The organism is Microbacterium sp. AK009, assembly GCF_013410955.1.
Taxonomy (GTDB): domain Bacteria; phylum Actinomycetota; class Actinomycetes; order Actinomycetales; family Microbacteriaceae; genus Microbacterium.
In genome coordinates, this window is record NZ_JACCCG010000001.1 from 333,525 (window position 1) to 391,195 (window position 57,671).

General features: G+C 67.8%; 55 protein-coding genes (2 of these 55 cut by a window edge). 32 read left to right on the forward strand and 23 right to left on the reverse strand.

The genetic code is table 11. The annotated features are described in order from the left end of the window. From HDC37_RS17000 to HDC37_RS01710, 9 genes are all read right to left on the reverse strand, one after another. Positions 1–179: the beginning of an O-antigen ligase gene (locus HDC37_RS17000; protein WP_179558649.1), read on the reverse strand. 1,213 nt of this gene lie to the left of the window's left edge; the window shows 179 of its 1,392 coding nt (coding positions 1–179); its start codon is at positions 177–179; the stop codon falls past the left edge of the window. Beyond that, positions 176–1,282 (reverse strand): glycosyltransferase, encoded by a 1,107-nt coding sequence (locus HDC37_RS01675; protein WP_179558650.1) that lies wholly within the window; start codon positions 1,280–1,282, stop codon positions 176–178. Before HDC37_RS01675 ends, HDC37_RS17000 begins: the two co-directional genes overlap by 4 nt. A 20-nt stretch (positions 1,283–1,302) precedes the next feature. Further along, complete coding sequence (locus HDC37_RS17575) at positions 1,303–2,331, reverse strand: glycosyltransferase family 4 protein (protein WP_374939129.1); 1,029 nt, start codon at positions 2,329–2,331, stop codon at positions 1,303–1,305. Between the two features lie 14 nt (positions 2,332–2,345). After that, positions 2,346–3,302, reverse strand: a complete 957-nt coding sequence (locus HDC37_RS01685) for a glycosyltransferase (protein WP_179558652.1) — start codon at positions 3,300–3,302, stop codon at positions 2,346–2,348. A gap of 31 nt (positions 3,303–3,333) precedes the next feature. Beyond that, a complete protein-coding gene (locus tag HDC37_RS01690) occupies positions 3,334–4,845 on the reverse strand; it encodes an oligosaccharide flippase family protein (protein ID WP_218869260.1) in 1,512 nt (503 codons plus the stop codon). After that, a complete protein-coding gene (locus tag HDC37_RS01695; RefSeq protein WP_179558654.1) occupies positions 4,842–5,879 on the reverse strand; it encodes a polysaccharide pyruvyl transferase family protein in 1,038 nt (345 codons plus the stop codon). Before HDC37_RS01695 ends, HDC37_RS01690 begins: the two co-directional genes overlap by 4 nt. A gap of 43 nt (positions 5,880–5,922) precedes the next feature. Next, a complete protein-coding gene (locus HDC37_RS17470; protein WP_179558655.1) occupies positions 5,923–6,402 on the reverse strand; it encodes a glycosyltransferase in 480 nt (159 codons plus the stop codon). Between the two features lie 479 nt (positions 6,403–6,881). Continuing rightward, on the reverse strand, positions 6,882–8,270 hold the full coding sequence (locus tag HDC37_RS01705) for a sugar transferase (RefSeq protein WP_306457529.1): 1,389 nt from the start codon (positions 8,268–8,270) through the stop codon (positions 6,882–6,884). Positions 8,271–8,655: 385 nt separating this feature from the next. Beyond that, entirely contained in the window at positions 8,656–10,314 is a 1,659-nt protein-coding gene (locus HDC37_RS01710) for an ABC transporter ATP-binding protein (RefSeq protein ID WP_218869261.1), read from the reverse strand. Between the two features lie 157 nt (positions 10,315–10,471). On the opposite strand from HDC37_RS01710, the gene HDC37_RS01715 reads away from it, so the two are divergent. From HDC37_RS01715 to HDC37_RS01745, 7 genes are read left to right on the forward strand one after another with little or no spacing between them, the layout of a single operon-like run. Then, positions 10,472–11,680 (forward strand): dipeptidase, encoded by a 1,209-nt coding sequence (locus HDC37_RS01715; protein ID WP_179558657.1) that lies wholly within the window; start codon positions 10,472–10,474, stop codon positions 11,678–11,680. Further along, entirely contained in the window at positions 11,677–13,308 is a 1,632-nt protein-coding gene (locus HDC37_RS01720; RefSeq protein ID WP_308472049.1) for an ABC transporter substrate-binding protein, read from the forward strand. The genes HDC37_RS01715 and HDC37_RS01720 overlap by 4 nt, the downstream gene beginning before the upstream one ends. A 16-nt stretch (positions 13,309–13,324) precedes the next feature. After that, complete coding sequence (locus HDC37_RS01725) at positions 13,325–14,287, forward strand: ABC transporter permease (RefSeq protein WP_179558659.1); 963 nt, start codon at positions 13,325–13,327, stop codon at positions 14,285–14,287. Beyond that, positions 14,284–15,186 (forward strand): ABC transporter permease, encoded by a 903-nt coding sequence (locus HDC37_RS01730; RefSeq protein WP_179558660.1) that lies wholly within the window; start codon positions 14,284–14,286, stop codon positions 15,184–15,186. The genes HDC37_RS01725 and HDC37_RS01730 overlap by 4 nt, the downstream gene beginning before the upstream one ends. After that, on the forward strand, positions 15,176–16,378 hold the full coding sequence (locus HDC37_RS01735) for a Xaa-Pro peptidase family protein (protein WP_179558661.1): 1,203 nt from the start codon (positions 15,176–15,178) through the stop codon (positions 16,376–16,378). The genes HDC37_RS01730 and HDC37_RS01735 overlap by 11 nt, the downstream gene beginning before the upstream one ends. Before the next feature lie 14 nt (positions 16,379–16,392). After that, positions 16,393–17,298 (forward strand): alpha/beta fold hydrolase, encoded by a 906-nt coding sequence (locus tag HDC37_RS01740; protein ID WP_179558662.1) that lies wholly within the window; start codon positions 16,393–16,395, stop codon positions 17,296–17,298. After that, the gene (locus HDC37_RS01745; protein WP_308472050.1) at positions 17,271–18,320 is read left to right on the forward strand and encodes an Lrp/AsnC family transcriptional regulator; all 1,050 of its coding nucleotides are present in this window, start codon (positions 17,271–17,273) and stop codon (positions 18,318–18,320) included. The genes HDC37_RS01740 and HDC37_RS01745 overlap by 28 nt, the downstream gene beginning before the upstream one ends. Positions 18,321–18,490: 170 nt before the next feature. Here HDC37_RS01745 and HDC37_RS01750 read toward each other — a convergent pair whose 3' ends face one another. The 3 genes from HDC37_RS01750 to HDC37_RS01760 all read right to left on the reverse strand — a co-directional run bounded on the left by HDC37_RS01750 (position 18,491) and on the right by HDC37_RS01760 (position 21,623). Continuing rightward, entirely contained in the window at positions 18,491–19,390 is a 900-nt protein-coding gene (locus HDC37_RS01750) for a hypothetical protein (RefSeq protein WP_179558663.1), read from the reverse strand. 18 nt (positions 19,391–19,408) lie between these two features. Continuing rightward, complete coding sequence (locus HDC37_RS01755) at positions 19,409–20,959, reverse strand: polysaccharide biosynthesis tyrosine autokinase (protein WP_179558664.1); 1,551 nt, start codon at positions 20,957–20,959, stop codon at positions 19,409–19,411. 70 nt (positions 20,960–21,029) lie between these two features. Beyond that, positions 21,030–21,623: a low molecular weight phosphatase family protein gene (locus HDC37_RS01760; RefSeq protein WP_179558665.1), complete on the reverse strand. Its 594-nt coding sequence runs from the start codon at positions 21,621–21,623 to the stop codon at positions 21,030–21,032. Positions 21,624–21,658: 35 nt separating this feature from the next. Between HDC37_RS01760 and HDC37_RS01765 the strand changes: the two genes are divergently transcribed. The 4 genes from HDC37_RS01765 to HDC37_RS01780 all read left to right on the forward strand — a co-directional run bounded on the left by HDC37_RS01765 (position 21,659) and on the right by HDC37_RS01780 (position 24,292). Next, positions 21,659–22,411: a CPBP family intramembrane glutamic endopeptidase gene (locus HDC37_RS01765; RefSeq protein ID WP_179558666.1), complete on the forward strand. Its 753-nt coding sequence runs from the start codon at positions 21,659–21,661 to the stop codon at positions 22,409–22,411. 253 nt (positions 22,412–22,664) lie between these two features. Further along, entirely contained in the window at positions 22,665–23,216 is a 552-nt protein-coding gene (locus tag HDC37_RS01770) for a hypothetical protein (RefSeq protein WP_179558667.1), read from the forward strand. Between the two features lie 106 nt (positions 23,217–23,322). After that, complete coding sequence (locus HDC37_RS01775) at positions 23,323–24,069, forward strand: CPBP family intramembrane glutamic endopeptidase (protein ID WP_179558668.1); 747 nt, start codon at positions 23,323–23,325, stop codon at positions 24,067–24,069. Between the two features lie 70 nt (positions 24,070–24,139). After that, positions 24,140–24,292: a hypothetical protein gene (locus HDC37_RS01780; RefSeq protein ID WP_179558669.1), complete on the forward strand. Its 153-nt coding sequence runs from the start codon at positions 24,140–24,142 to the stop codon at positions 24,290–24,292. 69 nt (positions 24,293–24,361) lie between these two features. Here HDC37_RS01780 and HDC37_RS01785 read toward each other — a convergent pair whose 3' ends face one another. The 3 genes from HDC37_RS01785 to HDC37_RS01795 form a co-directional block, all read right to left on the reverse strand. Then, positions 24,362–26,203 (reverse strand): alpha/beta fold hydrolase, encoded by a 1,842-nt coding sequence (locus HDC37_RS01785; RefSeq protein ID WP_179558670.1) that lies wholly within the window; start codon positions 26,201–26,203, stop codon positions 24,362–24,364. Positions 26,204–26,691: 488 nt separating this feature from the next. Continuing rightward, the gene (locus tag HDC37_RS01790; protein WP_179558671.1) at positions 26,692–27,141 is read right to left on the reverse strand and encodes a BLUF domain-containing protein; all 450 of its coding nucleotides are present in this window, start codon (positions 27,139–27,141) and stop codon (positions 26,692–26,694) included. After that, positions 27,138–27,398, reverse strand: coding sequence for a hypothetical protein (locus HDC37_RS01795; protein ID WP_179558672.1), 261 nt, complete (start codon positions 27,396–27,398; stop codon positions 27,138–27,140). The genes HDC37_RS01790 and HDC37_RS01795 overlap by 4 nt, the downstream gene beginning before the upstream one ends. 161 nt (positions 27,399–27,559) lie before the next feature. Between HDC37_RS01795 and HDC37_RS01800 the strand changes: the two genes are divergently transcribed. From HDC37_RS01800 to HDC37_RS01825, 6 genes are all read left to right on the forward strand, one after another. After that, positions 27,560–28,873 (forward strand): polymer-forming cytoskeletal protein, encoded by a 1,314-nt coding sequence (locus HDC37_RS01800; protein WP_218869263.1) that lies wholly within the window; start codon positions 27,560–27,562, stop codon positions 28,871–28,873. Next, complete coding sequence (locus HDC37_RS01805) at positions 28,870–30,699, forward strand: alkyl/aryl-sulfatase (protein WP_179558673.1); 1,830 nt, start codon at positions 28,870–28,872, stop codon at positions 30,697–30,699. The genes HDC37_RS01800 and HDC37_RS01805 overlap by 4 nt, the downstream gene beginning before the upstream one ends. 195 nt (positions 30,700–30,894) lie before the next feature. Next, complete coding sequence (locus HDC37_RS01810; RefSeq protein WP_179558674.1) at positions 30,895–31,107, forward strand: heavy-metal-associated domain-containing protein; 213 nt, start codon at positions 30,895–30,897, stop codon at positions 31,105–31,107. A gap of 2 nt (positions 31,108–31,109) precedes the next feature. After that, a complete protein-coding gene (locus HDC37_RS01815) occupies positions 31,110–32,060 on the forward strand; it encodes a heavy-metal-associated domain-containing protein (protein ID WP_179558675.1) in 951 nt (316 codons plus the stop codon). Continuing rightward, the gene (locus HDC37_RS01820) at positions 32,057–34,354 is read left to right on the forward strand and encodes a cation-translocating P-type ATPase (protein ID WP_179558676.1); all 2,298 of its coding nucleotides are present in this window, start codon (positions 32,057–32,059) and stop codon (positions 34,352–34,354) included. The genes HDC37_RS01815 and HDC37_RS01820 overlap by 4 nt, the downstream gene beginning before the upstream one ends. Beyond that, entirely contained in the window at positions 34,351–34,686 is a 336-nt protein-coding gene (locus tag HDC37_RS01825) for a metal-sensitive transcriptional regulator (protein WP_179558677.1), read from the forward strand. The genes HDC37_RS01820 and HDC37_RS01825 overlap by 4 nt, the downstream gene beginning before the upstream one ends. Before the next feature lie 109 nt (positions 34,687–34,795). Here the strand turns inward: HDC37_RS01825 and HDC37_RS01830 are convergent, their stop codons facing one another. The 7 genes from HDC37_RS01830 to HDC37_RS01860 all read right to left on the reverse strand — a co-directional run bounded on the left by HDC37_RS01830 (position 34,796) and on the right by HDC37_RS01860 (position 40,601). Beyond that, positions 34,796–35,494, reverse strand: a complete 699-nt coding sequence (locus HDC37_RS01830) for a response regulator transcription factor (protein ID WP_179559083.1) — start codon at positions 35,492–35,494, stop codon at positions 34,796–34,798. A gap of 20 nt (positions 35,495–35,514) precedes the next feature. Then, positions 35,515–36,816 carry a histidine kinase gene (locus HDC37_RS01835; RefSeq protein ID WP_179558678.1) on the reverse strand — a complete coding sequence of 434 codons (1,302 nt, stop codon included), beginning with the start codon at positions 36,814–36,816 and terminating at the stop codon, positions 35,515–35,517. Positions 36,817–36,826: 10 nt separating this feature from the next. Continuing rightward, complete coding sequence (locus HDC37_RS01840; protein ID WP_179558679.1) at positions 36,827–37,672, reverse strand: ABC transporter permease; 846 nt, start codon at positions 37,670–37,672, stop codon at positions 36,827–36,829. Then, complete coding sequence (locus HDC37_RS01845; protein ID WP_179558680.1) at positions 37,669–38,580, reverse strand: ABC transporter ATP-binding protein; 912 nt, start codon at positions 38,578–38,580, stop codon at positions 37,669–37,671. Before HDC37_RS01845 ends, HDC37_RS01840 begins: the two co-directional genes overlap by 4 nt. Positions 38,581–38,701: 121 nt before the next feature. Then, positions 38,702–39,904, reverse strand: a complete 1,203-nt coding sequence (locus HDC37_RS01850; RefSeq protein WP_179558681.1) for a hypothetical protein — start codon at positions 39,902–39,904, stop codon at positions 38,702–38,704. Beyond that, complete coding sequence (locus tag HDC37_RS01855; RefSeq protein WP_179558682.1) at positions 39,901–40,233, reverse strand: hypothetical protein; 333 nt, start codon at positions 40,231–40,233, stop codon at positions 39,901–39,903. Before HDC37_RS01855 ends, HDC37_RS01850 begins: the two co-directional genes overlap by 4 nt. Further along, positions 40,233–40,601 (reverse strand): hypothetical protein, encoded by a 369-nt coding sequence (locus HDC37_RS01860; protein WP_179558683.1) that lies wholly within the window; start codon positions 40,599–40,601, stop codon positions 40,233–40,235. Before HDC37_RS01860 ends, HDC37_RS01855 begins: the two co-directional genes overlap by 1 nt. A 797-nt stretch (positions 40,602–41,398) precedes the next feature. Here HDC37_RS01860 and HDC37_RS01865 point away from each other — a divergent pair. The 15 genes from HDC37_RS01865 (at position 41,399) to HDC37_RS01935 (ending at position 57,263) form a co-directional block, all read left to right on the forward strand. Further along, positions 41,399–42,451, forward strand: a complete 1,053-nt coding sequence (locus HDC37_RS01865; RefSeq protein ID WP_179558684.1) for a LacI family DNA-binding transcriptional regulator — start codon at positions 41,399–41,401, stop codon at positions 42,449–42,451. A gap of 76 nt (positions 42,452–42,527) precedes the next feature. Next, entirely contained in the window at positions 42,528–43,814 is a 1,287-nt protein-coding gene (locus HDC37_RS01870; RefSeq protein ID WP_179558685.1) for an extracellular solute-binding protein, read from the forward strand. 65 nt (positions 43,815–43,879) lie between these two features. Beyond that, positions 43,880–44,821 (forward strand): carbohydrate ABC transporter permease, encoded by a 942-nt coding sequence (locus HDC37_RS01875; protein WP_179558686.1) that lies wholly within the window; start codon positions 43,880–43,882, stop codon positions 44,819–44,821. Between the two features lies 1 nt (position 44,822). Continuing rightward, on the forward strand, positions 44,823–45,782 hold the full coding sequence (locus HDC37_RS01880; RefSeq protein WP_179558687.1) for a carbohydrate ABC transporter permease: 960 nt from the start codon (positions 44,823–44,825) through the stop codon (positions 45,780–45,782). Between the two features lie 59 nt (positions 45,783–45,841). After that, on the forward strand, positions 45,842–46,795 hold the full coding sequence (locus tag HDC37_RS01885) for a glycosyl hydrolase family 32 (RefSeq protein WP_179559084.1): 954 nt from the start codon (positions 45,842–45,844) through the stop codon (positions 46,793–46,795). A 284-nt stretch (positions 46,796–47,079) separates the two neighbouring features. Beyond that, a complete protein-coding gene (locus HDC37_RS01890; RefSeq protein ID WP_179558688.1) occupies positions 47,080–47,961 on the forward strand; it encodes a helix-turn-helix domain-containing protein in 882 nt (293 codons plus the stop codon). Positions 47,962–48,098: 137 nt separating this feature from the next. Continuing rightward, positions 48,099–49,175 (forward strand): aromatic acid exporter family protein, encoded by a 1,077-nt coding sequence (locus HDC37_RS01895; RefSeq protein WP_179558689.1) that lies wholly within the window; start codon positions 48,099–48,101, stop codon positions 49,173–49,175. A gap of 206 nt (positions 49,176–49,381) precedes the next feature. Continuing rightward, complete coding sequence (locus HDC37_RS01900) at positions 49,382–49,951, forward strand: helix-turn-helix transcriptional regulator (protein ID WP_179558690.1); 570 nt, start codon at positions 49,382–49,384, stop codon at positions 49,949–49,951. Then, positions 49,948–50,799, forward strand: coding sequence for a M23 family metallopeptidase (locus HDC37_RS01905; protein ID WP_179558691.1), 852 nt, complete (start codon positions 49,948–49,950; stop codon positions 50,797–50,799). Before HDC37_RS01900 ends, HDC37_RS01905 begins: the two co-directional genes overlap by 4 nt. Positions 50,800–50,880: 81 nt before the next feature. Further along, positions 50,881–52,671, forward strand: a complete 1,791-nt coding sequence (locus tag HDC37_RS01910) for a BCCT family transporter (RefSeq protein ID WP_257021234.1) — start codon at positions 50,881–50,883, stop codon at positions 52,669–52,671. 229 nt (positions 52,672–52,900) lie between these two features. Further along, a complete protein-coding gene (gene rplM / locus HDC37_RS01915; RefSeq protein WP_179558692.1) occupies positions 52,901–53,347 on the forward strand; it encodes a 50S ribosomal protein L13 in 447 nt (148 codons plus the stop codon). Positions 53,348–53,373: 26 nt separating this feature from the next. Further along, positions 53,374–53,868, forward strand: coding sequence for a 30S ribosomal protein S9 (gene rpsI, locus HDC37_RS01920; protein ID WP_179558693.1), 495 nt, complete (start codon positions 53,374–53,376; stop codon positions 53,866–53,868). Between the two features lie 20 nt (positions 53,869–53,888). Further along, the gene (gene glmM, locus HDC37_RS01925) at positions 53,889–55,247 is read left to right on the forward strand and encodes a phosphoglucosamine mutase (protein ID WP_179558694.1); all 1,359 of its coding nucleotides are present in this window, start codon (positions 53,889–53,891) and stop codon (positions 55,245–55,247) included. A 118-nt stretch (positions 55,248–55,365) separates the two neighbouring features. Beyond that, positions 55,366–56,730: an APC family permease gene (locus tag HDC37_RS01930; protein WP_179558695.1), complete on the forward strand. Its 1,365-nt coding sequence runs from the start codon at positions 55,366–55,368 to the stop codon at positions 56,728–56,730. After that, entirely contained in the window at positions 56,727–57,263 is a 537-nt protein-coding gene (locus HDC37_RS01935; protein ID WP_179558696.1) for a cupin domain-containing protein, read from the forward strand. The genes HDC37_RS01930 and HDC37_RS01935 overlap by 4 nt, the downstream gene beginning before the upstream one ends. Before the next feature lie 3 nt (positions 57,264–57,266). Here HDC37_RS01935 and HDC37_RS01940 read toward each other — a convergent pair whose 3' ends face one another. Continuing rightward, a protein-coding gene (locus tag HDC37_RS01940; protein ID WP_179558697.1) for a hypothetical protein crosses the window boundary here: on the reverse strand, positions 57,267–57,671 show its 3' portion. 384 nt of this gene lie beyond the right edge of the window; the window shows 405 of its 789 coding nt (coding positions 385–789); its start codon lies beyond the right edge, outside the window; the stop codon is at positions 57,267–57,269.

The following is a 57,671-nucleotide window of genomic DNA, read 5'->3' on the forward strand; positions in this document are numbered from 1 at the left end:
ACGACGAGTAGCCCGACCGCCCAGGCCGCTGACCTACCGAATCGAAGAACCCGTCCGTAGAGTCCCGTTATGATTGCCACTGCGAATATGTCAGTCGGCAGACCCGCGACTCCGTCCAGTACCGCTGGCATCGGGGCCACGCACAGGAAGAGAAATACGCCCGCGACAACTCGGATCACGATGGGAGCCGTTCGACTGCTCTGTAGTAGGAGGTCGCTACATTCGGCCACCCAAAATGTCGGTCGGCGATGGAATACCCCTCGAGTGTCGCACGCTGACGCTCGGCCTGATTGGACACAAGTTGCGCGAATTTGATCGCAAGCTCGATGTGGTCGTTTGAATTCAGGATCGCGCCGATTCCTGCTCGTTCGATGATCTCAGCAGGCCCGGTCCCGCTGAAACTGACAGGCACGGCTCCGGCGGCGAGGCCCTCGATGAGCGTACGGCCGAACGCCTCCTCGTCTGACGCATTCACCACATAGTCTACGTCCGCAAGAATCTCGAATACGTTGTCCACCCGTTCGATATGCAAGAGCTCGCCGCCGCTGGCTTCGATCTGCGATCGCACACGCATTCCCACGTTATCTTCATGCACATCACCGATGACTAACCCCAACATTCGCGTCCCACGCGCGTTCACTTCTCGAATGACGCTGCAAAAGAGGTCGACGCGCTTGTAACTCCGGACCTCACCTAGGATCGCAGCGCGAATCGGATGCTCGCTATCGCTGGAGCGCCTATCGGCGATTGGAACCGGCAAGCTCGTTCCCCTCGGAACAACGCTCGATTTTCGACCGACCAGCCCGGTCTTCTCGAGCGTGAAACGGGAGGGTGCGACCGCCGAGTAAGAGATCCATCCTGCGAAGCGATTGAGTACTCGGCCAAGTTTCCCGGCGAAGACATCGTGCATATCGAGCACCGCTCGTGCTCGCGTACCGAGGCAGCCTAGGGCAACCTCGAGATTGCGCCAGGTTTCGAAGGAAACAATATAGTCAAAATCGCGCGTCCATCCTCGGACGGTCCTGGATGCGCGAGCTGTGGCCGCGGCCTCAGCGGCAATCTGCCGCAATCCCGTTGCGCGAAGGCCTCCCCGCGACTGGGCCGGGTGCTGCTGCAGGGACACGTCCAGGAAGCGGATCTCCAGGCCGGTTCTGCGCGAGTACCCCCTTAGAGGAGAGTCAATGGGACAGGCGATCGTGGCTTCAAATCCGTTTGCTGATGCGTGCTGAACGAGTCCGAGTAGAGATCGTTCAGCGCCCCAAACGGCGCGGGCATCAGTCACGAATAGGATTTTCTTCCCTGTCACGACTCGCACCCCTCGATCGCCGACAGAAGGGACTTGCTCAGGGTTCTGTGATTGTGATGCTGATGAACTTTGTCTCGTCCGTTCGTGCCTAGCTGTGCGAGATCACCCGGTGAAGCCAGTGCGTCGAGCACTGTTTGCGCGATCGCATTCGCATCCCCGACGGGGACCACGAACCCGTCTACCTGGTCTCGCACGTAGTCAAGCACCCCAGGAGTGTCTGAAACTACGGGTACCGCCCCACATGCCATCGCTTCCAACGCCGCTGTCATGCCGGAAAAGTGAAGATTGTATACGGTGGGAAGGACGACCACCGAAGCTCGCTGGTACATATCGCGAAGCTCGGGATGAGGCACGCGGTCTATTCGCCTGACTCCGTCGGGCACTGGCAAATTCGAGTTCGTCTGTACGACGATCTCGGCCAGTGGGTCGTATCGAGCCACGAGTTCCATGGCTTCGTACAAAGTGGCGGTGTCCCGATCGCGATCATTGCCGAAACTGACGATCAATTTTCGGGGAGGCGAGCCCGCAGTTGGAAGTTGGAAGAAGTCGGTGTCTATGCCAAAGCGGACCAATCTCACGGGTATGTCTGATCCGAGAAGGTCGCGGGCGACCTCTAGCTGTCCGCTGCTAAGAACCCAGGCACCCGAGATGCCCCTGAGAAGCCTGTTGCGGATGCGAACTCGGCGCGACTTAGGTGCTCGTGCTACATCGTCTGTTAGCCATATCAAGCCAGTCCAATGAGCGCCCGGTTCCCGCTGTGCTGTGATCAGTTTTAGAGCATTGCGTTCGTCCCAAGTCAGGTGGACAGGACTATCGGACCGGAGACGAGGTGGGGAGGTTAGTAGAAGTTGAGCTGCGCGCAGCCGACGTCGCATCGACCAATCGTCAAGATATCCGACCGACAACTCCCCAATCCGTTCGTCGTCTGCCAAACGATCCAGGCCGTACAGCCATCGACCGGGAACCTCGCCCGCGGCGTGGCGAGCCTCCCATTCGTCGGCCTGGCGGGGACTCGAATAGTGCATCACATAGTCGACCGTCACGGTGAGATGACCTCCGCGCCACGGACGACCCGCAAAATCTGTCGGATTGCGATCGCCTGGTCGTCGAGCCGAGCATGCAGTATCCGCCTTGAGGCCTCCCGCCTCGCAGGTCGCTCCGCGATCGTAGCCTCGACGGCGGATGCGATCTCGTCAGCGGACCCCGGATCAACGAACTCTCCAGCTGAAGCGATGAATTCGCGCAGGCACTCGAAATCGGAGGTCACTTGAGGAACACCGAACATCAACGCTTCGTAACCGGCGCGCTGCATCGTGTGATCCCGGGTGGTGAGGGCGAGAACGACCGACGCATCGCGGAAGAGCGCGACAAGTTCGGTATTCGACACGTAGCCTGTGAACTGTACGTTCGCCGATGCGCTTTGGATCACTGAGGCCGGCGCCTTACCGGTCAACTTCCAGGTCACCTCCGGCGTCATTTTCGCGGCCTCGAGTATGGCTTCAATCGGTTCATCGTTCGCATAGCTGACGGGGCACAGTACGTAAAGCTCGTCAGGCTTGACGACGGTAGCCGGGATTCTGTCCTCGAGCGGATCGTGCGCCACGACCGAACTCACTTGAGCAGCAGTGAGGATGTCCGCGAGGTGAGCGTTAGTCACGATCCCCGTGGAACCACGCAAGAGCCAGAGACCGAGTCTGCGGAACCGAGTCCATTTTGGATCATAGAAGAACCCGGTGTGCAGGTCCGCGACGAGCCTCGTTCTGTGGAAAAGCGACCACGCCCTGGTGACCATTAAAAGCGGAGTGGGCGGAAGCATCAGCAGCACAGCGCTCGGCCGAGTGCTTTGCAAAACTCTCCACGTCTTCAGGCTTTGATGAAGATAGCGTCGCGCAGCCGAAAGGTTCCTGTCGACGGCCACAAATTCGGGAGGGACGCCGAGCGTTTTTGCCAAGTCACGAGTGCGGCCATTGTCTTCGGCCCAAGAGATGAACAACATGCGAGTGTGGGAAGATGCTGGCGCTGGGGGATTAGGCCCTCTGGCGGACTGCGAAACCTTCATTTCCGTGATCCTTTCTGACTAGCCTCGTGGCATAAAGCGCGAAGGACAGGAATACTGACAGAGCGGCGATCAGCCATGACGTGATCGGAGCAGGATTCGTTTGCCTAAAGCTCATTTCGAAGATGAGAATGGGTGCTATTGCGACGAGGAGTAGCACCGAGGTGCGCGTCAAGGCAGCGGCAACAATCTGTCCTGGCCGCACAGAGAGCACTCTGGATGCGCGCCATACGTATACGGGCTCGAGAACCAGTAGTGGGATAGCTATAGCAAGTGCCATCCCAAGCACTCCAAGAGGATAGGTTGCCAAGACGCCCGCAGTGACAGTCAATATAAGCCAGGCCAGGTGAATCGGGAGGAATACTCCAGGCTTACCGATCGCGTTCACTGCCGTGATAGCGGGAAGATGAACTGAGTTCACCAGGACGCTCCCGAGTAACACTTGTAGCGCCAGGGTGAGCTGAGGGGTCGCCGCATCAGGTCCGAGCCACAGGCCAAGGAAAGAGGGGGATAGGTAGATCGCCGCTGGGAGTGCACACGCGACCGCCCCAGCCGCAAGCCCAGTCATTCCGAGGTAAACACGCCTCGCCGAGTGTTCGTCGGTTGCAAAGAGAAGTGACAATCTGGGCATGTATGGATCGATGACCCATTGTAGGCACTGGCGCAAGACGCCGTAGACCCGGAAAATGGCGTTCCAATAACTGACTGCCGCGGGCCCCACTGTGAGCCCGATTATTACCGACCCGCTCTGCATGACGGCGCTCCCGACCACGTTCACGCTAAATGCCGGAATGCTGAATCGAAGCTGCTCGCGCATCGTCATCCGCGACGCGGCACTCAACTTGAAGCCCGAGAGCTTACGTGCGCTGACGATGATCGCTGAAAGGATCCCCGGGAGGATCAATGCCGAGGCTTCAACTGCCGCGATCAAGACGACATTTGGGCTGAAGGCAATCACCAGTGCTGTGCCGACGACTCGATAGCCGACCGCGACCAGCTGCAACCCGCGTTCAAGGGACCAATACCCGAGTCCCTGGAGCGCGTTCCCGAACGGGCGGAAAGCAAGAAATCCTAGTGTCGCCGTTCCGATACCAACGAGGGCTGTCGCCTCCTGTTCGCTCACAACGCTGGCAGATCCGGAGGCTGCCAACAATGCCAATGCGATCGGAACGTACGCAGCGGCGGCCACGACACTGACGGCGACGTTCCACACGACCGCGCTCGACAGTGTTCGAGTCGCAATCGTTGGGTCGAGGTGTCGAGCAACCGCCGTGAACTTCACAACGGCCGACCCCATTCCCAGATCCGCCTGGAACAGGAAGACCATCATGGCGGAAAGCATGAGCCAAACGCCGTACGGTGCTGCTCCTAGTGCGGAAAGCACGAACGGCAGCAGGACGATTCCCGCTGTCATGCTCGCGAGCCCGAGTGCGCCTCCAGAAGCAACCGAAGCGAGGATAGAGCCAGAGCGCGAGCCGGTCATGATCTAGACCGGATCGCGAGAATCGTCTCGCGCGCCTCGGTCTCATCCGCTACTAGATATGTATCGGGAAAGTTGTGAGTTGTGGCTTCAAATACGCCGCGAATTTTGCCGTACGTGTTGTCCAGAATCACCGTGGGCTTCCCTAGCAGCCCAGCAAGGATATGGCCATGCAGCCGATCGGTCACAACGAGAGACGCCCTTCCGACGGCCGCGACTCCATTTGCAACGTTCATGCGCCTCATTCGGGCGTAGCCGAGTTCCACGAACGGATCGAGCAGATGCGTCGCGGGGGCACCGAGAGACCGCAGTCCACGCTGGAACCTGCGAGGCCCTCTCGAAAGGCGCCAGGAACGCGGCCTACTCGAGCGGTCCCCCCAGTCGCGGACGACCGCGTCGATACCGAGAGACTCGGTCGAGAGGTCGAAAGCGCGCTCTTGATCAGCTCGCGCGAGCACCAGCGGCCTGTCGCCGTCCGACATCGACCGTGTCGGTGCCTCTAATCCAAGGGCCATGTCGGCCATGAACTCGACCTGAACGCCAGCGAACTTCTCTGAAGCCAGATCAAACGATGGTGCGTCGCGGACAAGCAGAACAAAATCGGGGTGACCGTGAATAGCTGCTGCCGTCTTGTGCAACACACTGCTGTCATTGAATTTGATGGTTTGTGGTAGTTGTATGACCCTATGGTGCCTGACCTCATCTATGACTCGCAGTCGGAAATCATGAAAAGTGGGCCAGAGGTCTCCAAAGTTCCCACCCCCGTGAAGTAGGATCACGGTTTCGGAAGGAAGCTTCCTGACGTCACGAACATCCCACCTGTCGTGGTCTGCTTGGTAAATTACTTGCGCACCAATTTGTGAAAGGTAGTTCAGTTCACCCTGCCAGATGAGGCTATCCCCAACATTCATATGAGTGGGAATATCAATCAGCGCAACGGGGCTATCTCCGATCAGTGATTTTAGTCGGCCACGGGTCTCCGTTCGGATCCCAGAGAGCCAAGCGGTCGTCGAGTCGCCGTCAATCTCAGTGTTCACGCATTCCCTTTTCCGACAGACTTCTTCGCTGGCGCCCGCTCGTTCACCGAGCGAGCACGCGCATGCGCGCGGCGTGTTCGACCAGACCTGGCGTGACCTCGTGGGGTTCAGCGACTACGCCAACCCCGGTGCGCTCGATGAGCGCCGCTGCCTGTAACTGGTGATCGTCCACGTGTTCGCCTCTTGCTCTCCTGCGGGCAACCACGATGGGGAACTTGCCTGCGTTTAAGAGAGCGAGAATTGATCCAACCCCCGCGTGGGTGACGACGACATCAGCTTCGGCAACTGCTTCATCGAAGGCCGCAGAGCTCATCTGCTCGAAGACCTTGCCGGGAAGGCCAGCGCGGGAAGTGACGCCAAGTTGCCACACTGTCGAATCGGTCGCCACGCCGGATGAGAGGACTCCCTCGACGAGGGCGTCGAATCGGTATGGCCTGATTGTTCCCAACGTCACGAACACCCTAAGGGCATGCTCCGGAGCTTCACTCGCGAAAGCATCGAACTCGTCCAGCACTGAGGGCACGGCCTTCCATCGACCTCGTGCCCAGCCCGGGTGTTGGCACTCCAAAGCAACCAGATGGCTGAGTGCGAGGATACGGCCGGAGAGTGAGGGGCCATCCGTTCGCGACACGCTCTCGATGTATCGTGCCGGAATGCCGTGCCGTCTGGCCGTTGGCAACGCCGCCACTGCAAGCGCGGCACCGGTCGAGACGGCTTCTTCGAACTGTTCTCCGCGAATTGCATCGCCGATTATTCTTGACGCGGTCAAGGCTGCCCGCCAGTCCCTGGGTGCTATGTATGGAACAGTGACAACGCGCCTTTCCCGGAGAAGACCGCGGGATTGCGGGGTGTCGAAGGTAACCCAAAGTGAGTCACTCGACGCACCCAACCTTTTTTCCAGCCTGTGAAGCTGCGCGAGGTGCCCTCCTGTAGAAGCGGCAAGGAGCAGCTTCCGGCGCGACGAGCTACCGTCAGCTTCACTCAGTCGGTCCTGTGACTCGGTCAATGCGCAGTCTCTCCTGGTGCAATTGCGGCCTTCGCAGTCTTAGCCAGAATTGCCACGTCGCCCAGCAGGGACCAATTCTCCACGTATGACAGGTCGAGTCGGACGGTGTCCTCCCAGGAAAGGCTAGACCGGCCGCTGACCTGCCAAAGTCCTGTGATGCCCGGCTTGACCAGAAAGCGTCGATGAACGTGTTGAGCGTATTGTGCGACTTCGCGCGCTAGCGGTGGCCGGGGGCCGACTAGCGACATCGAGCCTCCAAGCACGTTGAATAGTTGCGGAAGTTCGTCCAGGCTGTATCTCCGCATGACACGACCAACAGTTGTAACCCGTGGGTCGTTCTTCATTTTGAAAAGGACTTCGTTCCCGGCGTCGCGTTCGCGCGTTGTCAACTGGTTCAGAAGCTCCTCAGCGTTCTCAACCATTGACCGGAACTTCAGCATCGTGAACACCCGTCCGTGGTATCCGACGCGCTCTTGACGAAAGAGTATGGGGCCCTCGCTGCTCAAGCGCACCGCGAGGGCGAGCCCTAGAAACAGAGGACTGATGAGTGCGATCCCGAGGAGGGCCCCTCCCAGGTCCATGAGGCGCTTGATGATGCGTTGTCCTGAGCTGAAACGCGGAGTCTCCACATGCACGAGCGGCAGGCCCGCGACAGGACGCATGTGCATTCGCGGGCCTGCGACATCCAGGATGCTCGGGGCGAGAACGAGGTGTTGCTTGCCGGTCTCCAGTCCCCACGAGATCTCCTTGACCTTTGACGGTGGGAGGTCGTCGGTGCTGGTGATCGCCACGGTGTCTGCGCCCGTCGCAGCGATCGCACGATCAACTGCATTGACATTTGCCATAACGGGGATCGTCGTCCCCGCGATAGTGCTCGCGACTCGTCCCTCGGGAACACATGCACCAACGACCACATACCCTGCGGTCGGAGTCCTCCCCAGCTCGCGGGCGACCTGTGCGACAGACTCTTCCGACCCCACCAGGAGAACCCGCGCGCTGTACCCACCACCCTGGCGATGAGCGTTGAGCCACTGTCTCCACAGCCACCGAGTGGCGACGAGCATGAGAATCCCGAGTGGCAGTGAGATGAGGAGGTACCCACGAGCTACGTCGATCCGAGTGAGGAAGGCAAGGATCGCAATAGCGCCGAAAAGACGAAGGCTCGCGTCCGCTACACGCACATACTCCGTCATCCCGTGACCGGTGATGCGGTAATTGCGAGAGTCGATGAGGTTGAGCGCGATCATCCAGGCGATGACCAGCAAGCCTGAGAATGTCCAATAAGAGAACTCTGTAATGCGGCTGTCCTGCCGCATTGAGACCTGCGCGTTTCCGAACCCGAACCACAGCAGCTGTGTGCCGTAGACCGACCACACCAAAGCCAACAGATCAGTCAGCCATAGTCGGCGGGAGTATCTTTTGCGCCAGTCCTTCGGCGAAGGGGTCCTCGGAGGCTTCAGTCCGGTGGAGAGTAGGAGAGATCCGCCGTCTCCCGGCGAATCCGGACCCGGTGTGTGCGAGGTGGTGGTTGTCATATCAAGCGACGTCGTTGTCGAGTTGGTCTCAACGTGTGACGTCACTCATGCCCTTTCCCCCCAGATCAACGCTTTCCCCGCATGAACGATAGCAAAGCTGATGTGTCGTGCTGGTTACCGGGTCGCTAGAAGTCAACAGCGGATCGACGGGCCGCGTGGTGCACCGTGTCGACCGCGAACGCGCAGGCATCCGATGTCGGCATCCGCGAGATGGCTCGCCGCTACATCCCCACACTCAGCCGGCGAGCACCAACCGGCCACGGTCCGCCCGAGTGAGTGGGGGGATGGAGTCGAGAAGAGTGCGGGTGTACTCGTGCTGCGGCCGATCGAAGATCTGGTCGACATCGCCGGTCTCGACGCACTCCCCGCGGTACATCACCAGTACGCGGTGGGCAAGGTTTCGTACGACCGAAAGGTCGTGCGAGATGAACAGGATGCTGACCCCGAGCCGCTCCTGGAGCTCGACGAGAAGGTCGACGACCTGCGCCTGGATCGTCACGTCGAGCGCCGATACCGGTTCGTCGCAGACGAGGATGTCGGGGTCGCGCATAAGCGAACGAGCGATTCCTATCCGCTGACGCTGCCCCCCGGAGAACTGGTGAGGGAAGCGGTACATCATGTCGGATTTCATGCCGACCAGTTCCAGCAGCTCCGCCACCCGGTCGCGGCGGTCGCCGGCTTTGCCGGTGCGCGACGCGGCTAGAGGTTCGGCAACGATATCCTTCACCCGCATGCGCGGGTCGAGGGAGGCGTAGGGGTCTTGGAAGACCATCTGAATGCCCGGCTGCGACGGGCGACGCCGCCCACGGCTGCGCCGCGTGATGTCGGCCCCGCGATAGGTCACGCTGCCCTCATCGACGCTTTCAAGCCCCACGATCATCCGCGCGAGCGTCGACTTTCCGCTCCCCGACTCGCCGACGATGCCGAGGGTCTCGCCGCGACGAAGCACGAGGTCGACGCCGTCGACGGCGTTGACGGTGCGACGCGCGAGAACGGGCCCGGTACGGAAAGTGCGGCGCACCCCTTCCACCTCGAGCACGGTCTCGCTGCCCGTTCCCGAATTGAGCACGCGCGCGGGTGCGGGATGTGGCGCCGAGTCGAGCAGCTGACGGGTGTAGAGCTCGCGGGGTGAGGTGAAGACGTCGTCGGCGTCACCGGCTTCGACCACCTCGCCGTGTCGCATGACGACCACGCGGTCCGCTACCTCCGTGACCACCCCGATGTCGTGCGTGATGAGAAGAACTCCCATGTTCAACTGGCGCCGGAGCCGATGCAGCAGGCGGAGGATCTGCGCCTGCACGGTCACGTCCAGCGCAGTGGTCGGCTCATCGGCGATCAGAAGCTCGGGCTCCAGGGCGATGGCCATGGCGATGAGAATTCTCTGACGCATCCCGCCAGAGAACTGGTGCGGGTAATCGTCGACCCGCGAGGCGGGGGACGAGATGCCGACCAGATCGAGCAGCTCGATCGCCTTCGCGCGTGCTTGCCGTCTCGTGGTCTTGCGGTGAACGCGAACCACCTCGCCGATCTGATCGCCGATGGTGAGCACCGGGTTCAGCGCGGAGAGTGCGTCTTGCAGCACCATGCTCATGCGCACGCCCCGGAGCCGTCGCATCCCCTCCTCATCCAACGCACGAAGGTCGACGTCGCCCAGTCTCAGCTCATCGGCGGTCACCACGGCAGCCGAATCCTGGATGCCCATGATTGCTCGGGCAGTGACGGTCTTGCCCGACCCGGACTCACCGAGCAGGGCCACCAGCTCGCCGGGCTTGACGTCGAGGTCGACCCCGTCGACGGCAGGAGTAACTGTCCCCTCAGATCGGAACCCGATGCGGAGCCCTCGTACTCGGAGCACGGGCTGGGGGGCGTCATCGATGTGCACGAGACCATTCATAGCGCAAAAGCTCCGAGATTGTGTCGGTTCTGAGGGTGACATGCCGAATAAGCTCAAAAAGCTTGACAGATGTGCCGGATACGCGCCAGAGTCATCCATCATCCCCCGATTGCCGATCCCGGCGTGCGTGGGGGTGCCGTCACACGAAGGAGGAAACGTGCTCGAACCAGCAGAGCGCTACACCGGCTACAAGGCCTACGAGTATCTGGAGGCGGGAGTCGACTACCGCGACTTCGGTTACGCCCGGCAGATCGGACGAGTGCCCGAGTACGCAGGTCTCGAGCTGACCTCCACTCAGGCCGAGCGCGCCGAGCGCCTGCAACGCGACGAGGTCGTCATCTCATTGCATGAGCACGTGCAGGTTTTCCCCGAGAACATGGATCACCTCAAGGACCACATCCGCCAGGGCCGCGAACCCACGGGCTACGAGGGTCTGGCGCGATCGGGCCTTACCGCGGTGTTCGACAACGGCATGGACGGCACCTGCTGCATCTCCAGCGACGCCGGATGGAAGTACCAGGATGTGCTGTTCGACCTCGGCGTGCGGATGGCCGACCTCGCCCACCAGGACTACCTCATCAAGGGTGAGACGCTCAAAGACATCCGCTACGCCCACGAAACCGGCCGGATCGCCCACATCTTCGCGCTAGAAGCGGCGACCATGATCGAGAACGAGGTCGATCGGCTCGACGTGCTCTACGGGTTCGGCGTGCGTCAGATGGGCATCGCCTACTCCGAGGCCAACACGCTCGGCAGCGGCCTGAAGGAGCGCGGCGACGGGGGGCTGACCTACTTCGGCGAGCGCGCCGTTCAGCGCATGAACAAGCTCGGCATCGCCATCGACATCTCGCACTCCGGCGACCGGACCTGTGTCGACGTGATCAAAGCCTCCACCAAGCCGGTCTTCATCACCCACGCCGGCGCCCGCACCGTGTGGCCGACCAACCGCATGAAGACCGACGAGACCATCGTCGAATGCGCCCGTCGCGGCGGGGTGATCGGCATCGAGGCCGCTCCTCACACGACGCTATCGCCGAAGCATCCTCTCCACTCCCTCGAGTCGGTCATGGACCACTTCGTCTACTGCGCCGAGCTCGTGGGGATCGAGCACGTGAGCTTCGGCCCCGACACTCTCTTCGGCGACCACGTCGGACTGCACCATGCCTTCGCCGCCCAGCTCTCGCTCGGCCAGGCGCACGGGCAGGTTGAGTTCGATGAGGTTCCCTACGTCGACGGTGTCGAGAACCCCGCCGAGGCGATGGGCAACATCATCGGCTGGCTGGTCAAGCACGACTACTCCGACGACGAGATCCGCGCCGTCGTCGGAGGGAACACCATGCGGGTACTCGAGGAGGTATGGGTGTGACCACACACAAGACACGCGTCGCCATCGGCGCCATCGCGGCCGCGGCGGCACTCGCGCTCACCGCTTGCGCCCCGCAGGCGCCCGAGCCCGCAGCAAGCGGAGACGCGTCGAGCGGGGGAAGCAGTGACACGCTCACCATCGCGACGACGACAGACGTGGTGAACTACAACCCGCTGATCGGTAACAGTCGCAGCGACTACTGGGTGACGAACCTGATGTACCCGCACCTGTTGAGCATCGGCGACGACGGTTCGAAGTCCGCCGAGCTGGCCGTCGACTGGGGGTACGTCGACGACACCACCGGCTTCTACGAGATCCGCGACGACATGACCTGGAGCGACGGCGAGCCGCTGACCGCCGAAGACGTCGCGTACACGATGAACGCGGTGAAGCAGGATGCCCCGGCCGGCACGTTCTACGGCCAAATGGCGAACTTCGAGTCGGCCGAAGCCGTCTCGGATACGCGCGTGGAGATCACCCTCACCCAGCCAGACTCGTCGATTGTCGAAGAAATCGGGTTCTGGGGCAACGTGGTGCCGCAGCATGTGTTCGAGCCCGCAGGGTCTGTCGCCGAATTCGCAAACGACGGCGGCGAGGACGGCTGGGTCAGCGCCGGGCCTTACCGCCTGACGAACGTGCAGGTGGGCCAGTCGTACACGCTCGAAAGGGTCGAGAACTACCCTCTCGTCGAGGGTGGGACGCCCGGGCCCGAGTCGGTCATCTACCGCGTCTTCCCCGACGTGAACACCGAGATCCTGGCGCTGCAGAGCGGCGAGGTCGACGTGATCGCGAATTCGCTCCCCCCGGCGCAGGTCGAGCAGCTGCGCAACACCGAGGGCATCGAGGTCGCCGAGGTCACCGGTCTCGGCTACGCCCACATGACCTACAACATGCAGAACCCGGATCTGGCCAAGACCGAGGTACGCCGGGCGCTCGCGCATGCGGCCGACTACGAAGCCATTCGTAACGTGGTTCTGCAAGGTCAGGCGGTCTCGACCGGCTCGAGCCCGCTCATGCCGGTGCTGTCGAAGTACTACGACGACTCGATCACCGAGTACGAGTACGACCCCGAGCTCTCTCGGCAGCTGATGGAAGATGCCGGCTACACGGCCGACGCCAGTGGCATGTTCCCGGTGAGCTTCCGCCTCATCTACTCGCTGCAAGACCCGGTCACCAGCCAGTGGGCCCAGCTCGTCAAAGACGGCGCCGCCGAGGCCGGGATCGCGATCGAGCTGCAGGGCACTGAGCGCAACACCTACCTGGCGATGACGAACGAGGGTGACTACGACATCTATGCCGGCAACTTCGCCATCATGGATGACCCGGTCACGAACTTCGCACTGTCGTACCTTCCCGGTGGGGCGATCAACTACACCTACGTCGATGACCCCGCGCTGAACGACCTCATCCTTCAGGCGTCGGCCACTTTCGACGAGGAGGAGAAGATCGCCATCATGCGCGAGGCGGCACAGCTGGTGCACGAGGAGGTCTACGACAACGTGATGTACACGCAGAACCTCTTCGTTGCGCACAGCTCCGACTGGGCCGGCTTCATCTCCAAGCCCAGCGAGCTGCTCTCGATCGTGAACCCCATCTCGATCGCCAGCGCCTACAAGGTCACCGAGTAGGCGAGAAGGGCCGCCCATGTCCTACGCTCTGTTCGTTCTCCGCCGGGTCGGCAGGGGAGTGTTCACGATCCTCTTCGCAGTGACCGTGACCTTCCTCCTGCTGCGACTGCTTCCCGGAGATCCTGCGCTCGCCATCGCGAGCCCGAACATGACCGATGAGACACGGGCGGCCCTTCTCACCCAGTACGGACTCGATCAGCCCCTGATCGTCCAGTATCTGCTGTACCTCGGGCAGATGGTGCAGGGAAACCTCGGCACGAGCTTCACCCAGTCGATCCCCGTCGTTGATGTGCTCATGCAGCGGCTGCCGTGGACCCTGCTGCTGACGCTCTCGGCGCTGCTGCTGACGATCGTCATCGGCATTCCGCTCGGGGTGATTGCGGCGTCGCACAAGAACCGCTTCCTCGACCGCATGGTGCAGGTCTTCGGCGTCACCGGCCAGTCGCTCTTCGTCCCCTCCGTCGGCATCGTCCTGCTTTTCGTCTTCGGCCTGAACCTCCGATGGTTCCCGATCGGCGGCGCGTACGACGACGGGGTGTACGGGCTGGAATGGTACGGCTCGGTACTCTCGCACCTCGTTCTCCCAGTGGTCTCGCTCACCCTCATCCAACTCGGGTCTTATGTCCTGACGATGCGGGCGACGCTCATCGAGGCCCTTGGTGAGGACTACATCACCCTTGCCAAAGCGAAGGGCGTGCCGCCCCGCACCATCCTCTGGAAGCATGCGGTCCGCAACGCGATGCTGCCCGCGACAACGCTGATCGGCCTCCAGCTCGGCTTCCTCGTCGGCGGCGCGGTCCTCACCGAGACCGTCTTCGCCTACCCCGGTATCGGCCGTGGCATCTACGAGGCGGTGACTCAGCTCGACTTCCCCGTGCTGCAGGGTGCCTTCCTGCTTCTCGCGGTGACGGTCGTTGTCGCCAACCTCATCACCGACCTCGCCTACGGCTTCCTCGACCCGAGAGTGAAGACAGCATGACCGCTCCGCTGCCCGAAACCGAAGTCGCCCCCGTCGTCGTCGACCCGGCCGGCGACGACGGCAAGCGCGCGAGCAGACAGACCTGGCGCGCCTTCCGCCGTCAGCCGCTGGGGATGGTCTCTCTCGTCATCCTCGCCGCGCTCATCCTCATCGCCGCGGGGGCTCCGCTTCTCGCGCCCTACCCGGCCAGCTACGGCCCCGACGTGCTGCAACCACCGAGTGGTGCGCACTGGTTCGGTACCGACGCCCTGGGCCGAGATGTCTACGCCGAGGTGATCTGGGGCACCCAGCAATCGGTGCTCGTCGCCCTCGCCGCCTCGGCCATCGCGATCGTGTTCGGCACGATCATCGCCGTCGTCGGTGCGTACTGGCGTCGCATCGACGCGATCGTCAGCGTGCTGGTCGACCTGACGCTGTCCCTTCCCGTCCTCCCCCTGATGATCCTCGTCGCCGCCCTCGTCGGACCGTCGACATCGACCCTCATCCTGGTCGTCGCCGCGTTCTCGTGGCCGGAGGTGACCCGTTTGGTGCGCTCGCAGGCGCTCGCCGTCGTGCAGTTGCCCTTCATCGACGCGGCGCGTCTTATGACGCGCAATTCGGTCTGGATTCTCGGGCGACACGTGCTCCCCGCCGTCACCCCCGTCGTCGTCGTCTCGGTGGTCGTCACCGCGTCGCGCGCGGTGCTGTCGGCGGCCGGGTTGTCGTTCCTCGGTCTCGGAGACCCGACGACGTGGTCGTGGGGTCGCATCCTCTACGAAGCGCAACAGTCGGGGGCCATGGTGAGCGCCTGGTGGCTGACGCTGTTCCCCTCTGTCGCCATCCTCGCCCTGGTGCTCTCCGCCACCCTCCTCTCCATCGCCTACAACGACGCAAGAAATCCGAGGAGCCATGAACGCTGACATCCCGCGCGACGACGCGCGTTTCACCCAGCGCCTCGGCGCCGATGTCTACGACCGCATCCAGGCGCGCGTGCGCGACCGTCTCCATGCTGCCGAGCTCGCCGGTCTCATCACTGACGACCCCGAAGACGTCGCCTACCTGACCGGCTTCTTCCACCATCCGGGCGAGCGTCCCGTCGCTGTGTACCTCGATGACGATCGGGCTGTGCTTCTCGTGCCCAATCTGGAACGGCAACACGCCGAGGAGCAGCGGGCGCACGCCGACCTGGTCGATTTCGCCGAGTACCCCGGCATCGAGAATCCGTTCGCGCCGCTTGCGCGCACGATCGGCGGCGCTCCGAAGCGCCTCGGCATCACCACCCTGATGACACAGCATCGGCTACGGATGCTCCAGGCCGCTCTTCCGGACACGATGTTCGAACCCACCGAGCTCGTGACTCAGGCCCGGTATGTGAAGCTCCCCGAGGAGATAGCTCTGCACCGCGAGGCGGCGCGAATCACTGATCACATGCTGCACGCGGGCGTACAGCTCGTCGCAGAGGCCATCGGCGCGGGCGCCGCGCTTCCGAGCGAGGCCGAGCTCGCGGCCCACGTCGGCCGTGATGGGCTGGGGCGGATGTATCGCGAGCACGACGACGTCGTGGTGGTGTCGTTCATGGCTGGGGGGCTGGTGTACGCGGGCCCGAACTCGGCGGTACCGCACGGCCTCCCCTCATCGAACCGGCTGCGACCGGGAGATACGTTCATGCTTTCGCTCGGCGCCGCTGTGGGGGGAAGGTTCGTCGAGGGTGAGCGCACTTTCGTGCTAGGAGGACCCACGGCCGACCAGCGCCGCTATCACGACGTGGTGCGTGACGCCCAGGCCGCCGGCTCGCGGGCGATCGCGCCGGGTGTGCGGTGCGCCGACAGCAACCGGATCTGCCTCGACGTCATCCGCGACGCAGGTCTCGGCCCACACCTGCGACACCGACAGGGGCACGGTATCGGGCTCGGCATGCACGAGCCGCCCTGGTTGGAGGACGGCGACCCGACCGAACTGGCGGAGGGGATGATCGTCTCGAACGAGCCGGGAATCTACATCCCCGGCCACGCCGGATACCGCATCAGCGACAGCATGCTCGTCACCGCAGGTGGCGCCGAGCCACTCACCGCCTTCCCCCGATCGCTCGACGACTGCGTCATCCCGCTCTGAACGAAAGGACCCCCATGGCCGAGGAAACCGTGTCACCCGAGTTCGCTCGTGCGACCAGCACGGCTGAGCGCGTGCGCATCAACGACAACGAACTCGCCGTCGAAGTGCTCGGACCCGAGGGCGCGCCGGTCATCATCGCCCATCATGGTGCGCCCGGACTGGGGTCCCGCGCCGAACCACGGGCGAGCTTCGGTCGACTCTCCGACGAGTACCGGGTGGTCGTGTTCGACGCTCGAGGGAGCGGCGAGAGCGAAGGGTCGGGTGAGTTCAGCCACGAGCAGTGGGCCGCCGACATCGACGGTCTGCGGAAGTGGATCGGCGCTGAGCGCATCATCATGGCCGGCGGATCGTACGGCGGCTTCATGGCCATGGAGTACGCCATCCGTTACCCCGAGCGCGTCGCTGCGCTCGTGCTCCGTGACACCGCGGCCGACAATTCCCATGCCGCGCTCGCGCGGGAGAACGCCCTTGCGAGCGACCGGGTCGACATCGACATGGAGAAGTTCGATCGCATCGACGAGGGGCGGGTTCGCGACGACGACGATCTTCGCGACTGCTGGCGGGAGATCCTCCCGCTCTACGACTTCACCTACGACCCCGAGGCGACTGAGCGCAAGGTGCAGGCCACCCCGTATCGCTACGAAGCGCACAACTACGCCTTCTCGAAGAACCTCCCGAACTACGACCTCACCCCATCTCTGCCGTCGATTCAGGCGCCCACCCTCCTCACGGTCGGTCGCACCGACTGGATCACGCCGGTATCGTGCAGTGAAACGATCGCGGGGTTGATCCCCGACGCTCGGCTGGAGATCTTCGAACGGTCGGGCCACTCTCCTCAGATCGAGCAGGCGGAAGAATGGACGGCAGTGGTACGGGGATTCCTCCACGACGTGTGCCCGCCGACGACGTCCCCGCGCTGATGGTGAGTTCGGCCCTCGACCGACTGACCGAGCTCGACAAGCGCATCGTCGTCGCCCTGCAGCGCGACGGACGGGCGAGCTGGCGGACCATCGCCGACCGCATCGGGGCTCCGGTCTCGACGGTGTCACGACGAGGTCAACAGCTGCTGATCGACGGCGTGGTGAAGGTCGCCGCGGTTCCATCGCTCGACGCCGACGGACCGCACGCGCAGTTTCTCGTGCGGGTCAACTGCCGCCCCGGCACCCACATGGCGGTGGCCGAGGCGCTGGTGCGCAACCCCTTCGTGCGGTTCTGCACCGTCGTGACCGGCAGTTTCGACATCATCGCCGAATTGGTCGTGCGCGGCCCGGCGACCCGCTACCCGCAGGTGGTGCTCGACCTGCAACCCATCGACGGCGTCGAACGATGGCGAAGCGACCTCATCATGCACGTGTACAAGGTCAGCTACGACTGGGGGCGCCAACTCTTCGCGGACCTGATCGATGACTCCGCGCCAGACGCCGCCGGGGCCGAGGACTGCGAACCCGACCATCTCGACGACATCGACCGGCGCATCCTCGCGGTGTTGAAAGAGGATGCGCGGATGCCGTTCCAGCGTGTCGCCGACGAGCTCGACCTCAACGAATCGAGCGTGCGGCGGCGCTACGACCGGATGCGCGCGAACCGCTGTGTCGACATCGTCACCCTCGTCCAGTCGGCGGCCCTCGGCATGGAAGCCGAAACCTTCCTCACCGTCACGGTCGAACCCTCCCGCATGGAGGAGGTCGCCCGCGCGCTGGCGGACTACCCCTTCGTGCGCTACCTCGCGGCAACTCTCGATCAGAACTCGCTGCTGTGCGAGGTGATCACGACGTCCGTCGACGAGCTGTACCGGTTCGTCACCGACTCGCTTGCCCATCTCGAGGGGGTCCAGGGGTGGACGGCGAACATGGAGCTGCTCTTTCTCAAACGCGGGTTCATCGAGACGCCTTGGTGGCGCGCTCAGGCTCAGGATCCCGCGGTGGCGTCGCAGCCTGGCTGACCGCCTCGAGCACGGCACGGGTCCGCGGATGTATGGCACACGGACGCGGGCCCACCCACGCTCCAGGGGCCCGGCTTGGGCGCTTGAGAAGGTTGCAGTCACCGCACCGCCGACCTCGACGTGCTCTCGAAGCGCTACTGGGTTCGCCGGGGCCGGTCATTCGTTTGATGTCAGACAAGGCCCTCGAGGGTGACGAGGACCTCTCCTGACCACAGCAGCACATCGCCGTTGAGCGTGGTGACGGCGGTGGGTGCAGCGGGGTCGGTACCGGCCGCGCAGCCGAGGGGCTGAAAGCCCGTCGGGTTGCCTGCGGCGACTCGGCTGACGGCGGTGCCATCGCACGCGGCGTCGGCGTGCGCAAGGAGCACATCGGACCCGACGAATGTCAGAGCGGCGACGCCGGTGGGGGCGAGGGCTGTCCATTCTGCGCCGGTACCTACCCACGCGAATCCGTCGCAGATGAGCGCCGCGGTGTCACCGCTCGTGCGCAGGCCGGTCGGCGCGGGGCAGGGGGCAGGGACAGGTTCGCCAGGGAAGACGACGACGCTCGGGTCTGCGGCGTCGAGGTAGCGCGAGGCAGCGAGCACCTCAGGGTAGGGCTCCCAGAATTCGCCGTCGGTGTAGGTGCGAAGTGCCTGCACCTCGCAGGCCGGCCCCACGGCGGCGACGATCTCGGCGTCGACAGCGGTGAATGCGCTCATCGTCATGATCTGGCCGATGCCGAGGTAGCGCGGAGTCACGTCGGTCCAGGTTGCGCCCCCGTCATCCGACCTTTCGATCAGGGGTTCGATGCCACCGCATCCGCCCGCGCTCCCGCGCCACCACACGGCACTACCAGTGGTGAGGAATCGTTCGTCGGCGCGGCTGGCCGCCGGTGCCGGGCTCGGCGCCACAAGAGTCGGCGTCGGTGTCGGCGTGGTCACTCCGAGCGTGAAAGAGGGCACGGGATTCGGCTGGGCGGCGGTCTCACCGCGTGAGCGTTGCAGCGCGAGCATGGCCAGCACCACGACGATGATCGTGAGCGCGGCAACGCCGGCGACCGCTACCCAGCGGGCGCCGGCGAGGTTCACCGAGCGTGGAGACAAGTGTCAGCGCTGTGTCGGTTGCCCGACATCCGCGGGTCTGCGGGCCGTGGAGTCGGCGCCCGCCGGACGATCACCTCGCTGTGGTGTCGTGGGCGCGGGAGCCGGGACGGGAGCTGCAGCGAGGGGAGCTCCGCGGCGGCGACCGGCGCCCTTGTCCGCCTTGGCGCGACGGCCCTTCGTCGGCTGCTCCTGGAAGTAGCCGTACCCGTACCCGTATCCGGCGCCGTAGGCGTAGTACGCGTCGGGGCCCTTCGTCGGGACCATCGTCATGACCAGGCCCGCGATTTTGGCGCCCACGGTCTGCAGAGCATCCAGCGCGCCACTCAGCTGATGACGGTTCGTCTGACCGGAAGCGACGATCAGGATCGCTCCGCTCGTCGCCTTGGCAAGAATTGCGGCATCGGTGACAGGGAGAAGCGGCGGAGCGTCGCACAGGACGACGTCGAAGTCACGCTCGAGCACCTCGAGAAGGGTGTGCATCTGCGCCGACCCGAGCAGCTCGCTGGGGTTCGGCGGCACCTTGCCTGCAGGGAGGACGTAAAGGCTCCGCTGACCCCACGGGAGCATGACGTCACCGACGCGGGCACGGTTGATGAGCACGTCAGTGAGGCCGGCGCCGCCCTCGATACCCAGGTACTCGGCCACTTTCGGCTTGCGGAGGTCGGTGTCGATGAGTGCGACGCGCTTACCCGCATCCGCCAGGGCGATGGCGAGGTTGATGGTTGTCGTCGACTTGCCTTCGCTGGGAACGCTCGAGGTGATGACGAAGCTGGATCGCCCCTCCATGTCGAGGAACTGCAGGTTGGTACGCAGCGCGCGGAACGACTCCGCTCGCGGACTCAACGGGTCTGCGTGAACGATCAGCGGGCGTTCCTTGACCTTCGAGTCGAACGGAATCGCGCCGATCATCGGGCGGTCAGTGACCTGCTCGACATCGCGCGGTGACCGGATACGCGTGTCCAATACCGATCGGAGAACGGCTGCACCGACGCCGAGGGCGAGACCTACCAGTGCGCCGAGCGCGAGATTCAGTGGCACGTTCGGGCTCGACGGTGCGAGCGGCGGCAGGGCGTCCTTCACCCGCGTCAAGCGGACCGGGCTCACGTCGGAGTCGTTCGGAGTCTCGATCTCCTCCACCGCAGCAGTGAGGCTTGCGGCCAAGGCATTCGCGATATCGGCTGCGAGGATCGGGTCGGGATCGGTGACGGTGATGGTGATCAACGTCGTGTTGAGCGCGGACGACGCTTCGACCTTCGCGTCAAGTTGAGCCGCGGTGATGCCGAGGTCGAGTTCTGCAATCACGGGGTTCATGACGATCGGGGTCGATACCAGGTTGGAGTACGTCGTCACACGGTCCTGCGTGAAGACGTTGCCCTGCTGCAGTTCCTGAATCGACGTGCCGCTCTGGCTGGACACGAAGACCGTGCTTTGGGTCTCGTATTGCGGGGTTCGCGTCAGCGAGTAGGTGGCGGCGACACCGATGCCCAAGAGCGTCGCGACCACGATGATCAGCCAGTTTTTCCGCAGAATGCGGATGTAGTCGATGAGCTCCATGGTGCCTCTCGTGTCCCGAACTTGCGGACCATCCTGCCATGGCGGTGTTTCGGGGGAGTGACCAGTCGCGTCAGGTGAGGGCGAGCCTGAGCGCGCGAACCGTCGACGTGACCGCGGGTTCGAGCTGGGATGCCGACAGCTCGTAGGTCCGACGGGACCGGCCGTACGGGTCGATGACATCATCGTCTGTGGGGTCTTCAGGCGGAAAGACGAGGCCGCGCTGCGATGCGACCGCGGCGGTGACCGCGCGGACGCGCGCTGACGGATCATCACCGCCGGTATCCGCCGCCATCATCAGCTGGTGGTCGGTCAGCGAGGCGGCGAGGCGCGCGAACTCTCGGATCGCGAACGTCGAGCGCATCCGCGACGGGGCCAGTTCGACGACCTCGCGGCGGTGGTCCCGCGTCATCGCGAGGATGAGGTCGGGCGAAGACAGGTGGTTCTCGTTCAGGAAGCGAGCCTGGTGCGTCGCGGTCTCGGTGGCGGGGATCCCCAGCGCGGCAGCCAGCTCGAGCGTCTCGGGCGTCATCGGTGCACCGGTCATACCGCGAGTGCCGGCTGAGCTCACCCGGGCATCCAGGGGTGCCAGGCGGGTCCGCAGGAGGTACGCCGCGAGGGGTGACCGGCAGATGTTGCCCGTGCACACAGTGAGGATCTCGAACACCGGGTTACCTTTCCCCCTCGGGGTAACGTGAGCGAGTGCTCGATCACTCTAGCGACGTCGACACCGCGGTTTCGCGGCGGACGCGGCGACCGAGGACCGACTGGCGACTGGGCGGCAGCACCGTCCGCGCGTGGCGCGAGTGGCTGCTTGCGGCCGCGCTCGTCGCACTCGGAATCGGCGTGCTGGTCGGCGCACTTATCGAATGGGCGTGGGACGCGTCGGTCGCACCCCTGATCGCAACCGGCGTGGTCGGTCTGGCGATGCTCGCCGTCGTCGTGCTCGCCTTCAGCCGTTCGCGTCCGGTCGGGCTGCTTCGCCTACGACCACTCGACTTGCTGTGGGGAATCGGGCTCGGCGTCGCGGTCCGCATCGCCCAGGGGTTCGCGGCCGGCCCCGCTCCTTTGCCGTCCACGACGACGATCGACGGTGCGCCCGCGTCGGAGTGGTGGACCGTCGACCTGATCGGGGCCGTCGTCTTCGCACCCGTCGTCGAGGAACTCTTCTTCCGAGGCGTATTGCTCGTTGCCGTGTTCACGATCCTGCGGCGACCGCTCGGACACCTGGCGGCGGGAATCGCCGCGTCGCTGGTGTCGACAGGGCTGTTCGTCCTGCTGCACGCTCTCCCCGGACCAGCCCAGGGGACGGATGTCGTCGGACTGACGTTGCTCAGTTTGGTCGCCTCCGGGGTGGTGCTCCTCACCGGCCGGATTTGGGGCGCTATCGTGCTTCACGCGGTGTACAACACGTCGTTCGTCGTGCTCACGGTCGCGGGGACGGTTCTCGCGTAACTCTTCTTCAGAAAAGTTGCCGGCGCAGAAAACCCCGGAATTACGCGGGTTTTCGGCCTCGATGTCCCCCGAATGGCGGACACGGCGGCGCCAAAACGTTACCTGCTGGAAACGAATCCGGTTGTGGAAACCACTTGCTTGCCCCTTAGCATTGGGGTGCACGGCGGCTCAGCTAGCACACAGCTAGTTCTCATGTCGCTCTCATCTCGCAATTCCATATCCACGCCTAGGACCTTGTGGGGGGTACCAGCGCATGATCAAAAAGACTCTTACCGGCATCGGTATTGCCGGCCTTCTCGTTCTCGGAAGCTCGGCTGCGGCGATGGCCGACGGCTACGCATCCGATGTCGAGACGACTGCAGGCGACGTGACCCTGACTCCTGGTCAGGCCACCGTCATCACGGCTCAGAATGTTGACGGAACCGTCACGTTCTCGACCAGCGGCGCGGGCGTCAGCGAGAACACGCTGACCTCGATTGCTTTCGCTGCCGTCGTGACCAGTGACGACGCCATCAAGCAGGCCGACGAGAACCGCACCGCCCAGGCGACCTTCACTGCGCCGACCGCGGGAGGTACGTACCGGATCGACATCACCGACGGTGACGGCGACACTGACAGCATCACCGTGACCGTTGCCTCTGCCAGCAGCGGTGGCGCCGGTGGTACCGGCGGCACGCTGCCCGCGACCGGTTCGGACGCCGTTCCGGCCGCCGCCATCTGGCTCGGTGCGGGCGCCGTCGGCCTCGGTGGCATCGCCATCACCGCCGCTGTGGCTCGTCGCCGCGCTGCTGCCAACGCCGAGTAAGGCTCGCGGCCTCAGCGCAACACACCACACAGCGACCCCGGGCAATTGCCCGGGGTCGCTGTCGTTGCGTCGTGCGAAGGCGGGCATTGCGGATAGCATTTTCTCCATGTCATCCGTCCCGGGCGTCACCCCGGGGCAGCCGTATCTCTTCACCCGGTCGTACCACCAGCCCTGGCGGGCGCTCCTCGTCGCCGCCGGCGGGTTCGGGGCTGCGGCTCTCCTTCTCTTCGTCGTCGATGCGACCGGGCCCATGTGGGCGGGGATGCCCGCGTGGCTCGCGGCGGTTGCGTCGATCTTCGCTGCCAATGCGCCCCTGGTGGTCGCGATCGTCGCTGCCGCCGCATTCACGTCGATCGTGGGCTTCGCGCGGGCCACCGGCGTCCGGCACTGGGTCTGGACCGACCTCTTGTATGGGCTCTTCGTCGCAATCGTCGCGCGCGCAATCGTCGAACTCTTCGCGCCGACGCTCGGCGGGTTCGGCGGACCCCTCGGCGGAGCACTGTCGAGCGATGCGACGCTCGCGCTCGCGGTCGCCGCGTCAGCCGCGGTGATCATCTCGCCCATCGTGGAGGAGTTGTACTTCCGCGGACTGATGGTGCGCGCGCTGCTCGACGCACTCGCGGACGCGGGGCGAGTGGGGGCGTCGATCGTCGCAGTCACGACGTCGACCGCTGCCTTCGTGCTTCTGCACGTCGTCGCGGCAGGGGTGCTCGTGCCGGTCGGACTGATCGTCGGGTCGCTCGTGGTCGGCGTCGGGTGTGGCGTGCTAACTGTTGTCACCGGGCGGCTGTGGGCGGCGATCGTCGCGCACGTGCTGTACAACGCCTCGGGGTTGGCGCTGCTGCTCTGGTGAGGCTGCGTTTCGGCGCGCTGCGCTCGCTCAACGACCACAGGTAGGTGGCGAGAGAGAGGCCGAGCACGAGGTGGCGCTGCCGCCGGGCGAGTGGGTCGACGCGTTCCGCGGCGAGCGGGTGTCGGGCGGGGTCGTTCTGCGGCGGAGCGTCGAGCACGAGGTGGTGCCGGTGTACGTGCGCACCGAGGCGTGGGAGGAGATGCGGGCGGTCTTCGGGCGGTGACGAAGCGACGCGGCCCGGGCCGGACGCCGAAGCGTCGAGCCCGGGCCGCAGTGGCACCCGAGGGGGAGGTCAGACGAACACGAGCGAGTTCGACACCGAGATGAGGGTGACGACTGCCGCGTTCACGAAGCCACCGATGTACGGGTTGTTCGTCGCGCGGTAGATCTTCCGGCTGATCACCGCCGCCACCGCGAGGATCAGGATGACGGGGAACAGCCAGATGCTGAAAATGCCTCCGAAGCCCGGGATCGTCTCGCCGGTGATGAAGAACGTCGTGTACTGCAGCACCACGAGGATGATCGGGCCGAGGGCGTTGAACACGGCCAGCACGAGGGTGTTCAGCCACTCCTTGCCCGCCAGCGTGAAGCGGTTGAACCCGTTGATCGCGACCGAGTTGGCGAAGAAGTACACCAGGAACAGCGGCAGCACGAGGAGCGCGAACCAGATCTTGTCGGGCGTGAATACCTTCACCGCGACCACCCAGAGGCGGAAGTCGGTCGTGAAGAAGTAGTCCAGCACGAACACGATGAGGAACGCGGCCACCACCGTGACGAGCGCCAGCGCGATGCCCTGGAAGAACCGACCCCAGCCGGGCAGTACGCCCGACGCGCGGAGGTCTTGGCCGCTCTCGCGCCCGAAGACCAGGTACGACACCACCATGATGACGATGGCCGCGAGACCGTTGATCGCCGCCCAGATGCCGATGAACCACGGCACGCCGGGTGCGATGAGGTTGGTGACACCGAACGCGATGCCGCCGGCCCACGGTGCTTGGCTGAGCAGCACGTAGCTGACCGCCGAGATGCCGACCGAGAGCGCGAGTCCGCCCCAGAACCAGGCGAGGCCCTTGCGGGTCGGTGCAGCGGCGGGCAGGGTCTCGCTTACACGGAGCCGGGCGAACGCGGGAACGGTGAGCATGGCGCGGGTGAAGGCGACGAGGAAGATGCCGAAACCGACGAGGCCGATCGTGGTGAAGACCTCCTTGATCTGCCAGATCTGGTTGCTCGCGGGGATCGGGTTCGGAGCGCCCAGCGATTCCTCGAAGAAGTCGACGAGGTGGCCGACGGCGGCGCTCGAGATCGTCGACCACGGGTGCGTCTGCGGCAGCGAGTAGATGACGCGCATCGCCTCTTCGCCGTCGACGTTCTCGGTGTAGACCTCGAAGCCGTCCCGCTCCTCGGCCTCGGCCGGGTCGGCACCGAACGACAGGAACGACTGCGCGTTCGGGGTGGAGAGGAACTCGCGCGGCGGGGTCAAGGCGTTGCCCTCGGCGTCGTAGCTGCGGAAGAAGAACTCGTCGTACTGCGCCTGCACGATGCCGGTGTCGCGGGAGCCGTAGACGTTGGTGTACGCGCCCTCTTCATCGGTGTAGACCGCGTCGTTGTCGACCAGCAGCACCGAGGCGATCAGCGGGGTGTCAGCCTCGTTGTCGAGCGCGACGGAGAAATTCGCGGCGCGGGCGCCGTTGGAGTGCCCCGAGACGCCGATGCGCTCGGTGTCGACATAGGGCAGGTCGGCGAGGAGCTTCACGGTGTCGTGCATTCCGGTGCCGCCGACCGCCTCCTCACCCGCCGGCAGCGGGTCTGAGTCGCCGTGGCCGTACATGTCGATCGAGACGACGACATATCCGCGACGAGCGAGCTCGACGTAGTTCGCCGTCTGCATCTCGCGGTTGTTCCACCAGCCGTGGCTGACGACGATCGCGGGGCGTGGGTCGTCGGCCGAGGCCGCCACTGGCTTGAACAGCAGCGCATTCATCTCGCGGCCCGAGGCCGCCTCCCATTGCATGTCCTTCACCTCGACGTTGCCGCCGGCGGTCTGCACCAGCGACGCACCCACAGCAGACACGAGCATGAGAACGAGCGAGAACACCAGCCAGAAGCTGTTGCGCCGCAGAAGTCGTTGCCTCATTGAATCCTGAACTCCCTTGTCGGATCCCTGGAACCGTTTCCAGAGCCGTCGAGAACCCTATCCATTCGCTGAGAGCGTGAAAGCACATTCCGCCGCAGCTGGACGAATGTGCACAGATGTGCGCTCGCTGCGGAGGACGGCGCGCCGAAAGAGGTGCGCATCCGTGCAGAAGACGCGGCGTGGCGCGGAGCGATGCGCGCTCGGCCGGTCGATGATCAACAGAACAGGTGCCGTGCCCCGCTGTGGGACGGGTCACGGCACCTGCGACTCTGGGGGTCGGCGATCGGCGTCGCGTTCTGGGTCGCGACGAGTGCCGGCCAGCCGACCGAGCGAGGTTTTCGGCCGCAGGTGTTCGGGTGACCTGCGGTTCCTGGGTAGAGCCTGCGTACCGCCGGGCTCTCAGTACTGACGCTACTTCATAGGCGCCGGAACGGATGGGCTCAGGGCGAGATGAGGGTGATTGCGGGGCGAATTTTCGGGATTGGCCCCTACGTGCGGGCGCTGCGGGCCTTGACCCACAGGCCGATGTCGTGGACGGCGCGGGCGGCGCTGCCCGGGCTCTCCGCAGCATCCAGATCGTCGAAAGAGTCGCGGAAGCCTCGCGGCAGCGCGCGCTGCGGCGTCGCGACAGGACGGAACTCCATGGTCCAGTCGCCGAACTGGCGCTCGTCGATCGGCTCGTCGAGCACGATGCGGATGTCGTCGTGACGCGGGTCTGCGGTGATGGTGGCCACCAGGCTCTCCACGGAGTCGCGCGGGCCTTCGAGCACCTGCACGAACCGGCCGTCGCGGTAGAGCAGCACGCCCGTCACGCCCGACTGGGCGTTGTTCTCACGGCTCTCGGTGAGGATGTCACGGAGGGCGTCGTCGCCGACGTCCGTCCGGGCGCGGCTGACGTAGACGACCGACACGAGCTCGTCGCCGGTGGTGATGCTCATGCCATTGCCTCCCGGTCGTGGTGGGCGAGCAGCAGGGCCATCGCCTGCCGGCGGTCGGGCGCCTCGCCGACCTGGCGGGAGCGGCCGTTGAAGACGCGATAGGTGCCGTCGGCCTCGCGGTCGAGGTAGCCGAGGAAGACGCCGTCGCGGTTGGCGACGTAGAAGCCGTCTTCGACGCGCGACCACAGCACGCCGTACGAGGAGGGTGTTGCGGCGTCGGCGCCGCTGAGCGGATCGGGGGCCAGTGATGAAGCCATTGCTTCATTCTGCGTGGGGGTGCGCGGCGGGAGGAGGAGGTTGCGTCGGGGCGAAGAGTATGTCAGTGGATGAGTCGGGGCGGGGTGCTGCGTGCGCGGCGGGGCGGGGCGGCGGGACGTTCGACCCGCACCCGGCCCGCGGACGCGACGACCGTGGGCGTATGACCGATACGCAGCCTGTTCCTCGCGCGCGAACGCCGTGGCGACGCGTCGCGCGGCCGTTCCTCGCGGTGACGGTGACGACCGTCATCCTGCTCCTCGGCACCGGCGGTGCCGCCCTCGTCACGCCGTCGAATGACGGGGAGGGGCCGCAGTTCTACTCCGGCGTCGCCGTGGATGTCTCGGGCGACGTCGACGGCGACGTGTACGCCGCAGGCCAGAGCGTCACCGTCAGCGGAGACGTCACCGGCGACATCATCGCCGCCGCGCAGACCATCACGATCAGCGGGACGGTCGACGGGAACATCCGTCTCGCCGGGCAAGCGGTGACCATCAGCGGCGTGGTGACGCGAAGCGCCACCGTGTTCGCCCAGACCCTGATCATCGACGAGGATGCGCTCATCGACGCTGACGTCGTCGGGGCGACCGGGGCGACGAGCGTCTCCGGCGACGTCGGTCGAGACGTCTACCTCATCACCGAACGGCTGCGGGTCGACGGGTCGATCGGCGGCGACCTCACCTACGTGAGCGGCGACGAGGCGCGGATCGCCGACGGCGCCGTGGCAGGGTCGGTCGAGCGGATCGAACCGCCCGAGACGCCCCGCATGGAGGTCTCGCCCTGGGCGGTGTTCGTCGGCTGGCTGCTGGGCGTGCTGTTCGCGCTGGTGTCGCTCAGCCTCATCACGCTCGCGGCAGGGCTGCTCATTCCGCGGTGGCTCGACCGCGTCACCGATCAGCTCATCCCCTCGCCGTGGAAGGCGCTGCTGGTCGGCTTCATCGGCGCGATCGCCGTGCCGCCCGCACTGCTCGTGCTCGCCGTGACCGTGGTCGGCTTCCCGCTCGCGCTCGCCGGGCTGCTGGTGTGGACCCTGATGGTGCTGGCGACCTTCGTCTACAGCGCGCACTACCTCGGGCGGCTCATCTTCCGCGACCGCGTGCCACCGGTCGTGTCGGCGCTCGTCGGCGGGGTGATCCTCATCATCGCCCTGCAGATCCCGTGGCTGAACATCCTGGTGTGGCTGGCGATGGTGCTGTTCGGGCTCGGAGCGCAGCTGCTCGACGTGCATCGGCAGCGGCCGTGGCACGTGGAGCGAAGGGCGCGGGATGCCGCGGGGCCGACCGTCGTGCCGGGCGCGGCGGTGCCGGGCGCGGCGGTGCCGGGCGCGGCGGTGCCTGCGGGGGCGGCGGTGCCTGCCGCGGCGCCGCCTGCGGTGACGCCGACGCCACCCGCCACGCCACCCACGCCGCCCGCGCCGCCCCCGACCGCGCCGCCGGCGGCACCCCCGCGGCCGTCCGACCCGGCGGTCGGGCCGTGATCGCGCGCGACGGACGCGACGCCGACGGGCAGGACGCCGCCGACGCCGACCGCGGGTTCCTCGCCGCGCTCGTACCCGGCGAGGTCGTGGACGCGGCGGGCGCAGTGGTGTGGGATGCCGACGCCTACGCGTTTCTCGATGACGAGGCGCCGGCCACGGTGCATCCGAGTCTCTGGCGGCAATCGCAGCTCGTCGCCCGCCAGGGGGTCTACGAAGTCGTCGACGGGATCTACCAGGTGCGAGGCCTCGACCTGTCGAACATCACCTTCGTCGAGGGCGAGCGCGGGGTGATCGTCATCGATCCGCTCCTCTCGACCGAGACCGCCGCGGCCGCCCTCGGGCTGTACCGCTCGGTGCGGGGCGAGCGCCCCGTGACCGCGGTGATCTACACGCACAGCCACGTCGACCACTTCGGCGGGGTGAAGGGCGTCACCACGCAGGCTGAGGTCGACGCGGGGGAGGTGCCGGTGCTCGCACCGGACGGTTTCCTCGAGCACGCGATCTCGGAGAACCTCTACGCCGGCACGGCGATGACCCGCCGCGCGGCGTACATGTACGGCGCGGTGCTCGTGAAGGGTCCGCGGGGGAGCGTGGGCGCGGGGCTCGGGCAGACGACCTCGACCGGGACGGTGACGCTCATCCCGCCCACCGACCTCATCACCCGCACCGGGGAGGAGCGCACGATCGACGGGGTGCGGATGGTGTTCCAGCTCGCACCCGGATCGGAAGCGCCGGCCGAGATGCACTTCTTCTTCCCCGACCGCCGCGCGCTCTGCGCCGCCGAGAACGCCACGCACACCCTGCACAACGTGCTGACGATCCGCGGGGCGCTCGTCCGCGACGCGCGCGCGTGGGCCGGGTACCTCACCGAGGCGATCGACCTCTTCGGCGACGACCTCGAGGTGGTGTTCGCCTCGCACCACTGGCCGACCTGGGGGCGCGAGCGCGCCCTGCGGTACCTCGGCGAGCAGCGCGACCTGTACGCCTACCTGCACGACCAGACCCTGCGGCTGCTGAACCGCGGGCTCACCGGGATCGAGATCGCCGAGCAGTTCCGCCTCCCACCGGCGCTCGAGCGTGCGTGGCACGCACGCGGGTACTACGGATCGGTCAGCCACAACGTCAAAGCGATCTACCAGCGGTACATGGGGTGGTACGACGGGAACCCGGCGCGACTGTGGCGGCACCCGCCGGAGGCGGAGGCCGAGCGGTACGTCGACGCGATGGGCGGTGTCGACGCGGTCGTCGGTCGGGCGCGCAGCGCCGCCGCGGCGGGGGACCTGAGGTGGGCTGCGCAGCTGCTCGATCATGCCGTGTTCGCCGACCCGGGTCATCCGGATGCCCGCGCCCTTCTCGCGGACGTTCTCGAACAGCTCGGATTCGGCAGCGAGAACGGCACGTGGCGGAACGCCTACCTGATGGGCGCGGCTGAGCTGCGGGCCGGGAGCCGGGGGACGCCGGTGACGATCTCGGGCGATGTGCTCGGCGCGCTCGCGCCCCGGCAGTTCCTCGACGCGCTCGCGGTGCAGGTCGACGGCCCTTCCGCGTGGGAGCTCGACCTCGCGATCCGGTGGCGCTTCCCCGACCACGGCGAGACGTACCGGGCGACGCTGCGGAACGGCGTGTTCACCGCGGTGCGCGACGGGCGCGGGGAGTGCGCGGTGACGATCTCGGCGCCGCGGGCCGCGCTCGCGCCGCTCGCGGCAGGGGATGTCGCGGGTGCGCGCCGCGCGGGAGTCTCCGTCACCGGTGATGAAGCGCTGCTGATCACGCTGCTCGGCGTGCTCGATCAAGGGGACCCCGACTTCAGCATCGTGGTGCCGTGAGGTGAGGCGCGGCCCTCCCGCCGAGAAACCACATCTTCACCGACACACCACGTCGTGGATGGTGTGCGGGCGGGGGTGTGGTTTCTCGGGGCGGGGCGGGGCCGGGGGCGGTGGAAACGACGCGGCCCTGGGGTATACGTCCAGGGGGTATGCTCGAGGTCGAGGGATACCCCCTAGACGTATCGAGGAGCAGCCATGAGCACCACCACCGAGTACGCCGTCACCGGCATGACCTGCGGCCACTGCGAGATGTCGGTCCGCGAAGAGGTCAGCGAGATCGCCGGCCTCACGGTCGTCGACGTCTCGGCCCAGACCGGGAAGCTCGTCGTCTCGGCTGAGGACGCCATCGACGACGCCGCCGTCGTCGCCGCGGTCGAAGAGGCCGGTTACCAGGCGGCTCGCGTCTGACGATGAACGCCCCGGCTCGGCTCGGTCTCTACGCGGGAGCGCTCGCGCTGGTGTTCGGCGCGTCGTTCGGCGTTGCGGCGCTCGTCGTGCCCGACGCGTCGTCGTCGGCGGCCTCGGAAGAGATCGAGGCCGCCGACGCGCACGCCGAGACACCGCATTCGTCACCAGCCACCCCGTCAGGGCCGGTGGCTGGTCACGATGACGGTGGGTCGGCGCACGAGGAGTCGGGGAGCACTGACGCCAGGGAGGCCGCGGGCGCCGTCACCGGCGCCACCGCCAGCGACCGGGGGTACACCCTCTCCCGGGTCGAGGCTCCGAATGAGGTCGGCGAAGCCGGCATCCTGTCCTTCGAGATCACCGGACCGGACGGCGACGTCGTCACCGCGTACGACGTCGCCCACGAGAAGGAGCTGCACCTCATCGTGGTGCGCACCGACGGCGCCGGGTTCCGACACGAGCACCCGACGCGGGGCGCGGACGGCCGCTGGACGATCCCCTGGACCTGGGATGCCGCGGGCGGCTACCGCGTCTACGCCGACCTCGTGCCGAGCGAGCTCGGCGAAGGCCTCACCCTCACCCGGTCGCTGCTGGTGGAGGGCGGTGTCGAGGCATCCGCTCCTTCGACAGGGATGACGGCGGCCGCCGGCGCGTACGAGGTGACCATGACCGGCGACCTCGCTGCCGGTGCATCATCGATCCTCGGATTCGCGGTGACGCGCGACGGCGAGCCGGTCGAACTCGAGCCGTATCTCGGCGCCGACGGTCACCTCGTGGCGCTGCGTGAAGGCGACCTCGCCTACCTGCACGTCCACCCCGAGCATGTCGACGGCCACGAGCCCGGCGCCGTGTCGTTCGCCGCCGAAGCGCCGAGCGCGGGCGCGTACCTGCTGTACCTCGACGTCCAGATCGACGGAGAGGTGCACACCGCCACCTTCCGCGTGGAGGCCTCATGACCACCCTGCATCCCGCGCCCACCGACCGCGTCGAGCTCGAGATCGGTGGCATGACCTGCGCATCGTGCGCCAACCGCATCGAGCGGAAGCTCAACAAGCTCGAGGGCGTCACGGCGAGCGTCAACTACGCCACCGAGAAGGCGCACGTCGAGGTGCCCGCGGGCACCGACCCCGCCACCCTCATCGCCGAGGTCGAGAAGACCGGCTATACCGCCGCACTCCCCGCCCCGCCCGAGCCCGACCCCGCGGCTCCGTCGGGCGAGGGTCGCGACGACCCCGAACTCCGGTCGCTGCGGCAGAGACTGATCGGCAGCGTCATCCTCGGCGTTCCCGTCATTCTCATCTCGATGATCCCCGCGCTGCAGTTCACCTACTGGCAGTGGGCGGCGCTCGCCCTCGCCGGGCCCGTCGTGGTGTGGGCGGCGTGGCCGTTCCACCGCGCCGCCGGGCTGAACCTGCGCCACGGCGCCGCCACCATGGACACGCTGATCTCGGTCGGCGTGTCAGCGGCGTTCCTGTGGTCGCTCTGGGCGCTGTTCTTCGGCACCGCCGGCGAGCCCGGAATGATCCACCCCTTCACGCTCGCGATCGCGCCGAGCGACGGGTCGGCCAACATCTACCTCGAAGTCGCCGCGGGCGTGACGATGTTCGTCCTCGCCGGTCGCTACTTCGAGAAGCGCGCGAAGCGCCGGGCGGGTGCGGCGATGCGGGCCCTGCTCGACATGGGGGCGAAGGATGTCGCGGTGCGCCGCTCCGCCGGCGAGGTGCGCGTGCCGATCGGCGACCTGCGCGTCGGCGACGACTTCGTCGTGCGCCCCGGGGAGAAGATCGCCACCGACGGCGTGATCGTCGAAGGGCGAAGCGCCGTCGACGCCTCGATGCTCACCGGCGAATCGGTGCCCGTCGAGGTGACGGTGGGCGACACCGTCGTCGGCGCGACGGTCAACGCCGGCGGACGCCTGGTCGTCCGCGCCACCCGCATCGGCGCCGACACGCAGCTCGCGCAGATGGCGCGGCTGGTCGAAGAGGCTCAGTCGGGCAAGGCCGAGGTGCAGCGCCTGGCCGACCGGATCTCGGGCGTCTTCGTGCCCGTCGTCATCGCGATCGCAGTCGGCGTGCTGGGCGCGTGGCTCGGCGCCGGCTTCGGGCCGGAGGCCGCCTTCACCGCGGCCGTCGCCGTGCTGATCATCGCCTGCCCGTGCGCGCTCGGGCTCGCCACCCCGACCGCGCTGCTCGTCGGCACCGGGCGCGGCGCGCAGCTGGGCATCCTCATCAAGGGCCCGGAGGTTCTCGAGCAGACCCGCCGCGTCGACACGATCGTGCTCGACAAGACCGGCACCGTGACGAGCGGACGGATGACGCTCACCGGCGTCGTCGCTTATGACCCGGCCGTGTCGGAGGGCGAGCTGCTGCGCCTCGCGGGCGCTGTCGAGGATGCGTCGGAGCACCCGATCGCGCGGGCGATCGCTTCCGGTGCCCGCGAACGGTTCGGCGACCTGCCGGTCGTCGAGTCGTTCCAGAATCTCGAGGGGCGCGGCGTGCAGGGCGTCGTCGACGGGCACCTCGTCGTCGTCGGGCGGGCGTCGCTGCTGGCGGAGTGGGCGGTGCCCGTCGACGAGACGCTCGCCGCGGCCGTCCGCGAGGCCGAGGGCGGGGGAGCGACCGCGGTGATCGTGGGGTGGGATGGGGCGGCACGCGGCATCCTCACCGTCTCCGATCAGGTGAAGCCGACGAGCGCCGAAGCGGTGGCCGCGTTCCGCCGACTCGGGCTCACGCCGGTGCTGCTCACGGGTGACAACGAGACCGTCGCGCGGCGCGTGGCGGCCGAGGTCGGCATCGACGAGGTGATCGCCGAGGTGCTGCCCGCCGAGAAAGTCGAAGTGGTGAAGCGCCTGCAGGACGAGGGGCGGGTCGTGGCGATGGTGGGCGACGGCGTGAACGACGCCGCCGCTCTCGCGCAGGCCGACCTGGGCCTGGCGATGGGAACAGGGACGGATGTCGCGATCGAAGCCTCCGACCTGACCCTCGTCTCGGGTGGTCTGCGGGCCGCGGCCGACGCGATCCGCCTGTCGCGGCGGACCCTCGGAGTCATCAAGGGCAACCTCTTCTGGGCGTTCGCGTACAACGTCGCGGCGATCCCGCTCGCGGCGCTCGGGCTGCTGAACCCGATGCTCGCCGGGGCGGCGATGGCATTCTCGAGCGTGTTCGTGGTGAGCAACAGCCTGCGGCTGCGGGGATTCCGGTCGGCGTTCCGCGGCAGCCGTCATCAGCAATCGGGGAAGGACCTCTCATGACCGGATCGTCTGCGAGCCACAATCACGGGACGGATGACACGCACGCCGGCCCCCACGGATACATCAGCGACAAGCAGCGCTACCTCAACCGCCTGCGGCGGGTGGAGGGGCAGGTGCGGGGGATCCAGCGGATGGTGGAGGAGGAGCAGTACTGCATCGACATCCTCACCCAGATCTCGGCGCTGAGCTCGGCGCTGGAGAACGTCGCGCTGGGGCTGCTCGACGATCACCTGAAGCACTGCGTCGTCGACGCGGCGACCCGCGGGGGTGACGAGGCGGCGGTGAAGCTCAAGGAGGCGTCCGACGCCATCGCGCGGCTCGTGAAGGCCTGACGCGCGCGTTTCGTCTCGCTGCGCTCGCTCAACGACCGCTGCTGCACCCCGGTCGTTGAGCGAGGGAGCGCAGCGACCGAGACGAAACGCGTACGCGCGGTCGCCCGCCTCACGCAGGGTTCGGCGGACGACCCTGCGGACGTAGCAGCCCGTGCTCGTAGGCGTAGATCACGAGGTGCACCCGGTCGCGGGCGCCGAGCTTCGTCAGCAGCCGGCCGACGTGTGTCTTCACCGTCGACTCGGCCACGAACTGGCGCTTGGCGATCTCGGCGTTGCTGAGTCCCTCGCCGATCGCCGTCAGCACCTCGAGCTCGCGAGGCGTCAACGACGCCGCTTCGCCCGACAGCTGCGCCTGCTGCGCCGGCACCTCCCGCCCGAACAGCTCGATCATGCGGCGAGTGATGCGGGGCGCAAGAGCGGCATCCCCGGCGTGCACCGCGCGGATCGCGGCGAGGAGGTCTGCGGGGCGGGCGTCCTTCAGCATGAACCCGCTGGCCCCGGCGCGGATCGCCGCGAAGGCGTGCTCGTCGAGGTCGAAAGTGGTGAGGATCAGCACGCGCGGCGGGTGGGGGCCGGCCACGATCGCCGCGGTTGCGGCGATGCCGTCCATCCGTGGCATCCGCACATCCATCAGGACGATGTCGACGGCGCGCGCGCGTGTCAGCTCGATCGCCTCGTGACCGTCGGATGCCTCGCCGACGACGTCGATGTCGGGCTCCGCCTCGAGCACCATGCGCAGGCCCGCACGCACGAGCGCCTGATCGTCGACGATCGCCATCCGGACCGGGTCGCTCGCAGTGACGGTCATCGTGTCGCTCCTCGTCTCGCTCATGCTCGCTCTCCGTCCGACCGCTCCGGCGACGGCAGCACGGCGCGGACCCGCCACCCGCTGACGCCACGAGGGCCCGCATCGAGGGTGCCTCCGTACAGAGCCACCCGCTCGCGCATGCCGATCAGGCCGTGTCCACCCGCACCGCGGTCGCCGTCGCCGGTCTCGGGTTCGCGCGGTCGTTTCCCGTCGTCGACCACCTCGACCACCACGTCACCGTCGACGCGCTCGATCGTGACCTCCACCCGCCGGGCGGACGGGGCGTGGCGCAACGCGTTGGTCAGCGCTTCCTGGACGATCCGGTACACCGTCAGCTGCAGGTTCGGGTCGGTGATCGCCGGACCCGCGGTCGTCAGCTTCACCGGAAGTCCCGCGGCGCGGAAGCTCTCGAGCAGCTCGGGAAGGGCCGCGGTTCCCGGCTGCGGTTCGCGCGCATCGGGAGTCGCCGAGTCGGGCTCGGCGAGGACCCCCAGCATCCGGCGCATCTCGACGAGTGCGTCGCGTCCGGTGTCGGCGACCAGTCGCATCCCCTCGGCGGCACGCTCTGGATCGCGTCCTGTCGTAGCGGCACTCCCCTCGGCGAGGGTCACCATCACCGTCAGGCTGTGCGAGACGATGTCGTGCATCTCGCGCGCGATCCGCGACCGCTCGAGCGCGGTCGCCAGCTGCGCCTGCCGGTCTCGTTCACGGGCCAGATCTTCCACGCGGGCGATGAGGGCCCCGACGTAGCGGCGACGGTTGCCGACGTTGACGCCGATGAGGGTGCCGATGAGTGGTGTGGCAACCGCCTGGGCCAGCGCGAGGAGGAAGAGCGTCAACGGTGCGATGAACGGGCTCGGCTCGCCGAAGGAGACGATGAAGGCCGCCGCCGTACCGACCACCGCGGAGCCGGCGAAGCCGATCCACGCGGACCGGGTCGATCGATACACGGCCAGCGCGTACAGGCCGATGGCGATCGCGAGCACGTTGACGGCCTCGAGGGGGTAGACCACCAGGGTCGTCACCCAGCCGGCGCCGACCAGCACCCAGGGCCTGCGTCGTCGGAACACCACCATGATGACCGTCGTCGCGGCGATGATGAGGATGCTCGTGATGCTCACCCAGAGCGGCACCGGGTCGATGGGGGCGGCCAGGATGAGTGCCGAGAGGACCGGCAGACAGTACGCCGCGGCGACCAGGATGTCGACGAGCAGCGGATGTCGCGTCCAGAACCGCCGGATGACTCCCGGCGGCCGCGGCAGGCGCAGCTCACCCCCGACCGCCGTCACCGGGCGATCGGGGGAGAGCCGAGCAGAGGTCATGCCGTCGACGTTACGCGTCGCGGGTGCGCAGCATGACGGCCGCCGCGGCGGCGGGGACCGCGACCCAGAGACCCGTGACCAGCAGGTTCAGCCACATCCCCAGCGCATCGCCCTCGGGCGCGAGGGTGGCCGAGGAGTAGATGCCGGCGCCGGCGTTCGAGAGGAGGTACGGAACCGCCTCCCGCGCCCAGTCCGCCGGGATGAGACTCAGAATCGTGGGGAGGATCAGCAGGATGCCGACCACCACTGCTATTCCCCCGGCACTGGTGCGGACGAGCGCACCGATCGCGAGGGCGAACAGCGAGATCATCGCGAGATACAGCGCGCCACCCAGAAGCGGCCAGAAGACGGCAGGGTCGATGATCGGCGCGGCGATGTCTTCCTGCGACAGCATCAGCGACGCGACGAGGTACGCCGCCACGTTCGCGATCAGCCCGACGATGAAGGTCGCCGTGAAGAGCACGATGCCCTTCGCCGCGAGAGCGGAGAGCCGCCCGGGCACCGCGAGGAATGTCGAGCGGACCATGCCGGTGGTGTACTCCCCGCTGATCACGAGGACACCGAGGATGCCCGCGATGAGCTGGCCGAACGCGACACCGGCGATCGACGCCTGCACCACGGTCTGCACCGGCTGCGAAGCCGGGGCTTGACCCGCCACCCCGTCGGGAATGGACGTGAGCGCGAAGGCGACGAGAGCGGCGAGCCCGATCGAGATCGCGATGAGGAGGGCGTACGACCAGATGGTCGAGCGTACGCTGCGGAGCTTGATCCACTCCGAGCGGACCGTCCCGGCGAAGGTCAGGCGCGCGTCGGCGAGGGTGTCGGCGGGGGTGGGCGACAGGGTCGCGGTGGTCATCGGACCGCCTCCGTTCGGTATTCCACCGCGTCCGCGGTGAGGTCCATGTATGCCTCTTCCAGCGAGGCGTTGAGGGGGGTCAATTCGTGGATGGCGACGCCGTGCGCGGCGGCGAGATCGCCGACGGCCGGCGCGTCCACCCCGGTGATCTCGAGCAGACCCGACTCCGACCGGGTGATCGTGACGTCGGGAGCGGCGACGAGTTCGGCGAGCAAGCTCGCCTGCGGCGAGCGGACCCGCAGCCGCGGGCCGGTGCCGCCGGCGATGATGTCGGCGACGGGGGCGTCGGCGATGATCCGGCCCTTGCCGAGCACGATGAGGTGGTCAGCGGTGAGCGCCATCTCGCTCATCAGGTGCGACGAGAGGAACACCGTGCGTCCCTCGGCGGCGAGGTGCTTCACGAGCTGTCGCACCCAGAGGACGCCCTCGGGGTCGAGGCCGTTGACCGGTTCGTCGAGGATGATCGTCGCGGGGTCGCCGAGAAGGGCCGCCGCGATGCCGAGACGCTGGCCCATGCCGAGGGAGAACCCGCCGACGCGCCGGCGTGCGACGGACTCCAGGCCCGTCAGCTCGATCACCTCGCGGACGCGCTTCTTGCCGAGCCGGTGCGTGGCGGCCATGGCGAGGAGGTGGTTCTCGGCGGTGCGGCCGGTGTGCACGGCTTTGGCGTCGAGAAGCGCACCGACTTCGCGGAGCGGGGCACGGTGGGCCGCGTAGGCGCGGCCGTTCACGGTCACGGACCCCGCGGTCGGGCGATCGAGCCCCACGATCATGCGCATCGTGGTGGACTTCCCCGCGCCGTTGGGGCCGAGGAACCCCGTCACCTGCCCGGCGTGGACGGTGAAGTCGATGGTGTCGACGGCGGTCTTGGCTCCGTACCTCTTGGTGAGGCCTTCTGCTCTGATCATGGCTTTCACGCTACGGACGGCGCCGGCCCGCCACATCCGTCCCCGGCATGAACCGCGCCGACGCGGGGTCCTCCCGTGGTACCGGTCGGGTGACGACGCGGCGCCCCCCGCGGGGCGGGTGTCAGAGAAGCGCGGAGACGACCTGGTCGGTCACGAGGTCGTAGAGCTGTCCGGCGGGGAACGGCGTCAGTCTCTCGGCGGCGCTGCCGCCAGGCTCGATGGTGCGGCGCCACCACCGGTTCTCACCGACCTTGATGAGAGGGGTAAGGCCGCTGCGCGTGCGCAGGTCGACGCCCACCCACGGCTGCTGCCACGCGAAGGCGAGATGTCGCCCCGCGCCGTCGGGCACGGGCTCGGCCGGGTCGGCGATCCGGCGTGCGATCGTCCCTGCCGGAAGTGTCGGCGCCTGCGCGTCGACGCGGAGGGCGCTGGGCCCGGCGCCGAGCCACCCGAGCACCACCGCCGAGGTGCGATGGAACGTGGAGCTGAAAACGGTGACCGGGGCGGCGCCCAGGCTCGAGGCGTCGCCGCCGGGCGCGGGCGTCGACGCGGCAAAGAGCACGGACTGCGCTCCGCGCCATCCGGTCAACGTGCCACCGTCCGACCGCTCGATCGAGACGATCGTCGCGTCGTGGCGCGCCCAGTGCGCCACGGTCCACGCGCCCAGATCGGTGAGCCGTCCACGCTCGGTCGCGAACCCGGCGCCCACGAGGGCGCGGCCTTCCGCAGAGGCGCGGTCGCCGCGTGACAGCCGACCGTTCGGCCGCGCGGAAGCGAGGACGTCGAGCGCGGGCCGGGGGATGACGGGACCGTTCACCGTGAGCTTCTGCGGGCGACGCTCGGTCGTGACATCCGCATCCGATGACTCCGGCAGCTCGCGACCGGATGACACGACCTCCACGTGCGCACCGATGCTGTCGAACTGCGCGCGGAGAGCCGGCGTCTGCCAGGGTGCGGCGCTCGCCGACAGGTGGACGTGATGCGTGCCCGTCGCCCAGACGTACTTGCGCACGTCGACCTGGCCGCCCTCCCCGGCGGGGTAGGTGAAGAGCAGGCGGCGACCGCGAAGCGCGGGCGGCCAGAGGTCGAACGCTCCGACCAGTGCGCCCGGGTGCTGGTCGAGAGCCGCCGCGAGGGCCGCTTCGCCCGCACGCTCCACCGGCCCGCTCGACGGCACCGAGGTGACGACGATGTTCGCGCGGAATCCGTCGTCGCCCCCGGGCGCGACGAGCACGGCATCCGCGCCATCGACCGTCTCCGAGGTCCAGTCCGCGGGCACGCGGAGGCGGGCGTGCGGGGTGTCGATCAGCTGGTCGACCGTCATGCCTTTCGGCGCCCTCTCCGCCGTGTGCCGGCCTCGCGGAACCACCGCGGCGTGAGGGCGCGAGGGAACCAGAACAGTGACAGCAGGGTGGTGCCCAGGAAGGCGAAGACGACGACGGCGCCGACCCGCTGCGCGGCGACGGGCAGGGCGTCGCCGAGCGCGGTGAGGATCGCGAACAGACCCATCCCGATGCCGAGGAAGAGGATGCCGAAGCCGATCGCGTAGAAGAACGTCGGGTCGGCCGACGCCCACGACCGCCACCGGCCGGTGTACGCGGCGAGCCCCGCGCCGATGAGGAACAGCGCCACGATACCGACGAGGATCTCCATCAGTAGCCTCCGAACAGGCCGATGCCCCAGTCGCCGATCGCCTCACCGATGGAGCCGCCCGCGACACCGCCGACGATGCCGCCGACCACACCGCCGATGAGTGTCCCGGGCCCCGGGAAGATCGAGCCGATCGCCGCTCCGGCCGCCGCGCCCGCCCAGGCTCCACCCGCGCCCCCCACGACCGACGACGTGCCGACGACCGCCGAATGAGTCACGGCGCTCTGGGTGCGCTGCTCGTCGGTCCACTCCGGGTGGTCGACGAGGGTCTCGTTGTATCGATCGGTGTACGTGCCCCAGTACGCCAGGCCGGCACCGGCGACCGCGAGGCTCCGTCCGCCCCATCGGGCCCATGCCGGCGGTGATGACACGCCGGGGTTGGCGACGAGGACGCCGTGTGGGATGCGGCGGCGATGGCGTCGGCGTACCGGTCGGAGGTCGTCGTAGCAGCGGTGTCGAGGGTGGCGGTCTCGGCCCGGGCATCGGAGATCACGGCGCGGGCCGCGATCGGATCGATGGACCACGTCATCCTTCGAGTCTAAGCAGGGCCGCGGGCGCGCTCGGTGGGGACCGCGGGCGGTGTGGAGAGCGCGCGCGTGACGCGGGGAGGCGCGCGGCGACGCCTGAGGGGTCGCCCGCGCGACAGCAGGTGACCGTCGAGGCTCGACGTAGGGACGGTGAGTGAAGAGCAGGCGCCGGGACCGAGGGCGGGGGGCATCGCAGTCCCGGCGCCTGCGCCTAAACGGCCGGCAGCGGGGGAAGGCTGCGACGACCGGGCCTGCCGGAGGGCATCGCGGCGCCATCGGTCCACCGTGCGGTGAGCGTGGCGATCGGCGACATGGATCCCTCTCGGATTCATCGGCGGGTTGCCCGACGGGGCGGACGGGCGGCGGCGGCGCGAGTTCTTGGGCGCGTCGCACGCGAGAGGCGGGGACCTCCTGGCATGACTGTATTCCTGGCGGTCCCGCGAGAGACGGAACCTTCGGGTTTCGGAGCGCGACGTTTCGGGCATAGGGGTTCGCCGGTTCGCAGCATCCGGGAATCTGATATACCGGCCGACCGGCGGCGCAAGGGTTGACGGCCGCTGGAACGCGGTGCATAATCTGATAAATCGATTTATCACCTAAACCAGTAGCACCTCGACCAACGCCTCACACGATGGAGTGACATGAGCCGGGCCCGCATCTCCGACGTCGCCGCCGCGGCGGGCGTGTCGGTGACGACGGTGTCGCTGGTGCTGAACGACGTCGAGTCCCGCATCTCCGAGACCACCCGCCGCCGGGTGCGGGAGGCCGCGGATGCCGTCGGGTACGCCCCCAGCTCGGTGGCGCGGAGCCTCCGCACCCGCCAGACCCGCACGGTCGGCCTCATCTCCGACCAGATCGCGACGACTCCCTTCGCCGGGCGCATGCTCGCCGGCGCACAGGACGCAGCTCGCGAGAACAGCCACCTCGTGATCTTCGTCGACACAGGCGGCGACGTAGACGTCGAACGCGATGCCATCGCGGCCCTTCGCGCCCAGCAGGTCGACGCCATGATTTATGCGAGCATGTGGCATCGCGTCGTCGCAGTTCCCGAGTCGCTGCCCGCGGGCTCGGTGTTTCTCGACTGCCGGCCCGAGCACGGCGGGTTCCCGAGCGTCGTCCCGGCAGACCGCGAGGGCGGTTACGCCGCGACGCGGGTGCTCATCGAGGCGGGGCATCACCGCATCGCCTTCCTCGACACCTCCGACGGCCCGATCGCCTCGTTCCTCCGGCTCGAGGGGTACCACCAGGCGCTGACCGACGCGGGGATCCCGATCGACCCGGCCTTGCACATCCGCGGCGGCGAGTCGACGGCGCACGGGGCGCGCGTCGCCGCCGAGCACCTCCTCGACCTGCCCGCCGACCAGCGGCCGACCGGCGTTTTCTCCTTCAACGACCGCATGGCCGTCGGTGTGTACAACGCCGCGCATCGCCGCGGTCTCCGCATCCCCGACGACCTCTCGGTCGTCGGATACGACGACCAGCTGCTGGTCGCCGCGGAACAAGACCCACCCCTCACCACCGTCGCCCTGCCCCACTACGAGATGGGTCGCTGGGCGATGGAGGTCGCGCTCGGCGTCCGCGCGGATGGGAACAGCGACGCCACGCACCGCATGGAATGCCCCGTCATCAGACGGGAGTCCGTGGGCCCGCCGCCGGCGCACGTCGCCAAACAGAGCCGACGGCGGACCACTTGAGATACCGAACGACCGCTGAAGCGGTCCCCGATCGGTGATCGACGTAGCGGTCGATCACCAGAACAGGAAATCACAGATGCGCAGAACAGTCCCGGCTTTTGTGGCGGCCGGCGCCGTCGGAGCCCTCGTCCTCACCGGCTGCGGGCAGGCCGGCCAGGGCAGCACCACCTCCGAAGACGGTCGCACCCAGATCACCATGTGGACCCACTCCGCCGGCAACCCCGCCGAGCTCGAGGTCTACGAACGGATCATCTCCGACTTCAACGCCTCGCAGGACCAGTACGAGGTCGTCGAAGAGTCCTTCCCGCAGGGCGCCTACAACGACGCGATCGTCGCGGCCGCGGCATCCGGAGATCTTCCCTGCCTGCTCGATCTCGACGGTCCGATCATGCCCAACTGGGCGTGGGCGGAGTACATCCAGCCGCTCGGGATCTCCACCGAGATCACCGACTCGCTCCTCCCCACCGCGGTCGGCGTCTGGAACGACGAGATCTACTCCGCCGGGTACTGGGATGCCGCGCTGTCGATCTTCGCGCGCGAGTCGGTGCTGACCGAGAACGGCATCCGCATCCCCACGATCGACGAGCCCTGGACGGCCGATGAGTTCACCGCGGCTCTCCAGACCCTGCAGGATGCCGGTTACGAAACGCCCATCGACATCGGCGCCGAAGACACCGGCGAGTGGTGGCCCTACGCCTACTCGCCGTTCCTGCAGAGCTTCGGCGGCGACCTCATCGACCGCGACACGATGCTGAGCGCCGACGGCGCCCTCAACGGACCCGAGGCGGTCGCCTGGGGCGAGTGGTTCCAGGGACTCTTCGCCGACGGCCTCGCCAGCAACAGCGGCACGATCGGCAACCAGGAGTTCGTCGACGACGAGGTCGCCCTCAGCTACACCGGCGTCTGGAACGCCCTCGCCTCTGTCGAGGCCATCGGCGACGACCTCGTGATCCTGCCCCCGCCCGACCTCGGCACCGGCCCGAAGATCGGCGGCGGCTCGTGGCAGTGGGCGATCTCGTCCACCTGCGAAGAGGTCGAGGGTGCCCGCGAGTACCTGGAGTTCAGCTTCCAGGACGAGTACATCACCGAGTTCGCCGACAAGCAGATCGTCATCCCCGCCACCGAGAGCGCGGCCGAGGCGTCGGAGTACTTCGGCACCGACGGCGTGCTCCGTCCCTTCGTCGAGCTCTCGCAGGAGTACGCGGTGCTCCGCCCCGAGACCCCGGCCTACGCGGTGATCTCCACCACGTTCGAGACCGCCGCGAAGGACATCATGAACGGCGCCGACGTGCAGGAGACCCTCGACCGGGCTGTCGAGGAGATCGACGCCAACATCGAATCCAACGACGGCTACGGCTTCTGATCACTCACTGACGTGCGGGCGGGGAGCCGCCGCTTCCCGCCCGCACGCCTCGGGAAAGACTTCTCATGACTGTCACGCCTCCGACGGTCGCGGCCGAGACACCTCAGCGCGCGACCCGCCGCTTCCGCACCACGAAGGGTCGAGAGACCTGGGCGGGCTGGGCGATGATGGCACCCGCCGGCATCCTGCTGGTGCTGTTCCTCATCATCCCCGTCATCCTCGCCTTCACCCTCTCGTTCACCAACGCCCGCCTCATCTCACCCAACCCGCCGCGCTTCGTCGGGCTCGACAACTTCGTCCGCGCCTTCACCGCTGACGGAGTGTTCGTGCAGTCGGTGTGGAACACCTTCCTCTTCGCCCTCGTCGTGGTGCCCGTGCAGGCGGGCCTCGGCCTCCTGCTCGCGGTGCTCGTCAACCGACGGATGCGAGGGGTCACCGCCTTCCGGGTGATCTTCTTCATCCCGGTCGTCACCTCGATCGTCGTGGTGTCGATCCTGTGGCGCTTCCTCTATCAGCCCAACGGCCTGATCAACTCCATGATCGACACGATCACCTTCGGGGCGTGGTCGGGGATGGACTGGCTGAACAACCCGCAGACCGCGCTCGGCGCGATCATCGTGCTGTCGATCTGGCAGGCCGTCGGGTTCCACATGATCATCTGGCTCGCGGGGCTGCAGACCATCCCCGAAGAGCTCTACGAGGCAGCCAAGATGGACGGCGCCGGCCCCTGGCGCCAGTTCGTCAGCGTCACCTGGCCGGGCCTTCGCCCCACCATGGTGTTCGTCCTCGTCACCATCACCATCGCCGCGCTCGGGCTGTTCGTGCAGATCGATGTCATGACCCAGGGCGGACCGGTGAACAGCACGTCCACGATCGTCTACTACGCCGTGCGCAAGGGCTACGAGCAGCAGGAGATCGGCTACGCCGCCGCCATCTCGCTGATCTTCTTCGTCGCGGTGCTCATCATCGCCCTCATCCAGCGGCGCCTGACGAGGGAGAAGGACTGACATGACCGACACCCGTAGCCGCCCCGACACCCGGTCCGACGGCCGCCCGGCGGCATCCGCTCGGTATCGAACCGACGCCAGCGAGAAGCGGCGCCGGCGCACTGGGAAGATCTTCCTCTACGCCGCCATGTCGGTGTTCGCGGTGATCTTCCTCTTCCCGCTCGTGTTCATGTTCGTCTCGAGCCTGAAGCCCGACGCGCAGATCCTGCAGGACATCGACTCGCCGATGGCGTTCCTCCCCGTCGGCGACATCAGCCTCGACAACTACTTCGGGGTGTTCGACCGGGTTCCCGTCGCGCAGTTCCTCTTCAACTCGGTGCTCGTCACCGTCCTGACGGTCGGGCTCGGGCTGATCGTCAACTCCATGGCGGGCTTCGCGCTGTCGCGCCTGGCGTGGCGGGGCCGGTTCGTCGTGCTCGCGCTCATCATCGCCACCCTCATCGTGCCCTTCGAGACGATCGCGGTGCCGATGGTCTACTGGGTCGCCCAGCTGCCGACCCTGGTGATCGAAGGCGGGGTGCTGAAGTACGACTTCGGATGGCTCAACACCTACGAAGTGCAGATCGTGCCGTTCATCGCCAACGCCTTCTCGATCTTCCTGTTCACGCAGTACTTCTCCACGATCCCCAAGTCGCTCGACGAGGCGGCGCGCATCGACGGGGCCGGCTGGTTCACCATCTACCGGCGGATCATCGTGCCCCTCTCGGGTCCGGCGTTCGCGACGGTGGCGATCCTCACCTTCCTGCCGGCGTGGAACCAGTACCTCTGGCCCCTCATGGTGGTCCAGCGCGAGGAGCTGCGGCCGGTCATGGTCGGCATGCAGTACTTCTTCCAGCTCAACACCGCCTGGGGTGAGGTCATGGCCTACACCTCGCTCATCACCCTGCCCGTGCTGATCGTGTTCCTGGTGTTCCAGCGCGCGTTCGTGTCGTCGATCGCCGCGAGCGGAGTGAAGGGATGACGCGGGGCGCGGTCGCCGGTGTGCTGAACGTTTCTCCCGATGCCTCTGAAAGGTCTGCTGTGTTCGATCTGCCCGGTTCCTGGGTGTGGGATTTCTGGTTCGCGGACGACGGAGAGCAGTACCACCTGTTCTTCCTCTACGCCTCGCGGGCTCTTGGGGATCCCGATGCCCGGCACTATCGGGCGGCGATCGGGCACGCGGTCTCTGACGACCTGCATTCCTGGACGCAGGTCGCCGACGCGCTCGTGCACTCCGACGCGCCGGCGTTCGACGACCTGGCGACGTGGACCGGGTCGGTGGTGCGTCACCCGGACGGCACCTGGTACCTCTTCTATACGGGGTCGTCACCGGATGCCGGGGGCAAGAACGTTCAGCGGATCGGGTACGCGGTTTCGGAGGATCTCCTCACGTGGACCAAAGCGCCCGGGCCGGTGGTCTCGGCCGCGGCGCCCTGGTACGAGACGCTCGACTCGGGTGACTGGCACGACGAGGCGTTTCGCGACCCGTGGGTGTTCCCCGACCCGGAAGGGAACGGGTGGCACATGTACGTCACCGCGCGTGCGACCGAGGGTCCGGTATTCGGACGCGGAGTGGTCGGGCACGCGTGGTCGCCCGACCTCCGCTCGTGGGAGCTGCGGCCGCCGCTCAGCGCGCCGAGCGCGCACGGGTTCGGCCAGCTGGAGGTCACGCAGGTCGAGGTCATCGACGGGCGCCCGGTGCTGATCTTCTCGTGCGGCAGCGAGCACGCGATGCCGGCGCGGGCGGGGGAACCGGGGGGCGGAGGCACGTGGGCGATCAACGCCGACAGCGTGCTCGGGCCGTTCGACGTCGACGCGGCGTATCCGGTGACCGACGAGCGCCTGTACGTGGGCCGGCTGCTGCGGCGGCGCTCGGACGGGCAGTGGCTGCTCTTCGCGTTCCGCAACGCCGACGCCCAGGGGCGTTTCGTCGGGGGAGTGATCGACGGGTTGCCGGTGGCGTGGGTCGGCGACCGGTTGGTCGCCGGGCTCTGAGGGAGGCCTCCCGCGCCCAGTCCCCGGTCCCCGGACCGTTCGGCGCGCGGGGATTCGGCCGAGACGCGTACGTTTCGCGACGGAACGTCCTCGTCTCGGCCGATCGTACGCGCCCCGGGGTGCGCTCCCTGCCGCGGGACCGAAGTCCCACCCCCGCGCCGCCCCGGGCCGACAGGTCGCATCTGCTGATCGCCCGCCGGCGACCCGACCGTTCCGGGCACGGATCATCGCTCGTGTGACGGCGTCGCGTTCCTACGATGAAGCGGTCAGGACGGAGGAACGCGATGCTCGAGCGCTGGAACGATGCCATCGACCTCATCGAGGCCCACCTCGAGGGGGAGATCGACGTCGGCGCGCTCGCGCGCGCGGCGCTCACGTCGGAGTACCACTTCCGCCGCGTGTTCTCGGTGCTCGCCGGCATGCCGCTGTCGGAATACGTCCGGCGACGCCGGATGAGCGTCGCGGCCGCCGACGTGGTCGAGGGGCAGCCCCTCGTCGACGTCGCGGTGCGGTTCGGATACGGCTCGGCCGATGCGTTCCGCCGCGCGTTCGTCGCCGTGCACGGGCTCACGCCCGAGCAGGCCCGCCGTCCCGGCGCCATCCTCACCGCTCAGCCTCGGCTGCGGCTCCGACTCACCATCGAAGGGAGCGCCCCCATGCGCCACCGCATCATCGACCTCGAACCATTCCGGATCGCCGGGCCCGGTACCAGGATTCCACTGGTGTACCGGGGACCCAACCCCGACATGATCGCCTTCCACAAGAACTTGCCGGCCGCCACGGACGACCAGCTGGCGTCGATCAGCGACATGGAGGAGCCCGTCGGACCTTTCTCCGCCTCGACCGACTTCGCCCCTGACCGGGCGGACGGCAGCGAGTTCCACTACATCCACGGCGTCGCCACCCGGCGGCCGGCTCACGACATCCCGGACTCCTTCGACGTCGTCGAGGTGCCCGCCCACACGTGGGTGGTCTTCGAGGTCGCGGCCGAGACCGGGTTCTCCGATGCGCTGCAGCAGGTGTGGGCCGACGCCTACGGCGACTGGTTCCCCTCGCATCCGTATCGCACGGTCGCAGCCCCGGAGATCCTCGCCGTGCACGAGTGGTCGGACGACGGCGACACCGGCCGGGCCGAGCTCTGGCTCGCCGTCGAACGCGAGAGCTGAGACGCGGGCGCGAAGCGCGGCGCGGGCGGGGCGACAGGGTAGCCGCCCCCGCCGGGTCGGGGAGGTCGTTGAGGGAGACGTCGCGCTCGCCTACAGTCGCGAGCACCGATGCCCTTCACCCCCCGGAACGAGGCACCATGGCACAGCGCGTCTCCCAGGTCTCCGCTCACTGGTGGCAGGAAATGACCACGTCCGCGCGGCTCCTCATGGCTGCCAAGACAGCGGTCGGCTGTGCGCTGGCCTGGGCGCTCGCGCCCCTGCTGCCGACCCAGGATGAGTACTCCTACTACGCGCCGCTGGGCGTCCTGGTGAGCATGTACCCCACCGTCGCTGCGTCGGCGCGGTCGGGTGCGCAAGCGCTGCTCGGCCTCACCGTAGGGGTCGGCCTCGGTCTTCTCGGCATCGTCGCCCTCTTCGCGGGGCTTCCCGCGGTGCTGACACTCGCCCTCGTCATCGCGATCGGGGTGATCATCGGCGGCATCCGCGAACTGGGCGTCGGCCGGGAGTGGGTGGCGATCGCCGCGCTGTTCGTGCTGCTGCTCAGCGGCACGCAGGCCGACGACTTCTCGGTGTCGTACCTCCTCACCGTGGCGTTCGGCGTGCTCATCGGAGTGGTGATCAACTACGCGATCGTGCCGCCGGTCTACCTCGACACCGCCCGCGTGAGACTGTCGAAGCTCCGCGACGAGATCGCGGACCTCCTGCGCGTGCTCGCCGATCGTGCGGCGGAGGGGAACATCGACGCCGCCGAGGTGTCGGAGCCCGATGCCGGCCTCGACGCGGTGATCGCCGACGTCCACGACGAGGTGCATGAGGCTGACGAAAGTCTGCGCGGCAACCCGCGGGGGCGGCGGCGCCGGGCCGAGCAGAAGGAGAACCTGCAGCGCCTGCGCGCGCTCGAGCGCATCGCGTTCTACAGCCGCGACCTCGCTGACGTCCTGTACGCGCTGGACCGGGAGAACGACGCCGCGGTCGGACTCGAGGCGCGCGCTTCGCTCGCCGAGGCGATCCGCCGGTGCGCCGACCTCGTCGCGACCCCCATCGGCGATGCAACCTGGTCGACGCGATCGGCCGACGCCGACCGAGCCGTCGCGGCCTACGCCGAGGCCCTGACCTCCACCGTGGGGCACGCGGATGTCGCCCGCAGAGCGACGCCGGTCGCGCTGCTGCAGCGGATCATCGACGCCTCACTGCCGTTCGTCACCGAACGGTGACCCCACGGGGTAGCGGTACTGACCCGCCCCTGACCCGGAGACCCCCGCCGGTCGGCACCTCGTGTCGGGTTTTCGCAGGTTCGGAGGCTGTGTCGGCTGCAGAACCCCGACACGAGTCGACGCGACGCGACGCGACGGCGCGAGGGGGCGAAGCGTGGGGCGGAACACCAGAACGACGCAGATACGTAAGAACGTACAATAGGCACATGGATGACACCACGGACAGTCTTCGCCAGGAGGTCGCCGCGCTCGCCGCCCGGGTCGCGGCCCTAGAAGCGCGCCGCTCGGTGGGCCCCGACGCGTCGGGCGCCGGCCCCGCCCCGTCCCACGCCGACCCGGCGCCCGGCCTCGACCCCGACACCTTCTGGGCGCTCCGCGGGCTCCAATCCCGCCTGGCCGACCACCCCACCACGACCCGCGGAGCGGTGATGCTCGTCGGGTCGGTCCGCCTCCCGGGCGGCGACGGCGACGTGGTCTGGCAGCAGGCCTTCGGCGCCGAGGGGCTCATCGCCTCGGAGTGGACTGCTCACGCCACCACGCTCGCTGCGCTGGGGCATCCGGTCCGCATCGAACTGCTGCGACAGGTCCTCGCCGGCCGTCACACCACCGCCGAGCTCGCCACCCTCGACGGTCTCGGCACCACCGGCCAGCTGCACCATCACCTTCGGCAGCTCGTCTCGGCCGGATGGGTGCGCCAGAGCGGCCGCGGCAGCTACGAGGTGCCGGCCACCCGGGTCGTTCCCCTCCTCGCCGTCATCGCGGGGTCGGAGCGATGACCCGCGTCATCCTGTCCCTCTACCGCGTGCGGGGCGTGCTTTACTACCCGGCGGCGGCGGTGCTCGTTCTCCTGGCCCTGTCGGCGGCGCTCTTCCGCGACGCCCAGACGCCCGTGGTGCGCGCCGCGGTCGCCGTGCTGGCGGGGCTCGCGCTCCCGGCGGTGGTCGTCGGGGTGCTGTGCGTCCTCCTGTCGGTCCTCGCGCCGCGCCTTCTTCCCGAGCGGGAGCGGATGACGGTGGTCCCGCCCGTCCGCGGACGGTGGCTGGCGGTCAACAGCCCCGCCACCAAGGTGCCGAGCCACGGCGTCCGCGCGTGGGGGCAGGCGTACGCGATCGACCTGGTCAGCGAACCGACCGACGGCGCCCGCCCCGCCTTCGGCGAGGGGCCTGCCATGCGCCCGCCTGCGGACTACCCCGCGTTCGGTGCGCCGGTGTTCGCGATGATCGACGGCACAGTCGTCCGCCGCGTCGACGGCATGCGCGACCACCGGTCGCGCTCGAGCATGCTTGCGTTCGTCTACATGATGATCGAGGGGATGCTGCGTGAACTCGGCGGTGCGCGCTTCATCCTCGGCAACCACGTCGTCATCCGCGGCGAGAGCGGCGTGTGTGCGGTGGTCGCGCATCTCCAACGCGGATCGGTCGCCGTGCGGGTGGGTGATCGGGTGCGCGCGGGCGACGTCATCGCGCGGTGCGGCAACTCGGGCAACACGAGCGAGCCGCACGTGCACGCCCAGCTCATGGACCGCGCGTCGGTGTGGACGGGGCAGGGCGTGCCGATGGCGTTCGCCGTCGACGGGTCGGCGGAGATGCCGGCCGACGGCGAGCACCTGGTCGTCGCCGGGTAGACCGGGCCCGCCCGCCTGCCTGCCCGCCCCGCGCACCCGCGCGAGTGGCGACCGGCGTGTCGCCCTGACTAGCCTGGACGGATGGCTGACCCCCGAAAGGCCATGACGGCCGACCTCGCCCGGCGCTCGACGATCAAACGATGGGTCTTCTGGCCCGCCGCGACGATCGCCCTGACCTTCAGCGCCTTCGCGCTGCTCGTTCCCGACCTCGCGGAGGCGTCGTTCGGCGCGATCCAGACGAGCATCGTCAACGCCTTCAACTGGTACTACGTGCTCATCGCGGCGTTCTTCGTCGCCTTCGCGCTGTTCCTCGGCTTCAGCCGGTTCGGCGACATCCGCCTCGGCCGCGATGACGACAAGCCGGAGTTCTCCCTCGGCGCCTGGTTCTCGCTGCTCTTCGCCGCAGGAATGGGGATCGGGCTGGTGTTCTACGGAGTGAGCGAGCCGCTCAGTCACTTCGTCTCCCCCCGGCCGGGCGTGGCAGGAACTCCTGAGCAGCTCGCGCAGGCCGCTCTCAGCCAGACCTACCTCCACTGGGGCGTGCAGGCGTGGTCGATCTACGTCATCGTCGGTCTGAGCCTCGCCTACGCGATCCACCGCCGGAAGCGCCCGATCTCCATCCGCTGGGCTCTCGAGCCGCTCCTCGGCAACCGGGTCCGCGGCGGCTGGGGGAACGCGATCGACGCCATCGCGCTCGTGGGCACCCTGTTCGGCGTCGCCACCTCGCTCGGGCTGGGCGTGCTGCAGATCTCCGCCGGCCTGGATTTCGCCGGCCTCGTCGAGCCGAGCGAGCCGATCCAGCTCGCCATCATCGGCGTCATCTCGGTGCTCGTGCTCATCTCGGTGCTCTCAGGTGTCACGCGCGGTATGAAGTGGCTGTCGTCGTTCAACCTCATGCTCGCGGGCATCCTCGTCCTGTATCTGCTCGTCTTCGGGCAGACCGAGTTCCTGCTGCGCGAATGGGTGCAGTCGATCGGCAACTACATCCAGAACTTCGTCGGGCTCTCCTTCAACGTCACCGCCTTCCAGGGCGAGGCGGGGGAGTCGTGGCAGGCCAGCTGGACCTCCTTCTACTGGGGATGGTGGATCGCCTGGGCGCCCTTCGTCGGCATCTTCATCGCCCGCATCTCGCGGGGCCGCACGGTGCGGCAGTTCGTCATGGGCGTCATCATCGTCCCGACGCTCGTGACGCTGCTGTGGTTCGCGGTGCTCGGCGGGTCGGCGATCTACCTCGAACTCACCCAGCCCGGATCGCTCACCGCCGCCGACGGCACGGTCGACGTGAACACCGCTCTGTTCCAGCTGCTGCAGTTCCTCCCCGGCACCCCGGTGCTCACCGCCGGCGTGCTGCTGCTCATCACGATCTTCTTCGTGACCTCGGCCGACTCGGGCGCGCTCGTCATGGGCATGATCGCCACGGGCGGCGACATCGACCCGAAGCGCTGGGTGCGGGTGTTCTTCACGCTCACCACCGCGGTGCTCGCCGGGGCGCTCCTTCTGACCGGAGGCTTGCAGGCCCTCCAGACCGCGGCGATCATCATCGCGCTGCCCTTCAGCATCGTCATGCTCCTGATGTGCTGGTCGACGGTCGTCGCCTTCAGCCGCGAGCGGCGGGCGTACGAACGCGCGGCGCGCGCGCAGTTCGTCGACCAGATCGGCGAGTACTACGGGCTCGAGGTCGAGGAGCCCTCCTCCGCGGGCGTCGTCGGCGAACCGTCGTGGCTGCGGCGCGTGTCCGCGCGCCTCACCGGGCGTCCCGTCTCGGCCGGTGAGGTCTCCGAGAACAGGGCGGAGGAAGCGGATGCCACGGAGAAACCGGATGCCGGCGAGCCGACCGACGACGAGATCCACCTCGCGCGCAGCGAGAACTGAGGAGTGCACCCTCCGGGGGAGGAAATGCACCGCGGGGAGCGAGCGCACCCTCGCCGGTTTGGCCGGGGCATCCGGATGACGTAAACTAACCCTTTGGTGCCGCAGTCTGCTGGCAGCGCACCGCGAACGTGAGCCCTCCACCGGCCTGTTCCCCCGGCATCCATCGGGGTAACGACCACCGGAGCGGGATTCACGAACCACTCCGTTCGATCAAGAAAGCAGCACTACTGTGACGCGCACTTTCACTCCCAAGGCTGGCGAGATCCAGCGTGACTGGCTGGTCATCGACGCCACCGACGTCGTTCTCGGCCGCCTCGCCTCGCACGCCGCCGCGCTCCTCCGCGGCAAGCACAAGGCGAGCTTCGCCAACCACCTCGACTCCGGCGACTTCGTCATCATCGTCAACGCCGACAAGGTCGCCCTCACCGGCAGCAAGCGTGAGCAGAAGATGGCCTACCGCCACTCCGGTTACCCGGGCGGTCTGAAGGCTGTCCCCTACACCGAGCTTCTCGAGAAGAACCCGGTCCGCGCGGTGGAGAAGGCCGTTCGCGGCATGCTCCCCAAGAACAGCCTCGGCCGTGCCCAGCTGTCCAAGCTGAAGGTGTACACCGGTGCCGAGCACCCGCACGCCGCGCAGCAGCCCAAGACGTACACCTTCGACCAGGTCGCCCAGTAAGCGCCGCACACATTAAGGACAGACTCGTGGCGAAGATCTCCGACTCCATCGATCCCATCAACACCGACTCCAGCTTCTCGACCGAGACCCCGGTCGACACCGAGGCCGCAGCCGTCGAGCGCCCCGTGCTCTCGGTTCCGGGCTCCGCCGTGGGCCGCCGCAAGCAGGCCATCGCCCGCGTGCGCCTCATCCCGGGCTCGGGCACCATCACGGTCAACGGCCGCACGTTCGAGGACTACTTCCCGAACAAGCTCCACCAGCAGCTGATCACCGATCCCTTCACCGTGCTGAACCTCACCGGTGCGTACGACGTCATCGTCCGCATCTCCGGTGGCGGACCCTCGGGTCAGGCCGGCGCGCTGCGCCTGGGCATCGCTCGTGCGCTCAACGAGATCGACGCCGAGAACAACCGCCCGACCCTGAAGAAGGCCGGCTTCCTCTCGCGCGACGCCCGCGTCATCGAGCGCAAGAAGGCGGGTCTGAAGAAGGCCCGCAAGGCCCCGCAGTACTCCAAGCGCTGATCGCGGGAAACTCCACCCGTATGCCGCTCTTTGGCACGGATGGGGTGCGGGGGCTGGCCAACGGCCCCCTCACCGCCGATCTCGCACTCACCCTGGCCCAGGCGACCGCGGTCGTCCTGGGCCAGGGCCGTACCGCCGAGGCACGTCGCGCCGCGGGCAAGCGTCTTACCGCCGTCGTCGCGCGCGACCCTCGCGTCTCGGGGGAATTCCTCTCCGCGGCCGTGCAGGCCGGGCTCGCGTCATCCGGAGTCGACGTCTTCGATGCCGGCGTGCTGCCCACGCCCGCCGCGGCGTTCCTCATCGCCGACATCGACGCCGACTTCGGCGTGATGGTCTCGGCGTCGCACAACCCGGCGCCCGACAACGGCATCAAGATCTTCGCCCGCGGCGGCGTGAAGCTGCCCGACGTGGTCGAGCAGCGCATCGAGTCGGCGATGGAGTGGGACAAGCTCCAGCCCACCGGCGCCGGCGTCGGCCGCATCCGGCGTTTCGCCGATGCCGAAGACCGCTACGTCGTGCACCTGCTCGGCTCGCTCGAACACCGGCTCGACGGCATCCACGTCGTGCTCGACTGCGCGCACGGCGCGGCCTCGGGGGTTTCGCCCGAGACCTTCCGCGACGCCGGCGCGCGGGTCACCGTCATCGGCGCCGACCCCGACGGGCTGAACATCAACGACGGCGTGGGCTCGACCCACCTGTCGCAGCTGGCTGCGGCCGTCCGCGACGCCGGGGCAGACCTGGGCATCGCCCACGACGGCGACGCCGACCGGTGCCTCGCCGTCGACGCCGAGGGCAACGTCATCGACGGCGACCAGATCATGGCGATCCTCGCCGTGGCGATGAAGCAGCGCGGCGCGCTCGCGCGCGACACCCTCGTCGCGACGGTGATGAGCAACCTGGGCCTTCATCGAGCGATGGCCGACCAGGGCATCCGCGTGCTGCAGACCGCCGTCGGCGACCGCTACGTGCTCGAGGCGATGAACGAGGGCGGCTACTCGCTCGGCGGAGAGCAGTCGGGCCACGTCATCATGAGCCGCTTCGCCACAACCGGCGACGGCCTCCTCACCGGCCTGCAGCTGGTGTCGGAGATGGCCCGCACCGGGAAGTCGCTCGCCGAGCTCGCGTCGATCATGACGGTCTACCCGCAGATCCTCGTGAACGTCAAGGATGTCGACCGCTCGCGCGCCGCGGACGACGAGGGCGTCCAGGCGGCCGTGGCCGCGGTGGCCGCCGAGCTCGGCGACTCGGGGCGCGTGCTCCTTCGCCCGAGCGGCACCGAGCAGCTCGTGCGCGTGATGGTCGAGGCCGCCGACGAGGCGACCGCGCGGCGGCACGCCGAGCAGCTCGCCGACGTGGTGCGCGAGCGCCTGGCGCTGTAGCGCGCGCGGGTCGACTGGCCCGCGCCGCTCGCGCCACCCGCGCCGGCGCGAACGGGGAGGCAACGGGGCACTTGTCAAGGGGCGGGCGCCCCGCATCCGCTGTCCGTACGGTGTGCGGATGCCCTACGACGACACGGCCTCGACGACCCCTGCCCCTGGCCCCGCCTCGGCGACCGCGCAGGAGGGCACGAAGCTGCGCCGCGCCATCACCGGACCCATGCTGTTCCTCTTCGTGCTCGGCGACGTGCTGGGAGCGGGGATCTACGCATTGATGGGCGTGCTCGCCGCCGAGGTCGGCGGCGCCACGTGGATTCCACTGGCCGTCGCGCTCGGGCTCGCCCTCCTCACCGCGGGGTCGTACGCCGAGCTCGTCACGAAGTATCCGCGCGCGGGCGGGTCGGCCTACTTCGCCGAGAAGGCGTACAAGAAGCCGGTCGTGTCGTTCCTCGTCGGCTTCAGCATGCTCGCCGCCGGTGTCGTCAGCGTCGCCGGCCTCTCGCTCGCCTTCGCCGGCGACTACCTCTCGGCGTTCGTGCCGATCGCGCCGCCCGTCGCCGCGATCGGCCTCATCGCGGTGCTCGCGCTGGTGAACATGTGGGGCATCCGCGAATCGATGACCGGCAACATCGTCATGACGATCATCGAGGTGTCGGGGCTGGTGCTCATCGTCGTCGCCGTCGGCCTCATGCTCGGCGGCGGGGGCGGCGACCTCTCGCGCATCGGGGAGTTCCCGGCCGGGGTGAACCCAGCGCTCGCGACCCTCGCCGCGGCGATCATCGCGTACTACTCCTTCGTCGGATTCGAGACCTCGGCGAACATCGCCGAAGAGCTGAAAAACCCCTCCCGCTCGTACCCGATCGCCCTCCTCGGCTCGCTCGCGGTCGCCGGCATCGTCTACGTGCTCGTAGCCATGGCCAGTGCCGCCGCGCTTCCCGCGGACGAGCTCGCCGCGTCATCCGGTCCCCTGTTGGCGGTGTTCGAGGCGACGGGCGTGCCCCTCCCCACGGTGATCTTCAGCATCATCGCGCTCATCGCGATCGCCAACGGGGCGCTGCTCACCTCGATCATGTCGAGCCGCCTCGCGTACGGGATGGCCGATCGGGGGCTCCTGCCCCGAGCGCTCACCCGGGTGCTGCCCGGACGGAAGACCCCGTGGGTTGCGATCGTCGTGACGGCCGCGATCGCGGCCGCGCTCACCCTGCTCGGCGACCTCGCCACTCTCGCCGAGACCGTGGTGCTGCTCCTTCTCATCGTCTTCATCTCGACCAACGTCGCGGTGCTGGTGCTTCGCCGAGACCGGGTCGAGCACCGTCATTTCCGCGTGTGGACGTGGGTTCCCGTCGCCGGGGTGCTCTCGTGCATCCTGCTGCTCACCCAGCAGAGCGCGCAGGTGTGGCTCTTCGGTGCCATCGCCCTGGCTGTCGGGCTCGTGCTCTACGCGGTGATGCGGGCGATCGGGGCGCGCGCTAACGTCGAGGAGTGACCCGACACACGCCGCACCGGCGCGGCGCGATCGCCGCCGCCCTCGCCACCCTCGCCGCCCTCACCCTCGCCCTCGGCGGCTGCGCCGCCGAATCGACCATTGCGTCGACCACCGTCGATGCGCCGACGATGTCGGTCGAAGCTACGCCCGAGGCATCCATCGTCCCGCCCGTCGCGGCGACCGACGTCGCCACCGGCGAGCTCGACGAACCGGTGGAGGTTTCCGTCGCCCCCGGCGCCGAGGGCGTAGGGGTGACCTTCCGCGAGATCACGCTGCAGCCGGGCGCCGGCACGGGCGAGCATTGTCACGCGGGCCAGCTGATCGCGGTGGTGAAGGAGGGCGCGCTCACCCACTACGCCCCCACCCACCCCGACGGGGTGCGCGTCTACGAGACCGGCGAGGCGATCATCGAGGGCGCCGAGTACATCCACCAGGGCGTCAACGAGGGCGATATCCCCGTCGTGCTGTGGGTGACCTACGTGATTCCCGAGGGGGAGCCGCTGGCCGAGACCGACCTCGCCAACTGCGGCTGAGTCTCACGTCGCCGAGCGGGTGCGGCGGAGCCTGCTCTCGCACCAGAGGGTGAAACCGCCGTACCCGATGATCGCGCCGGCGACCAGCGCGAGGAATGCCCACGTCAGGGGGCGGTCGAACCGCAGGTCGTCCACCCGAAGCGCCAGCGACGCCGCGATCGCGGCAAGGCTGATCAGCTGCGCCTGGAAGAGGATGCGGAAGGCGCTCCAGCGAGGATCCCGCAGCAGGCCGATGTTGACCACCCCCGTCAGGCTCAGGACGGCGCCGGTGACCTCGGCGGTGAGCGGCGTCAGTTCCCACGCCCAGACGGTGATGGCCAGCTCCGGCGCGACGAAGAGCACCACGCCGAACGCGAACGCCGAGGCCCCGACGGCGGCGAGTCCGTAACGGGCGAGACGGGGGATGAG

Excerpts from the sequence above, each read along its gene's own strand:
- HDC37_RS17575 (WP_374939129.1), bottom strand. The coding sequence starts at position 2,331 with ATGCACTATTCGAGTCCCCGCCAGGCCGACGAATGGGAGGCTCGCCAC.
- HDC37_RS01685 (WP_179558652.1), bottom strand. The coding sequence starts at position 3,302 with ATGTTGTTCATCTCTTGGGCCGAAGACAATGGCCGCACTCGTGACTTG.
- HDC37_RS01690 (WP_218869260.1), bottom strand. The coding sequence starts at position 4,845 with ATGACCGGCTCGCGCTCTGGCTCTATCCTCGCTTCGGTTGCTTCTGGA.
- HDC37_RS01710 (WP_218869261.1), bottom strand. The coding sequence starts at position 10,314 with ATGAATGGTCTCGTGCACATCGATGACGCCCCCCAGCCCGTGCTCCGA.
- HDC37_RS01725 (WP_179558659.1), top strand. The coding sequence starts at position 13,325 with ATGTCCTACGCTCTGTTCGTTCTCCGCCGGGTCGGCAGGGGAGTGTTC.
- HDC37_RS01730 (WP_179558660.1), top strand. The coding sequence starts at position 14,284 with ATGACCGCTCCGCTGCCCGAAACCGAAGTCGCCCCCGTCGTCGTCGAC.
- HDC37_RS01735 (WP_179558661.1), top strand. The coding sequence starts at position 15,176 with ATGAACGCTGACATCCCGCGCGACGACGCGCGTTTCACCCAGCGCCTC.
- HDC37_RS01740 (WP_179558662.1), top strand. The coding sequence starts at position 16,393 with ATGGCCGAGGAAACCGTGTCACCCGAGTTCGCTCGTGCGACCAGCACG.
- HDC37_RS01755 (WP_179558664.1), bottom strand. The coding sequence starts at position 20,959 with ATGGAGCTCATCGACTACATCCGCATTCTGCGGAAAAACTGGCTGATC.
- HDC37_RS01770 (WP_179558667.1), top strand. The coding sequence starts at position 22,665 with ATGATCAAAAAGACTCTTACCGGCATCGGTATTGCCGGCCTTCTCGTT.
- HDC37_RS01775 (WP_179558668.1), top strand. The coding sequence starts at position 23,323 with ATGTCATCCGTCCCGGGCGTCACCCCGGGGCAGCCGTATCTCTTCACC.
- HDC37_RS01785 (WP_179558670.1), bottom strand. The coding sequence starts at position 26,203 with ATGAGGCAACGACTTCTGCGGCGCAACAGCTTCTGGCTGGTGTTCTCG.
- HDC37_RS01790 (WP_179558671.1), bottom strand. The coding sequence starts at position 27,141 with ATGAGCATCACCACCGGCGACGAGCTCGTGTCGGTCGTCTACGTCAGC.
- HDC37_RS01795 (WP_179558672.1), bottom strand. The coding sequence starts at position 27,398 with ATGGCTTCATCACTGGCCCCCGATCCGCTCAGCGGCGCCGACGCCGCA.
- HDC37_RS01800 (WP_218869263.1), top strand. The coding sequence starts at position 27,560 with ATGACCGATACGCAGCCTGTTCCTCGCGCGCGAACGCCGTGGCGACGC.
- HDC37_RS01810 (WP_179558674.1), top strand. The coding sequence starts at position 30,895 with ATGAGCACCACCACCGAGTACGCCGTCACCGGCATGACCTGCGGCCAC.
- HDC37_RS01815 (WP_179558675.1), top strand. The coding sequence starts at position 31,110 with ATGAACGCCCCGGCTCGGCTCGGTCTCTACGCGGGAGCGCTCGCGCTG.
- HDC37_RS01820 (WP_179558676.1), top strand. The coding sequence starts at position 32,057 with ATGACCACCCTGCATCCCGCGCCCACCGACCGCGTCGAGCTCGAGATC.
- HDC37_RS01825 (WP_179558677.1), top strand. The coding sequence starts at position 34,351 with ATGACCGGATCGTCTGCGAGCCACAATCACGGGACGGATGACACGCAC.
- HDC37_RS01830 (WP_179559083.1), bottom strand. The coding sequence starts at position 35,494 with ATGACCGTCACTGCGAGCGACCCGGTCCGGATGGCGATCGTCGACGAT.
- HDC37_RS01835 (WP_179558678.1), bottom strand. The coding sequence starts at position 36,816 with ATGACCTCTGCTCGGCTCTCCCCCGATCGCCCGGTGACGGCGGTCGGG.
- HDC37_RS01840 (WP_179558679.1), bottom strand. The coding sequence starts at position 37,672 with ATGACCACCGCGACCCTGTCGCCCACCCCCGCCGACACCCTCGCCGAC.
- HDC37_RS01845 (WP_179558680.1), bottom strand. The coding sequence starts at position 38,580 with ATGATCAGAGCAGAAGGCCTCACCAAGAGGTACGGAGCCAAGACCGCC.
- HDC37_RS01850 (WP_179558681.1), bottom strand. The coding sequence starts at position 39,904 with ATGACGGTCGACCAGCTGATCGACACCCCGCACGCCCGCCTCCGCGTG.
- HDC37_RS01855 (WP_179558682.1), bottom strand. The coding sequence starts at position 40,233 with ATGGAGATCCTCGTCGGTATCGTGGCGCTGTTCCTCATCGGCGCGGGG.
- HDC37_RS01865 (WP_179558684.1), top strand. The coding sequence starts at position 41,399 with ATGAGCCGGGCCCGCATCTCCGACGTCGCCGCCGCGGCGGGCGTGTCG.
- HDC37_RS01870 (WP_179558685.1), top strand. The coding sequence starts at position 42,528 with ATGCGCAGAACAGTCCCGGCTTTTGTGGCGGCCGGCGCCGTCGGAGCC.
- HDC37_RS01875 (WP_179558686.1), top strand. The coding sequence starts at position 43,880 with ATGACTGTCACGCCTCCGACGGTCGCGGCCGAGACACCTCAGCGCGCG.
- HDC37_RS01880 (WP_179558687.1), top strand. The coding sequence starts at position 44,823 with ATGACCGACACCCGTAGCCGCCCCGACACCCGGTCCGACGGCCGCCCG.
- HDC37_RS01890 (WP_179558688.1), top strand. The coding sequence starts at position 47,080 with ATGCTCGAGCGCTGGAACGATGCCATCGACCTCATCGAGGCCCACCTC.
- HDC37_RS01895 (WP_179558689.1), top strand. The coding sequence starts at position 48,099 with ATGGCACAGCGCGTCTCCCAGGTCTCCGCTCACTGGTGGCAGGAAATG.
- HDC37_RS01900 (WP_179558690.1), top strand. The coding sequence starts at position 49,382 with ATGGATGACACCACGGACAGTCTTCGCCAGGAGGTCGCCGCGCTCGCC.
- HDC37_RS01905 (WP_179558691.1), top strand. The coding sequence starts at position 49,948 with ATGACCCGCGTCATCCTGTCCCTCTACCGCGTGCGGGGCGTGCTTTAC.
- HDC37_RS01910 (WP_257021234.1), top strand. The coding sequence starts at position 50,881 with ATGGCTGACCCCCGAAAGGCCATGACGGCCGACCTCGCCCGGCGCTCG.
- glmM (WP_179558694.1), top strand. The coding sequence starts at position 53,889 with ATGCCGCTCTTTGGCACGGATGGGGTGCGGGGGCTGGCCAACGGCCCC.
- HDC37_RS01930 (WP_179558695.1), top strand. The coding sequence starts at position 55,366 with ATGCCCTACGACGACACGGCCTCGACGACCCCTGCCCCTGGCCCCGCC.